The organism is Bradyrhizobium sp. 142, from assembly GCF_023074015.1.
Classification (GTDB): Bacteria; Pseudomonadota; Alphaproteobacteria; order Rhizobiales; family Xanthobacteraceae; genus Bradyrhizobium.
Map to the genome: position 1 here is coordinate 1 of NZ_JADPKQ010000390.1, position 49,478 is coordinate 49,478.

The 49,478-nt window shown below is 64.6% G+C and carries 45 protein-coding genes, 1 tRNA gene, 1 other RNA gene and 2 pseudogenes; 29 read left to right on the forward strand and 20 right to left on the reverse strand.

Going from position 1 to position 49,478, the window contains the following annotated elements:
* Window positions 1-99 precede the first annotated feature (99 nt).
* From IVA82_RS35940 to IVA82_RS35955, 4 genes are all read right to left on the reverse strand, one after another.
* Entirely contained in the window at window positions 100-1,491 is a 1,392-nt protein-coding gene (locus IVA82_RS35940; protein ID WP_247387082.1) for a PQQ-dependent sugar dehydrogenase, read from the reverse strand.
* 922 nt (window positions 1,492-2,413) lie between these two features.
* Entirely contained in the window at window positions 2,414-3,517 is a 1,104-nt protein-coding gene (dinB, locus tag IVA82_RS35945) for a DNA polymerase IV (protein WP_247387083.1), read from the reverse strand.
* Window positions 3,518-3,556: 39 nt separating this feature from the next.
* Window positions 3,557-3,829, reverse strand: coding sequence for a hypothetical protein (locus IVA82_RS35950; RefSeq protein ID WP_247387084.1), 273 nt, complete (start codon window positions 3,827-3,829; stop codon window positions 3,557-3,559).
* Window positions 3,830-3,999: 170 nt separating this feature from the next.
* Window positions 4,000-4,710, reverse strand: coding sequence for an SOS response-associated peptidase family protein (locus IVA82_RS35955; protein WP_247387085.1), 711 nt, complete (start codon window positions 4,708-4,710; stop codon window positions 4,000-4,002).
* Between IVA82_RS35955 and IVA82_RS35960 the strand changes: the two genes are divergently transcribed.
* Window positions 4,628-5,026 (forward strand): zincin-like metallopeptidase domain-containing protein, encoded by a 399-nt coding sequence (locus tag IVA82_RS35960; RefSeq protein ID WP_247387086.1) that lies wholly within the window; start codon window positions 4,628-4,630, stop codon window positions 5,024-5,026. The two genes, IVA82_RS35955 and IVA82_RS35960, sit on opposite strands and share 83 nt — an antisense overlap.
* A gap of 349 nt (window positions 5,027-5,375) precedes the next feature.
* Here the strand turns inward: IVA82_RS35960 and IVA82_RS35965 are convergent.
* Both IVA82_RS35965 and IVA82_RS35970 read right to left on the reverse strand, forming a co-directional pair.
* A tRNA-Arg gene (locus tag IVA82_RS35965) sits at window positions 5,376-5,452 on the reverse strand.
* A 377-nt stretch (window positions 5,453-5,829) separates the two neighbouring features.
* Entirely contained in the window at window positions 5,830-7,281 is a 1,452-nt protein-coding gene (locus IVA82_RS35970; protein ID WP_247387119.1) for a HAMP domain-containing sensor histidine kinase, read from the reverse strand.
* 458 nt (window positions 7,282-7,739) lie between these two features.
* Here IVA82_RS35970 and rpmH point away from each other — a divergent pair, with 458 nt between their 5' ends.
* The 10 genes and pseudogenes from rpmH (at window position 7,740) to dapE (ending at window position 16,632) form a co-directional block, all read left to right on the forward strand.
* Complete coding sequence (rpmH, locus tag IVA82_RS35975) at window positions 7,740-7,874, forward strand: 50S ribosomal protein L34 (protein WP_006609582.1); 135 nt, start codon at window positions 7,740-7,742, stop codon at window positions 7,872-7,874.
* Between the two features lie 24 nt (window positions 7,875-7,898).
* Window positions 7,899-8,280 (forward strand): annotated as a pseudogene (gene rnpA, locus IVA82_RS35980) (ribonuclease P protein component).
* A 13-nt stretch (window positions 8,281-8,293) separates the two neighbouring features.
* Window positions 8,294-10,138 (forward strand): membrane protein insertase YidC, encoded by a 1,845-nt coding sequence (yidC, locus tag IVA82_RS35985; protein ID WP_247387087.1) that lies wholly within the window; start codon window positions 8,294-8,296, stop codon window positions 10,136-10,138.
* A 174-nt stretch (window positions 10,139-10,312) separates the two neighbouring features.
* A complete protein-coding gene (gene yihA / locus IVA82_RS35990) occupies window positions 10,313-10,966 on the forward strand; it encodes a ribosome biogenesis GTP-binding protein YihA/YsxC (RefSeq protein WP_247387088.1) in 654 nt (217 codons plus the stop codon).
* A 38-nt stretch (window positions 10,967-11,004) separates the two neighbouring features.
* Window positions 11,005-11,331 carry a DUF423 domain-containing protein gene (locus tag IVA82_RS35995; RefSeq protein WP_247387120.1) on the forward strand — a complete coding sequence of 109 codons (327 nt, stop codon included), beginning with the start codon at window positions 11,005-11,007 and terminating at the stop codon, window positions 11,329-11,331.
* Window positions 11,332-11,541: 210 nt separating this feature from the next.
* Window positions 11,542-12,429 carry an acetylglutamate kinase gene (gene argB, locus IVA82_RS36000; protein ID WP_148743229.1) on the forward strand — a complete coding sequence of 296 codons (888 nt, stop codon included), beginning with the start codon at window positions 11,542-11,544 and terminating at the stop codon, window positions 12,427-12,429.
* Between the two features lie 74 nt (window positions 12,430-12,503).
* Window positions 12,504-13,490 carry a DUF1036 domain-containing protein gene (locus IVA82_RS36005; protein WP_247387089.1) on the forward strand — a complete coding sequence of 329 codons (987 nt, stop codon included), beginning with the start codon at window positions 12,504-12,506 and terminating at the stop codon, window positions 13,488-13,490.
* Window positions 13,491-13,676: 186 nt separating this feature from the next.
* A complete protein-coding gene (locus IVA82_RS36010; protein WP_247387090.1) occupies window positions 13,677-14,366 on the forward strand; it encodes a pyrimidine 5'-nucleotidase in 690 nt (229 codons plus the stop codon).
* 243 nt (window positions 14,367-14,609) lie between these two features.
* The gene (gene dapD / locus IVA82_RS36015; RefSeq protein ID WP_247387091.1) at window positions 14,610-15,455 is read left to right on the forward strand and encodes a 2,3,4,5-tetrahydropyridine-2,6-dicarboxylate N-succinyltransferase; all 846 of its coding nucleotides are present in this window, start codon (window positions 14,610-14,612) and stop codon (window positions 15,453-15,455) included.
* Window positions 15,456-15,465: 10 nt separating this feature from the next.
* Window positions 15,466-16,632, forward strand: a complete 1,167-nt coding sequence (gene dapE / locus IVA82_RS36020; protein ID WP_247387092.1) for a succinyl-diaminopimelate desuccinylase — start codon at window positions 15,466-15,468, stop codon at window positions 16,630-16,632.
* A 172-nt stretch (window positions 16,633-16,804) separates the two neighbouring features.
* On the opposite strand, the gene truA is transcribed toward dapE, so the two are convergent.
* The 3 genes from truA to def all read right to left on the reverse strand — a co-directional run bounded on the left by truA (window position 16,805) and on the right by def (window position 19,339).
* Window positions 16,805-17,542: a tRNA pseudouridine(38-40) synthase TruA gene (gene truA, locus IVA82_RS36025; RefSeq protein ID WP_247387093.1), complete on the reverse strand. Its 738-nt coding sequence runs from the start codon at window positions 17,540-17,542 to the stop codon at window positions 16,805-16,807.
* A gap of 125 nt (window positions 17,543-17,667) precedes the next feature.
* Window positions 17,668-18,603 (reverse strand): methionyl-tRNA formyltransferase, encoded by a 936-nt coding sequence (gene fmt, locus IVA82_RS36030; protein ID WP_247387094.1) that lies wholly within the window; start codon window positions 18,601-18,603, stop codon window positions 17,668-17,670.
* Window positions 18,604-18,814: 211 nt separating this feature from the next.
* The gene (gene def / locus IVA82_RS36035) at window positions 18,815-19,339 is read right to left on the reverse strand and encodes a peptide deformylase (RefSeq protein WP_247387095.1); all 525 of its coding nucleotides are present in this window, start codon (window positions 19,337-19,339) and stop codon (window positions 18,815-18,817) included.
* 170 nt (window positions 19,340-19,509) lie between these two features.
* Here def and rmuC point away from each other — a divergent pair, with 170 nt between their 5' ends.
* From rmuC to IVA82_RS36050, 3 genes are all read left to right on the forward strand, one after another.
* Entirely contained in the window at window positions 19,510-20,709 is a 1,200-nt protein-coding gene (gene rmuC / locus IVA82_RS36040; protein WP_247387096.1) for a DNA recombination protein RmuC, read from the forward strand.
* Between the two features lie 128 nt (window positions 20,710-20,837).
* Window positions 20,838-21,140 (forward strand): GIY-YIG nuclease family protein, encoded by a 303-nt coding sequence (locus IVA82_RS36045; RefSeq protein WP_247387097.1) that lies wholly within the window; start codon window positions 20,838-20,840, stop codon window positions 21,138-21,140.
* Window positions 21,141-21,322: 182 nt separating this feature from the next.
* The gene (locus tag IVA82_RS36050; RefSeq protein WP_247387098.1) at window positions 21,323-22,687 is read left to right on the forward strand and encodes an MFS transporter; all 1,365 of its coding nucleotides are present in this window, start codon (window positions 21,323-21,325) and stop codon (window positions 22,685-22,687) included.
* Window positions 22,688-22,826: 139 nt separating this feature from the next.
* Here IVA82_RS36050 and IVA82_RS36055 read toward each other — a convergent pair whose 3' ends face one another.
* The 5 genes from IVA82_RS36055 to ffs all read right to left on the reverse strand — a co-directional run bounded on the left by IVA82_RS36055 (window position 22,827) and on the right by ffs (window position 26,273).
* Window positions 22,827-23,267, reverse strand: coding sequence for a hypothetical protein (locus tag IVA82_RS36055; RefSeq protein WP_247387099.1), 441 nt, complete (start codon window positions 23,265-23,267; stop codon window positions 22,827-22,829).
* A 28-nt stretch (window positions 23,268-23,295) separates the two neighbouring features.
* Window positions 23,296-23,898, reverse strand: a complete 603-nt coding sequence (gene recR, locus IVA82_RS36060; RefSeq protein ID WP_247387100.1) for a recombination mediator RecR — start codon at window positions 23,896-23,898, stop codon at window positions 23,296-23,298.
* 1 nt (window position 23,899) lies between these two features.
* A complete protein-coding gene (locus tag IVA82_RS36065) occupies window positions 23,900-24,220 on the reverse strand; it encodes a YbaB/EbfC family nucleoid-associated protein (RefSeq protein WP_148742533.1) in 321 nt (106 codons plus the stop codon).
* A 23-nt stretch (window positions 24,221-24,243) separates the two neighbouring features.
* Window positions 24,244-26,082 (reverse strand): DNA polymerase III subunit gamma/tau, encoded by a 1,839-nt coding sequence (locus IVA82_RS36070; RefSeq protein WP_247493747.1) that lies wholly within the window; start codon window positions 26,080-26,082, stop codon window positions 24,244-24,246.
* Between the two features lie 94 nt (window positions 26,083-26,176).
* Window positions 26,177-26,273: signal recognition particle sRNA small type (ffs, locus tag IVA82_RS36075), an RNA gene on the reverse strand.
* A 192-nt stretch (window positions 26,274-26,465) separates the two neighbouring features.
* Between ffs and IVA82_RS36080 the strand changes: the two genes are divergently transcribed.
* The 9 genes from IVA82_RS36080 to IVA82_RS36120 all read left to right on the forward strand — a co-directional run bounded on the left by IVA82_RS36080 (window position 26,466) and on the right by IVA82_RS36120 (window position 34,072).
* Window positions 26,466-27,320, forward strand: coding sequence for a transporter substrate-binding domain-containing protein (locus tag IVA82_RS36080; RefSeq protein WP_247387102.1), 855 nt, complete (start codon window positions 26,466-26,468; stop codon window positions 27,318-27,320).
* Between the two features lie 223 nt (window positions 27,321-27,543).
* Complete coding sequence (locus tag IVA82_RS36085; protein WP_247387103.1) at window positions 27,544-28,206, forward strand: amino acid ABC transporter permease; 663 nt, start codon at window positions 27,544-27,546, stop codon at window positions 28,204-28,206.
* Window positions 28,203-28,997 carry an amino acid ABC transporter ATP-binding protein gene (locus tag IVA82_RS36090; RefSeq protein ID WP_247387104.1) on the forward strand — a complete coding sequence of 265 codons (795 nt, stop codon included), beginning with the start codon at window positions 28,203-28,205 and terminating at the stop codon, window positions 28,995-28,997. Before IVA82_RS36085 ends, IVA82_RS36090 begins: the two co-directional genes overlap by 4 nt.
* Window positions 28,997-29,752 (forward strand): SDR family oxidoreductase, encoded by a 756-nt coding sequence (locus IVA82_RS36095; protein ID WP_247387105.1) that lies wholly within the window; start codon window positions 28,997-28,999, stop codon window positions 29,750-29,752. Before IVA82_RS36090 ends, IVA82_RS36095 begins: the two co-directional genes overlap by 1 nt.
* Complete coding sequence (locus IVA82_RS36100) at window positions 29,749-30,876, forward strand: muconate cycloisomerase family protein (protein WP_247387106.1); 1,128 nt, start codon at window positions 29,749-29,751, stop codon at window positions 30,874-30,876. Before IVA82_RS36095 ends, IVA82_RS36100 begins: the two co-directional genes overlap by 4 nt.
* A 276-nt stretch (window positions 30,877-31,152) precedes the next feature.
* The gene (locus tag IVA82_RS36105) at window positions 31,153-31,572 is read left to right on the forward strand and encodes an HIT family protein (protein WP_247387107.1); all 420 of its coding nucleotides are present in this window, start codon (window positions 31,153-31,155) and stop codon (window positions 31,570-31,572) included.
* A gap of 11 nt (window positions 31,573-31,583) precedes the next feature.
* On the forward strand, window positions 31,584-32,528 hold the full coding sequence (gene nudC / locus IVA82_RS36110) for an NAD(+) diphosphatase (protein WP_247387108.1): 945 nt from the start codon (window positions 31,584-31,586) through the stop codon (window positions 32,526-32,528).
* A gap of 13 nt (window positions 32,529-32,541) precedes the next feature.
* Complete coding sequence (locus tag IVA82_RS36115) at window positions 32,542-33,495, forward strand: sugar kinase (protein WP_247387109.1); 954 nt, start codon at window positions 32,542-32,544, stop codon at window positions 33,493-33,495.
* A gap of 67 nt (window positions 33,496-33,562) precedes the next feature.
* Window positions 33,563-34,072, forward strand: a complete 510-nt coding sequence (locus IVA82_RS36120) for an Lrp/AsnC family transcriptional regulator (protein ID WP_011090847.1) — start codon at window positions 33,563-33,565, stop codon at window positions 34,070-34,072.
* A 154-nt stretch (window positions 34,073-34,226) separates the two neighbouring features.
* Here the strand turns inward: IVA82_RS36120 and IVA82_RS36125 are convergent, their stop codons facing one another.
* The 4 genes from IVA82_RS36125 to IVA82_RS36140 form a co-directional block, all read right to left on the reverse strand.
* Entirely contained in the window at window positions 34,227-35,726 is a 1,500-nt protein-coding gene (locus IVA82_RS36125) for a phosphomannomutase/phosphoglucomutase (protein WP_247387110.1), read from the reverse strand.
* A 190-nt stretch (window positions 35,727-35,916) separates the two neighbouring features.
* On the reverse strand, window positions 35,917-36,429 hold the full coding sequence (locus tag IVA82_RS36130; RefSeq protein WP_247387111.1) for a TIGR02281 family clan AA aspartic protease: 513 nt from the start codon (window positions 36,427-36,429) through the stop codon (window positions 35,917-35,919).
* A 280-nt stretch (window positions 36,430-36,709) separates the two neighbouring features.
* Window positions 36,710-39,187 carry an ATP-dependent helicase HrpB gene (hrpB, locus tag IVA82_RS36135; protein WP_247387112.1) on the reverse strand — a complete coding sequence of 826 codons (2,478 nt, stop codon included), beginning with the start codon at window positions 39,185-39,187 and terminating at the stop codon, window positions 36,710-36,712.
* Window positions 39,188-39,339: 152 nt separating this feature from the next.
* On the reverse strand, window positions 39,340-40,656 hold the full coding sequence (locus IVA82_RS36140; protein ID WP_247387113.1) for a UDP-glucose/GDP-mannose dehydrogenase family protein: 1,317 nt from the start codon (window positions 40,654-40,656) through the stop codon (window positions 39,340-39,342).
* A 225-nt stretch (window positions 40,657-40,881) separates the two neighbouring features.
* On the opposite strand from IVA82_RS36140, the gene IVA82_RS36145 reads away from it, so the two are divergent.
* From IVA82_RS36145 to IVA82_RS36160, 4 genes are all read left to right on the forward strand, one after another.
* The gene (locus tag IVA82_RS36145; protein ID WP_247387114.1) at window positions 40,882-41,949 is read left to right on the forward strand and encodes an acyltransferase family protein; all 1,068 of its coding nucleotides are present in this window, start codon (window positions 40,882-40,884) and stop codon (window positions 41,947-41,949) included.
* A 201-nt stretch (window positions 41,950-42,150) separates the two neighbouring features.
* Entirely contained in the window at window positions 42,151-45,216 is a 3,066-nt protein-coding gene (polA, locus tag IVA82_RS36150; protein WP_247387115.1) for a DNA polymerase I, read from the forward strand.
* Window positions 45,217-45,232: 16 nt separating this feature from the next.
* Complete coding sequence (locus IVA82_RS36155; RefSeq protein WP_247387116.1) at window positions 45,233-45,643, forward strand: NADPH-dependent FMN reductase; 411 nt, start codon at window positions 45,233-45,235, stop codon at window positions 45,641-45,643.
* A gap of 245 nt (window positions 45,644-45,888) precedes the next feature.
* Complete coding sequence (locus tag IVA82_RS36160; RefSeq protein ID WP_247387117.1) at window positions 45,889-46,524, forward strand: LysE family translocator; 636 nt, start codon at window positions 45,889-45,891, stop codon at window positions 46,522-46,524.
* 121 nt (window positions 46,525-46,645) lie between these two features.
* On the opposite strand, the gene IVA82_RS36165 is transcribed toward IVA82_RS36160, so the two are convergent.
* Window positions 46,646-47,272 carry a glutathione S-transferase family protein gene (locus IVA82_RS36165; protein ID WP_247387118.1) on the reverse strand — a complete coding sequence of 209 codons (627 nt, stop codon included), beginning with the start codon at window positions 47,270-47,272 and terminating at the stop codon, window positions 46,646-46,648.
* A 210-nt stretch (window positions 47,273-47,482) separates the two neighbouring features.
* On the opposite strand from IVA82_RS36165, the gene pyrE reads away from it, so the two are divergent.
* On the forward strand, window positions 47,483-48,046 hold the full coding sequence (gene pyrE / locus IVA82_RS36170; protein WP_148742551.1) for an orotate phosphoribosyltransferase: 564 nt from the start codon (window positions 47,483-47,485) through the stop codon (window positions 48,044-48,046).
* A 289-nt stretch (window positions 48,047-48,335) separates the two neighbouring features.
* A complete protein-coding gene (locus tag IVA82_RS36175) occupies window positions 48,336-49,109 on the forward strand; it encodes a DUF2865 domain-containing protein (RefSeq protein WP_247387121.1) in 774 nt (257 codons plus the stop codon).
* A gap of 58 nt (window positions 49,110-49,167) precedes the next feature.
* Here the strand turns inward: IVA82_RS36175 and IVA82_RS36180 are convergent.
* Window positions 49,168-49,478 (reverse strand): annotated as a pseudogene (locus IVA82_RS36180) (hypothetical protein); the annotation flags it as partial.

Below are 49,478 nucleotides of genomic sequence, written 5' to 3' on the forward strand. Positions count from 1 at the left end.
GGCATCGGGGCGCTCCCTGGATCAGAGAAAAGTCGTTGCGGCACAACAACTTTCGCTGATTCGCGCCCCGGTGCGCTTCAACACTGTGAGAAATGCGAGCTAACGCGAGTCGCCTTTGGTTCTGGTCGATCCGGTCGTGTCGCCCCGGCCGGCGTAGCAAATCCGCCAGATCGTTCCGCCGGTATCGTCGGCCACGAGTAGTGAGCCATCCTTCGCTACAGCGAGAGCCGCGGGACGTCCCCAGACCTCAGCTCGTTGTTTGCCAGACGCCCAGAATCCTGTCGCGAAGTTCTCGTAGTGACCCTCGGGCCGACCATTTCGGAACGGCACGCGCACCACTTTGTAGCCGGTCGGCTCCGAGCGATTCCACGAACCCTTGAGGGCGACGAATGCGCTGCCCTTATATTCAGGCGGGAATTGATCGCCGGTGTAGAAGACGAGATCGAGCACCGAAGAGTGAGGTTCGAACAGCAGGTCGGGCGTGATCGTCGCGTCCACCTTATCGGGCGCGAGTTTGGCGAAGCCCGGCTGCGGATGCTTGCCGATATAAGCGTAGGGCCAGCCATAGAATCCGCCTTGCTGCACGTGGATCATATAATCGGGAGGGAGGCGATCGCCGAGACCGTCTCGCTCTTGCACGACAGCGTAGAGGTCGCCGGTATCGGGATGGAAAGCGAGTGCTGTCGGATTGCGAGTTCCAGACGCGAACGTGGTTTGAGTTCCGTCCTTGTCGAAGCGCTGGATGGTGGCTTTCGGCTCGGGCTCAACCCCGAGATTTCCCGAAGAGCCTACCCCCACAAAAAACGCACCGGTCTTTGGATCGATCGCGAGATGGCGGTTCTGATGACCCTGCGCGATGCCGAACACGCCCTTCTTGGTAATCAGCTCGGCGCCGTACGCGCCGCGTACAGGCTTGCGTGCTTCTGGCGGCACTTCGTCTGCGCGCTGCTGCACCGATCGACCGGCGCGGAGTGCACCGAGAACGTGCGGTACGCGCCAGATGCCGTCTTGATCAGCGACGAGAACATTGCCGTCCTGCCAAGCTAGGCCGTACGGTTTGTTGAGATCCTCCACATGTCGATCGATCCACTTCGCGGGTCCGTCGCCTTCACTGCGCAGCAGAGTAAGATAGCCTGCGCTCTGCTCGGCAACCAGGACGTCGCCGTTGGGCAGCACGAGCAAACGTCGCGGATTGATGAGACCTGCGGCGAAAGCCGTCACGGTGAACCCTGGTGGCACCTGTAGGCTTTGACCATTGAAGGGGACGGTCAATGGGCGATTGGTGACGACCGGCCCGGTCTTTGGCGGCGGCAGGTCAGACGGAGTAACCTGGGAGTGCCGCCCGACTTCGTGCTCGGCGAGGAAATTCTGCTCCAGCCGATCATTATTAGATGAGTTTGCCTGCCGTTGCCCCGCCCAGGCGGCCAAGGCAAGCCCCGCGGCTATTGCCCCGACCAGTGCGAATAGAGAAGTTTTGGCTAACCTGATCATGGCTGGCCCATCCATGAGATTGACCCGTATCCAACAACGAACAAGAACGATCCTGGTTCGGGCCGAGGAGACCGTGTATACCAGTGTTGATTTGGCTCCTACCACCGCGCCATGATGCACCTAAATTTGGTGCAGCGATCTGACGATCCTCTCGCTATATCGGTTTGACGCAGTTTTCCTCCCTCTGTCTGTCCGCCCCCTCCATCCACCGATCTACCCAACCATCCACCTACCCACCTATCGACCCACTCGGCCAGCCTCCCCGCAATCCGCCTATCACCCACCCAGACTGCCTCTACAGATCCCTCTGCGCCTTGCTCGGGGAAACATCCTTCGGACGGCAGGAGGATGAGCGATGAGTGGTCCTGACCTGACAGCGCCTCAACATTCGCGATGATGACGACCCGCGGAGCAACGAAAGTTTCAGATGCGCTTAGCGCACCACCGCCACGTAAACGCGCGGCAGTATGGAATAAAGATCTGACACCCGCCCTGTGAATTGGAAACAACTAACGTTTTCCGAGAGCATCGCCCTTCATCTTCCAACTGTTCGCTTTGCCCCTCCAATTCGAACTTGGAAGAACTCGCCGGGCCAACGACGCGGCTAGGCTGGAGGAGATCGAGAGGCAACCAAAAGAAGGCCTGTGCACACAGCAGCGGAACACGTGGACAACCGGCGCGCCCGGCAATTTCGAATCCCTGCTCTTTGTTAGCTGCCGGAACGTTAGGCTGGCCATCAGGATTCGTCCGGCAGGAGCGATCTCAATGTTGATGTTCAAGGAGCCCGCAATCCGGACGCTGCGGGGTGGGCAATCTCGATCCTCCATCGCCGCCAAAATCAAATCAGCTTCGAGCATTCGATTCTTACTGCCCCTCGCACACCTGCGAGCGGGTTTGGCGACTGCCGTGAATCTATTCCGGATCAAAGCCCGAAATCCAGCTGCGGCTCCGCACCATTTCCGACCTGCAAGGAAGACAGTGACACCCCCAAAAGCCGAACCGGCTTCGGAAAAGGCATGTTGTCCTGCAGCAGACCGATGGCGACTTCGGCGAGGCCGTCGCGGTTGGCAACAGCCGAAGAGACGGACCGGCTGCGCGTGACGATCTCGAAGTCGGCAAACTTCACTTTGAGCGTCAGCGTTCGGGCACGCGTGCCGGCCGATTCGCAATGTCGCCAGACCTTGTCAATCAGCGGTTCAATCTCGGCGATCATGGCCTCGGCTTCGGTAAGGTCGGTCGAGAACGTATTCTCCGCGCCGACGGATTTCCGGGTGCGGTTGGCTCGAACAGGCCGTTCGTCGACGCCGCGCGAAATCCAATAATAGTAGGCGCCCGACTTGCCGAAGTTCGCGTTCATGAACTGCAGCGTCTGGTTGCGCATGTCGAGACCGGTGAATATGCCCAAGGCGTTCATCTTCGCGCTCGTCGCGGGGCCTATCCCGTGGAATTTGCCTACAGGAAGCGTCTCGACGAACGCTGGCCCCATCTCAGGCGAGATGACGAACTGACCATTGGGCTTGCGGTGATCGGAAGCGAGCTTCGCTAGAAATTTGTTGTAGGAGATGCCGGCCGAGGCGTTGAGGCCGGTCTCCGCCTTGATCTTCTCGCGGATGCGCAACGCGATGTCCCTGGCGAGCGGGATGCCTTGGAGATTTTCGGTCACGTCGAGATAGGCCTCGTCGAGCGACAGAGGTTCAATTATCGGTGTGTGCTCGGCGAAGATCTCGCGGATTTGCCGGCTGATCGCCTTGTAGACGTCGAACCGCGGCTTGACGAAGATCAGGTCGGGACACTGCCGCTTCGCGGTCACCGAGGGCATCGCAGAGCGAACCCCAAATTTGCGGGCTTCGTAGCTCGCGGCCGCCACGACCCCGCGCTCTGCCGAGCCGCCCACCGCGACCGGCTTTCCGCGCAGGTCCGGATTGTCGCGCTGTTCCACCGACGCATAGAACGCATCCATGTCGATATGGATGATCTTGCGGTGGGGCGCGTTCGAGACGCCTTGCTCTGAATCGGACCGGACCATCCGTAGATTATAGAGGTTCGCCGTCCATTCGTCGCAGCGTTAGACTAGGTCCTCGGGCGGGCACTCCGGGCAGGCATCGCCAATCGAGTCCAGCACATCGTGAAGCTCAGCGAGGCCCACTTCCGATGATGCCCCGGACGGCGGATCTTGGCGAGCGATCTCGAAGGCGCGCTCGCGCGCGTGCGGATCGGCGCGATCCAGCATCCAACCGTGCGCGTCGCATTCGCGGATGGCGCCGGCTTCCTGCAGCACGGAGATCGCCCAGCCGCGCAGCGTCCGGATCGCCGGTCCTCTCTGTTTCGTCATCAGCATCGAGATGGCTCCAGCCGGGACGAATCCTTGTGCCGCCCGCGTCGTTCCCGGCGCTTAGCACAGAGCAGGGATTCGAAATCGCTGGAGCCGCCGCTTGTCCACGTGTTCCGCCGCCCTGTGCACAGCCGCGAACTCCAATTTGGCAGCAGCTTGCCGCCAAGTTGCCTCGCTCAGGCGGCCAGCGCCGGGTCTTCCTTCTCGCCCGTGGCGACGATCCGCAACGAACCGTCCGGTAGCGGCCGCTGCAACGACTTCGCCTCGTCCCAAGGAGCGCGGAGCCAGACCTCGTATTCTTCCGCCGTCGCCAGGATCACCGGCATCGCCTTGGGGTGGACGGGCTTGACCTCCGCGTTCGGCTCGCAGGTGAGGAATCCGAAGACGTCGGTGGTGATCTCGCCTTCCTTCGCCTTGCGCACACTAGTCCAATTGGTCCACAGCCCGGCAAAGGCGACGAGAGGCCGCGTCTCGTCCAGAGCGAACCAGACCGGCACTTTCTTGCCGTCGATCGTGTCGTACTCGGAAAACGACGTGAACGGCACCAGGCAGCGATGCTCCGGTTCGAGCCATCGCTTCCAGTGAGCGCTGCTGACATTCCTGATGTTCGTCGTGCCGCCGTCCGGCTCCATCCGGAGCAATTCCTTGAAATCGACGGTCTTGTCCTTGGCCTGCAATTTCTCCGCGCGCTTCTTCGTTGCGTCCATCAGGGCCCGCTGCGAGCTCGGCATGCCCCAGCGCGCCATGACGATCTCACGTCGCTCGGCACCGTTGCGCACGATCGGCGCGAGGTAGTCGGGAAAAATGCCTGGCATCGATGGCAGGTTGCCGACACCGCTGTTCAGTGCGCTGAACAGGCGGCGGATCGCGTCGACGTTTTTTGTCATCGAGTGGGTCTTATGCCGATATCGGCATAAGACCCACTGGACGGGACACAAGAGCAGGCTCGACCGCGACCTAAAGAACCGCTTTGGCTCGCGCAGCTACGCGGCCGAAGAACTCATTGCAGAGCTCGGCGCTGCGTTCCTGTGCGCGGAGTTTGGCTTCGATGGTGATCTCCGGCACGCCGGTTATCTTGCCACCTGGATCGATCTGGTGAGGGCGGACAAACGCGCCTTCTTCACTGCCTGCAGCCAAGCCAGCAAGGCGGCTGACTACCTGCGCGGCTTGGCCCTGGCCGAGCCGGCGGACGTCGCTGCCTGAGCGGCGCTGTGTCCCATCTCCAACGCGCCCGTGAGGCGTTCTTTGACACCCACCCGGTGACCGGCGCCACGATCGAAGTCTTCTACGCAGATCGATCGCTGGAGACGTTCGGCTGGTATGGTGCGGGTTGGTTCTGGTGCCAGCGGCAGCGGGGGTACCCAGCCGACGGCCCGGCGGTCGGGCCGTTTCCTACGAGCTACTCAGCCTATCGGGACGCACTGGGCTCTTGCGGAAGCACGCCGAATGCGGATTTTAGGTCAGTGCGCTTCCATATTGCTTCCAAGAGCGAGTTGCATGGAAGCAGAGAGACAGTTCGGCGGGGAAAAACGCTGTATTTGCAAAGCGTTGATGGCGCGCCCGGAACGATTCGAACGTCCGACCCTCAGATTCGTAGTCTGATGCTCTATCCAGCTGAGCTACGGGCGCGTGCTTCGCGAACGGCGATGCGGGCGCTAGCCCGCACGCAGCCTCCAGACAGCGCCGGAGGGGTGCGAAAGAGCGCTCTGACTAACCGCTCTTGCCGGCGTTGGCAAGGTCTGCCTGGGCGGTATTTTGGGGCCAAAAGATCATATTCGACGTCATTCCGGGATGGCCCGAAGGGCCAGACCCGGAATCCATAACCCCAGCGCTGGTTATGGATTCTCAGATGCGCAATTGCGCATCATAGCTCGCAACTTCGTTACGCCCGGGAATGATGGGGGTGCGAGGCGGGGCCACGCGCCAAGACCTTACCGCGCCAAGACCTTACGATGTGAGCTTGACGATGTGAGCTTGGCGCCCCCGCAAGTAGGCCCCCCGGCCGACTACGCCCGCGCCCGCTCGTTGCGGACCGAGAGCAGCTCCACCGGGCGGTCGGGGATGACGATCCGGAAGGTGGCGCCGAGGGTGCCTTCGACCAGATGGATGTCGCCGCCATGGGCGCGGACGAGCTCGGCGGCGATGGCGAGACCAAGGCCGCTGCCGCCAGGGCGGCCGGAGGTCTGGAACGCCTCGAACAGGTGCTCCCGGGTCTTCTGGGGCACGCCGGGGCCGGTGTCGGAGACCTCCAGAATGGCAACGGCGCCTTCGCGCTTGCCCGTGATCCGGATCTGCCGCACGCCGCCGTCGCCGCCGCCGGACGAATGGCTTTCCAGCGCCTGGGCGGCGTTGCGAACGAGGTTGAGCAGCACCCGGAACAGCTGGTCCGGATCGGCATCGATCGTGAGCCCGCGCTCGATTGCGGCAACCCAGGCGATCGAAGCCTCGTTGGCGAGGCCCGCGGTCTCGCGCACCTCCATGACGACGGGCTCGATCAGCATGATGCGGCGGTCGGGCGCGGCTTCCTGGGCGCGGCCGTAGGACAGCGTCGACTGGCAGAAGGCGATGGCGCGCTCGAGCGAGCGCACCAACTTCGGTGCAAACCGCTGCACCCGCGGATCGGGCACGCTGGCAAGCTGATCCGACAACAGCTGCGCCGAGGCCAGCAGGTTGCGCAGATCATGGTTGATCTTGGACACGGCAAGGCCGAGCGCTGCGAGCCGGCTCTTCTGATTCAGCATCGACATCAAATCGCGCTGCATGTCGGACAATTCGCGCTCGGCGACCCCGATCTCGTCGCTGCGCTGGCTCGGCACGATGATTCGCGCCGAGCTTTCGGGGTTTTCATGGAAGCCGATCAGGCTCGCGGTCAGCCGCCGCATCGGCCGCACGAACAGATAATGCAGCGCAAGATAGACGAGGCCCGCGGTCAGAGCCGCGATGATCAACGCGACCACCACGACGTTGCGGGAGAAGCGATACATGGCCTGCCGCAGCGGCAGCTCGTCGGTGACGATTTCGATGAACTGGGCGTTGCCGACGCCGGGGCCGACGATGCGGATCGCCCGGTTGCCGGTCTCCAGCATCATCCGGAACGAGCCGGTGATCGCTTCCCACGCCGTCATGTCGCGCAGGTCGATGTCGTGCCCGATCGCGGACGGCAAATTGTCGCTGGCAAGCAGCCGGCGCTGCTGGCCCATCTTGATCGCGACCGCGCGGGCATTGATGCTTTTCAGGATCTGCCGCGACAGCGAATCGGGAACCATGCCGAGCGGGGCGGCATCGAGCACCAGCGCCGCCGTGTTGGCCGCCGCCACGCGGTCGTTCAGCCGGTTGACCCAGAAGTTGGCGATCGCAGGCACGTAGAGCAGGACGGCCGCGATCATCACCAGGGGGATGGTCAGCAGCAGCAGCTTGCCGGACAGGCCGAGCCCGCGCGGGCCGCGCAGCCGCGTCACCGGCTGGTCCGCCTGGTCTCGCTGATCCGAAACGCGATCCAGATCCTGGGTCCGCTGGAGGTCTGTCGCTACCACGAAGTTCGCCCCTGCTGGCCTTGGCTGACGAAGCATGCGACCCGCCCGGGGGGCCGGTCAAATTACGGATCGCTAATCTCGCCAAGTACGATGTAAGCGTGGATACGGCGAGTCGCTACCTCAAGGGGTAAAACCCCGACGAAACAGTGGTATTCAAGTGACATTCACGTCGCATTCGCGTCGTATTCCCTCGGCCCGCGCGGTCCTGCAGCGTTGACGAGAAGGGGACGGTCGCTTATAAGCCGCGCAAATTGTCCGCGATGACCCGGCGTGATGCTGGGAGCGGCTCTCTTAGGGCCGGAAAAGGGCCCATTTTGGGCCGCATCTTCCGGACTTTATCATCAATTCTACAGGCAAATTGCCCGGTCAGCGGAGAGAAACCCGTGAAGCGGACTTATCAACCCAGCAAATTGGTGCGCAAGCGCCGTCACGGCTTCCGTGCCCGCCTCGCCACGACCGGCGGTCGCAAGGTTCTCGCCGCCCGCCGCGCCCGCGGCCGCAAGCGCTTGAGCGCCTGAGCCTGACCCTTTTGGGATTTCATCATGGATCGGCTGAGGCAGCGGGTGGATTTCCTCGCCGTTGCCAATGGCGCGCGGGTGAATAGCCCCGCGTTCGTCCTGCAAAGCCGTGGCCGCGACGACAGCGGCCCGATCCGGATCGGCTTCACCGTTACCAAAAAGAACGGCAACGCCCCCCAACGCAATCGCATCCGGCGCCGGCTTCGCGAACTGGTGAAGCGGCTCGATCCGGTATCGATGCAACCCCATCATGATTATGTGCTGGTCGGCCGAAGGGACGCGCTCACGCGCGACTTCGCCGCCATGCTCGACGATCTGCGCATAGCGTTTACACGGCCCGCGGCGGCATACGGCCAAGGGGCGCGGCCAGCGGCCGGGCCCCGCGACAAGCCGCAAACCGGATTGATGACGAGAGAATGATGACCGACAACCGCAATACCATCCTCGCCGTCATCCTGTCGGGTCTGGTCCTGATTGCCTGGCAGTATTTCTACAACGTGCCGGCGATGGAGAAGCAGCGCGCCCAGCAGCAGACCCAGGCCGAGCTTCAGAAGACCACGCCGCAGCCGACGGCCTCCGCGACGCCGGGCGCCACGCCCCAGGCCGGCGGCACAGCCCAACCGTCAACGCCGGCCGCGAACCAGCAGGCCCAGCCGGTCGTCAGCCGCGACAGCGCCATTTCGGCCAGCCCGCGCGTGAAGATCGACACGCCGCGGCTTTCCGGCAGCGTCTCGCTGAAGGGCGGCCGCATCGACGACCTTGCGCTGGTGCAGTACCGCGAAACCGTCGATCCGAGCTCGCCGCCGATCATCCTGTATTCGCCCTCGGGCACGGCGGAGCCCTATTATGCCGAGTTCGGCTGGGTGCGGGCGACGGGCGTGACCGCGAAGCTGCCGGACTCCCAGACGCTCTGGCAGCAGGACGGCAGCGGCAGCCTGACGCCCTCGACGCCGGCGGTGCTGAAGTGGGACAATGGCGAGGGCCTCACCTTCCGCCGCACCATCTCGGTCGACGATCACTATCTCTTCACCGTCAAGGACGAGGTGACCAATGTCGGCAACGCGCCGGTCACGCTCTATCCGTTCGCGCTGATCTCGCGCCACGGCACCCCGCAGGTCTCGGGCTACTACATCCTGCATGAAGGCCTGATCGGCTATCTCGATGGCTTGCAGGAATACGCCTACAAGAAGATCGACGAAGCCAGGCAGGTGAACTTCAAGGCCACCAATGGCTGGCTCGGCATCACCGACAAGTACTGGGCCTCGGCGCTGCTGCCGGATACCAGCGCTCCGTTGCAGGCGCGCTTCTCGTCGAACCCGGTCGGCAACGTCCACACCTACCAGACCGACTATCTGCTCGATCCCGTCACCGTCGCGATCGGCGGCACCGCGACCGCGAACGCGCGATTGTTCGCCGGCGCCAAGGAAGCCGGCGTCGTCGGCGTGTTCCCGCTCGCAGGCCTCGGCGGCTACAACAAAGAGCTCGGCCTCAACCATTTCGATCTGCTGATCGACTGGGGCTGGTTCTACTTCATCACCAAGCCGATGTTCCTCGGCCTCGACTTCTTCTATCGCTTCTTCGGCAATTTCGGCGTCTCGATCCTGCTCGTGACCGTGATCGTGAAGCTTTTGTTCTTCCCGCTGGCGAACAAGTCCTACGCCTCGATGGCGAAGATGAAGTCGGTCCAGCCGCAGCTTCAGGCGTTGAAGGAGCGCTATCCCGACGACAAGGTGAAGCAGCAGCAGGAGATGATGGAGATCTACCGCAAGGAGAAGATCAATCCGGTCGCCGGCTGTCTTCCCGTGGTGATCCAGATCCCGGTGTTCTTCTCGCTCTACAAGGTGCTGTTCGTCACCATCGAGATGCGGCACGCGCCGTTCTTCGGCTGGATCAAGGACCTCTCCGCGCCCGATCCGACCAACCTGTTCACCCTGTTCGGGCTGATCCCGTTCGATCCGACCACGATCCCGCTGTTCGGCCATTACCTCGCACTCGGCATCTGGCCGATCATCATGGGCATCACGATGTGGTTCCAGATGAAGCTGAACCCGACGCCGCCGGATCCGACCCAGCAGCTCATCTTCAACTGGATGCCGCTGATCTTCACCTTCATGCTGGCGGGCTTCCCGGCGGGTCTCGTGATCTACTGGGCCTGGAACAACACGCTCTCGGTGCTCCAGCAGAGCTTCATCATGCGCCGCAACGGCGTGAAGGTGGAGCTGTTCGACAATCTCAAGGCGACGTTCGCGAAGAAGGCGACGTAGCCGTCCGACACTGCCAGGCAAAAAATGCCTCCACATCGTCATGCCCGGGCTTGTCCCGGGCATCCACGTTTAGGAGGGCGCCAAGCGGACAGGCGTGGATGGCCGGGACATTTTGAACGGGAAAGACGCGCTTCGCGCTTTTGCCCGGCCATGACGAGAGGATAGACCCTTCGCATGACTGAGAAGTCAGACGACAACCTGATCGAAACCGGGCGAAAGCTGTTCGCCCGCGACTGGCAGTTCATCTGGGCCTCGCCCTCGATCGAAACGCTGCCGCCGATGGCGGGGCTGGAGATTGCCTTTGCCGGGCGCTCCAATGTCGGCAAGTCGAGCCTGATCAACGCGCTCACCGGCCGCAACGCGCTCGCGCGCACCTCGCACACGCCGGGCCGCACCCAGGAGCTGATCTTCTTCGAGGTCCCGGGCAAGGCCGACCTGCGGCTCGTCGACATGCCCGGCTATGGCTATGCCAAGGCGCCCAAGTCCCAGGTCGCATCCTGGACCGACCTGATCCACAAATTCCTGCAGGGGCGCGCCAGCCTCGCGCGGGTCTACGTGCTGATCGACGCGCGGCACGGGCTGAAGGACGTCGATCATGAAATCCTGGGGACGCTCGACCGCTCCGCCGTCAGCTACCAGATCGTGCTGACCAAGGCCGACCAGGTGAAGGCCTCCGAGCTGCAATCGCGCATCGCCGAGACCGGCGCTGCGCTCGCCAAGCATGCCGCCGCGTTTCCGGATGTGCTGACGACCTCGTCGCGCTCGGGAGCCGGAATGGCCGAGCTGCGCGCCGCGATGGCGCGGCTGCTGGAAGAGCGCAGCACTTGACGGCTGCGTTCCGCCTGCTGATCGCCCTCGCCGGATTGATGGGCGCCGCCGGCGTCGCGCTGGCAGCCGCGTCCGCACATGGCGGCGATGCGAGCCGGCTTGCCTCCGCGAGCGCGATGCTGCTGTTTCATGCAACTGCCATACTTGCGACGGTCGCGCTGATCGAACGCGGCCTTCTGCATGGCGGAATTGGTCTCGTCGCCGCCTTCGGCTTCGCGATCGGCGCCGCGCTGTTCGCGGGCGACCTCACCTTGCGGCAATATGCGGGACATGGGCTGTTTCCGTACGCGGCGCCGACCGGCGGGACCACGATGATTTTGAGCTGGCTGGTGGTGAGCGTGGCCGCGGTGGTGCGGCGGAAGTGAAATCCTTCCCTTCTCCCCTTGTGGGAGAAGGTGGCGCGAAGCGCCGGATGAGGGGTCTGCCTCTGCGGATAAGAGACCCCTCACCCGTCTCGCCGCTATTGCGGCGATCCACCCTCTCCCACAAGGGGAGAGGGGAAGAACATCACTTTGCGCCTCGCCCGGCAATCGGATAGAACGCGGCCCGACAGTCCCGCCAGCGAGATCCGCCTCATGACCGACATCTCCCCGCTCGACCAGGCCCGCATCCTGTCCGAAGCGCTGCCGCATATGCAGCAGTATGACGAAGAAACCATCGTCATCAAATATGGCGGCCATGCCATGGGCGACGAGGAGACCGCGAAGAACTTTGCCCGCGACATCGTGCTGCTCGAGCAGACCGCGATCAACCCGGTGGTGGTGCACGGCGGCGGGCCGCAGATTGCGACCATGCTCAAGCGCCTCGGCATCGTTTCGGAATTCGCGGCCGGCCTGCGCATTACCGATGCCGCCACCATCGAGATCGTCGAGATGGTGCTCGCCGGCTCCATCAACAAGTCGCTGGTCGGCTACATCAACGAGGCCGGCGGCAAGGCGGTCGGCCTCTGCGGCAAGGACGGCAACATGGTCACCGCGACCAAGGCGACGCGCACCATGGTCGATCCGGACTCGCATATCGAGAAAGTGGTCGATCTCGGCTTCGTCGGCGAACCCGAGAAGGTCGATCTCACTTTGCTCAACCAGCTGATCGGCTACGAGCTGATCCCGGTGCTGGCGCCGCTCGCGACGTCGAAGACCGGACAGACCTTCAACGTTAACGCCGACACCTTTGCCGGCGCTGTGGCCGGCGCGCTCAAGGCCAAGCGGCTCTTGCTGCTCACCGACGTGCCGGGCGTGCTCGACAAGTCGAAGAAGCTGATCCCGCAACTGTCAGTCAAGGACGCGCGAAAGCTAATCGCCGACGGCACCATTTCCGGCGGCATGATCCCGAAGGTCGAGACCTGCATCTACGCGCTCGAACAGGGCGTGCAGGGCGTCGTCATCATCGATGGCAAGATGCAGCACGCCGTGCTGCTCGAGCTCTTCACCAATCAGGGCACGGGAACGCTGATCCACAAGTGACGGGCGAGCACGACCAAGGGAGAGAGGAGCCGAGGGGGCGGCGACGCCGCCGCTCGGCTTTCACCCGTTTCCTGATGACGCTGCCGGCAGCAGTCGTGTCGTTCGTGTTCTCCTCCGCCCCTGCCCTTGCCGACCTGAAAATCTGCAACCGCATGTCCTATGTCGTGGAGGCCGCGATCGGCATCGACGACAAGGCGGCGACCGCGACGCGCGGCTGGTTCAGGATCGATCCCGCCACCTGCCGCGTGGTGGTGCAGGGCACGCTTTCGGCCGACCGCATCCTGCTCAACGCCCGTGCGCTCGGCGTCTACGGTGCTTCCCCGATCCCGCAGAACGGCAGCGACATGCTGTGCGTGGCGCAGGACAATTTCGTCATCGCCGCGGCGCGCCAGTGCCGCAGCGGCCAGACTCAGGCCGCTTTCACCCAGATCACGCCAAGCCGGGGCGACGACGGCAACTTTACCGCCTATCTTGCCGAGGATTCCGAATATGACGACGAGCAGGCACGGCTCGCCGGCATCCAGCGGCTGCTGCTGATCGCCGGCTATGACGCGGCGCCGATCGACGGCGTCGACGGGCCGAAGACGCAGGCAGCCCTTGCCGCCTTCCTGAAGAGCCGCGGGCTGCCGTCCGACACCGCGTCCTCGCCGAACTTGTTCAAGACCATGGTCGAGGCGGTGCAGACGCCGTCGCCGACCGGCCTGACCTGGTGCAACGACACGCCACACAAGGTGATGGCGGCGGTCGCCACCGACGACGGCAAGTCGGTGACGAGCCGCGGCTGGTATCGCATCGACCCCAGGACGTGCCTGCATCCCGACGTCACCGGCCAGCCCAGGCAGATCTTCAGCTTCGCGGAAGCCATCGACGCCGACAACCGCGCCGTCAAGCTGAAGGACCGGCCGCTGAACTGGGGCGGCGACAGGCAGCTCTGCACCCGCGAGACCAAGTTCGAGACCAACGAGCAGACCGACTGCCCCGCGCGCGGATTTGTGGCGACCGGCTTTGGTGCGGTCGACATGAGCAGCGGCGGCAAGACGCTGCGCTTTGCGATGCCGTGATCGTGGCGCCACATTCTCCGCCGTCGTCCTGGCGAAAGCCAGGATCCATTACCCCGGCATTGTGTTTGGCGAAGAACGACAACCACAGTGCCCCGCTGATGGGCCGCGGAGTATGGGTCCTGGCTTTCGCCAGGACGACAATTTGAGAGCGGGGCGGCAGCGCCGCTCAACAGGTAGAGAATCGCAATGAACCCACCCCGCGCCTTCACCCACATCGACACCTGGGTGTTCGACCTCGACAACACGCTCTATCCGCATCACGTCAATCTGTGGCAGCAGGTCGATGCGCGGATCGGAGAGTTCGTTTGCAACTGGCTCAACGTGACGCCCGAGGAAGCGCGAAAGATCCAGAAGGATTATTATCTGCGCTTCGGCACCACCATGCGCGGCATGATGACCCTGCACGGCGTGCGCGCCGACGATTACCTCGCCTATGTGCACAAGGTCGATCATTCGCCGCTGGAGCCGAACCCCGCGCTCGGTGCAGCCATCGCAAAGCTGCCGGGACGCAAGCTGATCCTGACCAACGGCTCGGCCAGCCATGTCGATGCGGTGCTGGCACGGCTCGGTCTCGCGACGCATTTCGACGGCGTGTTCGATATCATCGCGGCGGAGTTCGAGCCGAAGCCGGCGCCGCAAACCTACCGGAAATTTCTCAGGCAGCATGCGGTCGACCCGACCTGCGCCGCGATGTTCGAGGACCTCGCCCGCAACCTCACCGTCCCGCACGAGCTCGGCATGACCACGGTGCTGGTGGTGCCCGATGGCACCAAGGAGGTCGTGCGCGAGGACTGGGAACTGGAGGGCCGCGATGCCGCCTATGTCGACCATGTCACGGATGACCTGACGGGGTTTTTGGGCGAGCTGTCGCGTTGAGGCCGTAGCCCGGATGGAGCGCAAGCGAAATCCGGATCGCGCCGCCGGAGAGACTTTCCCGGATTGCGCTTCGCGAAATCCGGGCTACGCGGCTGCTGTCTCGATTCATCATGACCGCCGCGGCGTACTGGATCACCCGCTTTCGCGGGTGATGACAGCGAACCAAGCTTGACTCCACCCCGCCAAATCCCGAAAAAGCGCTCCAATCCATCACAAATCCTGCCCTCCCGAGAGGAAATCCCGATGTCGCTCCAAGCCCTCGAATCCACCATCAACGGCGCCTTCGAAGCGCGCGACGGCATGTCGACCACGACCAAGGGCGAGGTGCGCGAGGCCGTGGATCAGGCGCTGGAGAGTCTGGACAAGGGCGAGGCGCGCGTCGCCGAGCGCGGAGGCGACGGCAAGTGGAAGGTCAATCAATGGCTGAAGAAGGCCGTGCTGCTGTCGTTCCGCCTCAACGACATGGGCGCCATTCCCGGCGGTCCCGGCAAGGCGACTTGGTGGGACAAGGTGCCCTCGAAGTTCGACGGCTGGGGCGAGAACCGGTTTCGCGACGCCGGCTTTCGCGCGGTGCCCGGCGCCATCGTGCGCCGCTCGGCCTTCATCGCCCGCAACGTCGTGCTGATGCCGTCCTTCGTCAATCTCGGCGCTTATGTCGATGAGAGCACCATGATCGACACCTGGTCGACGGTCGGCTCCTGCGCGCAGATCGGCAAGCGCGTGCACATCTCCGGCGGCGTCGGCATCGGCGGTGTGCTCGAGCCGCTGCAGGCAGAGCCCGTGATCATCGAGGACGATTGCTTCATCGGCGCACGCTCCGAGGTCGCCGAAGGCGTGATCGTGCGCAAGGGCGCGGTGCTGTCGATGGGCGTATTTTTGGGCGCCTCGACCAAGATCGTGGACCGCGAGACCGGCGAGATCTTCATCGGCGAAGTACCGGAATATTCGGTGGTGGTGCCCGGCGCGCTGCCCGGCAAGCCGATGAAGAACGGCCAGATGGGCCCGAGCACGGCCTGCGCCGTCATCGTCAAGCGCGTCGATGAGCGGACGCGGTCGAAGACCAGCATCAACGAATTGTTGCGGGATTGATTGGGCGCGCATGACCGATGCTCTGTCCATTGCCCGCGATCTCATCCGCTGCCCCTCGGTAACCCCGGCCGACGCCGGTGCGCTTGGGGTGCTCGAAAAAGCCCTCACTGCAGCCGGCTTCATTTGCCACCGCGTGACGTTCTCGGAGCCCGGCACTGCCGACGTCGACAATCTCTATGCGCGGATCGGCACTGAGGGGCCGCACATCACCTTTGCCGGCCATACCGACGTGGTGCCGCCCGGCGACGAGAGCGCCTGGAGCGTCGGCGCGTTCTCCGGCGAGGTGAAGGACGGTTTGCTGCACGGCCGCGGCGCGGTCGACATGAAGGGCGGCATCGCCTGCTCGGTCGCCGCGGTGCTGGAGCATCTCGCGGCCAACGGCGGCAAGCCGCGCACCGACGGAAAGGGCTCGATTTCGTTCCTAATCACCGGCGACGAGGAAGACGTCTCCATCAACGGCACCATCAAGCTGTTGAAGTGGGCCGCCGAGCGCGGCGAGAAGTTCGACCATTGCGTGCTGGGCGAGCCCTCCAATGTCGAGACGCTCGGCGACACCATCAAGGTCGGCCGCCGCGGCTCGCAATCCGGCACGCTCTATGTCGACGGCGTGCAGGGCCATGTCGCCTACCCGCACCGCGCCGCCAATCCCGTGCCGGATATTTCGCGGCTGATCGTGGCAATCAGTGACGAGCCGCTCGACCACGGCAGCGCGGCGTTCCAGGCCTCCAATCTCGAATTCACCTCGGTCGACGTCGGCAATAGCGCCTACAACGTCATCCCCGGCCAGGCCCGTGCAAAGTTCAACATCCGCTACAACGACAATCACACCCAGGCGAGCCTGCGCGAGCTGGTCGAGACGCGACTGACAAAAGCCTGCGGCAACCGCATCCGCGCCCGCATCGTCTGGGAGCCGTCGAACTCCAACGTGTTCGTCACCAAGCCCGGCCCATTCACTGAGCTTGCGGTCGCCGCGATCGAGGAGGTGACGGGCCGCAAGCCGGAGCTGTCGACCTCAGGCGGCACCTCGGATGCGCGCTTCATCTCGAGCTATTGCCCGGTGATCGAGTTCGGCCTGGTCGGCCAGACCATGCACCAGATCGACGAGCGCGTGCCCGTGGCGGATTTGCAGAAGTTGACGCAGGTGTATCGCGGGATTTTGGCAAGGTATTTTGGGTAGAACGCTGGCCTTACGCTCCGTCGTCGCCTCCCACTCCGCTGTCATCGCCCGGCATTGACCGGGCGATCCAGTATTCCAGAGACGGCAACGATTGACCGAGAGGCCGCGGCATACTGGATGCCCCGATTTCGCGGAGCATGTCACTGAGGGTGCGGCGAGAGCGCGCGTCTCTCTAATAATCCACCTTCACCAGATAGAGTCCGTCCGGCGGGGCGACGATGCCGCAGGCGGCGCGGTTGCGGGCTTGCAGGGCTGCAGTGAGATCGTCCGCAGTCCAGCGGCCTTCGCCGACCCAGACTAGCGAGCCGACCATCGACCGCACCTGACTGTGCAGGAACGAGCGCGCCGAGGTGAGGATCGTCACCTCGCGGCCGTCGCGCAACACGTCGAGCTGATCGAGCGTCTTCTCCGGCGACCTGGCCTGGCACTCGGTGTCGCGGAACGTGGTGAAATCGTGCCTGCCAAGCAGTCGCTTTGCCGCCGCATGCATCGCCTCAGTGTCGAGCCGGCGCGGCACCCGCCAGGCGTGGCCGATGTCGAGGGCGAGATTGGCGCGGGTGTTGACGATGCGATAGCGGTAGTGGCGCTTGACCGCCGAGAAGCGCGCCTCGAAGGCGTCGGGCACGATCTCGGCCTCGAGCACCCCGATCGGAGCGGGGCGCAAATGCGCGTTGAGCCCGTCGCGAAACCGGCCTGACGGAAACTGCTTCTCGATGTCGACATGCGCGACCTGGCCGAGCGCATGCACGCCGGCATCGGTGCGGCCGGCGCCATGCACCCGCGCGTCCGCGCCGGTCATCGCCTTCACCGCAGCTTCGAGCGCGCCCTGCACCGAGGGCAGCGTCTCCTGCACCTGCCAGCCGAAGAACGGTGCGCCGTCATATTCGATGGTGAGCTTGTAGCGGGGCATCGTTTCCAATTCTGCCGTCATCGCCCGGCTTGACCGGGCGAATCCGCCCAGTACGCTGCGGCCCTTCCGTTCAACCGAGAAGTCTCGGCGTCCTGGATACCCCGCCTTCGCGGCGTATGACAGCGTCAGGTGAAGTTGGCACCCGCCTTCAGCGGCACACCGCGCAGGAAGTCGGTCGCCTGCATGCGCGCCTTGCCTTCGCGCTGGAGCTCGAGAATGCGGATCGCGCCCTCGCCGCAGGCGATGGTGAGCTGATCGTCGAGCACTGCGCCCGGAGCGCCGGAGCCCGTCGCCAGCTCGCAGCGCAGGATTTTCAGGCGCGCATTTTCGCTGACGTCTGCGAGCTCGCTCCAGGCGCCGGGAAACGGCGACAGGCCGTGGATATGGCGCAGCACGTCGCGCGCAGGCTTTGTCCAGTCGATCCGCGCCTCGGCCTTGTCGATCTTGGCGGCATAGGTGACGCCGTCCTCGCTCTGCTTTTTGAGCTGAAGGGCGCCGCGGTCGAGCGCCGCCATGGCGCGCACCATCAAATCGGCGCCGAGCCGGGAGAGGCGGTCGTGCAGGTCGATGGCGGTCGTGCTGTCCGTGATCGCGATGCGCTCGGCCATGGCGATGTCGCCGGTATCGAGCCCGACGTCCATCTTCATCACCATGACGCCGCTCTCGGCGTCGCCGGCCATGATGGCGCGGTTGATCGGCGCAGCCCCGCGCCAGCGCGGCAACAGCGAGGCGTGCAGATTGTAGCAGCCGAGCTTCGGCGCATCGAGGATGGCCTGCGGCAGGATCATGCCGTAGGCGACGACAACCGCGGCATCGGCATCAAGGGCGCGGAACGCGTCGAGGGCTTCCTGTGTCTTCAACGTCTTCGGCGTCAGCACGGGCACGCCGAGTCTTCGCGCGGCCTCTTCGACCGGCGTCGGCTGCAATTGCAGCCCGCGCCGCCCGCCCGGCTTCGGCGCGCGGGTGTAGACCGCCACGATCTCGTGGCCATGCGCGACCAGCTCGAGCAGCGTCGGCACGGAGAAATCGGGCGTGCCCATGAAGATGAGGCGAAGGGACATGACAAGAACTCGATACGTTCCCTCCCCCCTTGTGGGGGAGGGCTAGGGAGGGGGGTGCCACACGACGCGCTCTCTCGGTTTAAGCTCGAGTGCCTTGTTGCTGGCGCTCGCAAACGACGAGCACCTTTTGCTGGGCTACCCCCTCCCTGACCTCCCCCACAAGGGGGGAGGGAGCAGAGCGGAGCGCGCGGCAGCACCAGTCGCTTACTACTCACTCCCCGCGCTTGGCGGCTTTCTCGAACTTCTTGAGCACGCGGTCGCGCTTGAGCTTTGATAGATAGTCGACGAACAGCACGCCGTTGAGATGATCGATCTCGTGCTGGATACAGGTGGCGTAGATGCCTTCGGCGTCCTCCTCGTGCACCTTGCCGTCGAGATCAGTGAAGCGCACGCGCACCTTGGCGGGACGTTCGACCTCCTCGTAATATTCGGGGATCGACAGGCAGCCTTCCTCGTAGACCGACAGTTCCTTGGACGAGGCGAGAATTTCGGGATTGATGAAGACGCGCGGCTCCGGCTTGGTCTCGCCGTTCTCGTCGCGCTTGGCGAGGTCCATGGTGATGAGCCGCAGCGGTTGCGCGACCTGGATCGCCGCGAGCCCAATGCCGGGCGCGTCGTACATGGTCTCGAGCATGTCGTCGGCAAGCTTGCGGATCTCCGGCGTGACCTTCTCGATCGGCTTGGAGACCAGACGCAGCTGCCTGTCGGGCAGGATGATGATTTCTCTGAGGGCCATGGCCGCGATTTAAGCCGCGCGCCCGATGCGGTCAATGCGGCGAGAAACTCCGTTAACGGTCCGCTAACCATAAAACTTAGGGCTTCCTTAACCATAATAATTAGGGGGCTATTAACCATAAATGTTCGCTATTCGTTCGCGGATACCGCCGAATCGGCTAAAAGGCCGCCATGAATGAAATCATCTTCATGCTCGGCGACTGGCCGGTGCGCACCATCGACGCGCTGCTCGGCTTCGGCGCGCTCGTCCTCATCCTGCTCGTGGTCATCGCTGTCGTGATCGCCCGCTCCTCGCGGCGCGGCGCGGAACTCGCGATGGCCAACGCCATCCGCGCCGATGAGCTCGAGGAGCGCGTCAGCCAGATGCTGCATGCCCAGAGCGAAGCCTCGGGCCGGGTCGATGCCATGACCCAGGCGCTGGCCGGCCGCCAGGCCGACATGGCGCGCGCGGTCAACGAGCGGCTGGATTCGGTGACCCACCGCGTCGGCCAGTCCATGGAACATTCGACCCGCAACACCATGGAGAGCCTGCGCGCGCTGCACGAGCGGCTCGGCATCATCGACAGTGCGCACAAGAACCTCACCGACCTCACCACCCAGGTCACGACCTTGCGCGACGTGCTCGCCAACAAGCAGTCGCGCGGCGCCTTCGGCCAGGCGCGGATGGAGGCGATCGTCCAGGACGGCTTGCCGAAGGGCGCCTACGAATTCCAGTTCACACTGTCGACGGGCAAGCGGCCGGACTGCGTCGTGTTCCTGCCCGACCAGCGGCCGCTCTGCATCGACGCGAAATTTCCGCTGGAGGCGATGACTGCGCTGCACGACGCCCGCACCGACGAGGAGCGGCGCATCGCCACGCAGCGGCTGCGCGGCGACGTGATGAAGCATGTCAGCGACATCGCCGAGAAATATCTCGTTGCCGGCGAGACGCAGGAGATGGCGCTGATGTTCGTGCCATCGGAATCCGTTTACGCCGAGATCCACGACGGCTTCGACGACGTAATCCAGAAGGCCTATCGCGCCCGCGTGGTGCTGGTGTCACCCTCGCTCTTGATGCTCGCGATTCAGGTGATGCAGCAGATCATGAAGGACGCGCGCATGCGCGACGCCGCCGACCAGATCCGCACCGAGGTGATCAAGCTCGGCGACGATCTCGGCCGCCTGCGTGACCGCGTGCTGAAATTGCAGAAGCATTTTGCCGACGCCAACGAGGACGTCCGCCAGGTCCTGATCTCCGCCGACAAGATCGAGAAGCGCGCCGGGCGAATCGAGGAACTCGATTTCAGCAAGACCGACGCGCCCGAAGCCCCGCATCTGGTGGCAACCGGCGCCGCCGAGCTGTTCCCGAGGAAGCTTCAGGCGGGGGAGTGATTTGATGTGATGTCATGCCCCGCGAAGGCGGGGCATCCAGTACGCCGCGGCAGGCGTAACTGAACGAGACGCTGGTGAGTACTGGATCGTCCGCCTTCGCGGACGATGACAGCGAGGGGATGCGGTAGATGGGCGCACGCTGCTATTACGTGTACATCCTAGCCAGCAAGATCGGCGGAACACTGTATTTAGGCGTGACCAATGATCTCATCCGCCGGATAGCGGAACACAAATCGAAGCTGATTGAAAGCTTCACAGAAAAATACGATGTCGCTCGGCTTGTCTATTTCGAGCAGTTCGATAACCCCGAGAACGCGATCAAGCGGGAGAAGCGATTGAAGAAGTGGAATCGCGCCTGGAAGGTGCGGTTGATCGAGGAGCAAAATCCGAATTGGGATGATCTCTATCATGAGATCGCCGGGCTACCATGACGCTGTCATGCCCCGCGAAGGCGGGGCATCCAGTACGCCGCGGCGGTCGTGATTGAACCGAGATGACGGTGATTACTGGATCGTCCGCCTGCGCGGACGATGACACCGAGGAGCTGTTAACGGCTTTCCACCTCACTGGCGCAACCACAGTCTTTTCCCCCAGAATCTGCTAACACCTGCCCATGACCGCACCCGACGCGACCTCCCCCACTGGCACCGACACCGCAACCGCGTCCTGGCGTGACAGCCTTGCCGTTTACCTGCAGCCGCGGGTGCTGATCGTGCTGTTTCTTGGCTTCTCGTCCGGGCTGCCGCTGGCGCTGTCGGGGTCGACGCTGCTGGTGTGGATGCGGGAATCCGGCGTCGATCTCGGCACTATCGGACTGTTCGCACTGGTCGGGACGCCCTACACGCTGAAATTTTTGTGGGCGCCGCTGGTGGATGCGCTGCACGTGCCGCTGTTCACCCGCGCGTTCGGCCGCCGCCGCGGCTGGCTGGTGTTTTCGCAACTGCTGCTGATCGTCGCGATCCTGCTGCTGGCGCTGACCGATCCGGCGCGCTCACCGTTCTATGTCGCGCTCGGCGCACTGCTGGTCGCAACGGCGTCCTCGACGCAGGACATCGTGGTCGATGCCTTCCGCGTCGAGAGCCTGCCCGAGAGCGAGCAGGCCGCCGGCATGGCGTCCTATGTCGCGGCCTATCGCATCGGCATGCTGGTCTCGACCGCGGGCGCGCTGTTCATCGTCTCCGGCTTCGAGGGCACCGGCATTGCGCGCACATCGGCATGGATGTGGGGCTATGTGGTGATGGCGGCCATGGTGCTGATCGGGACAATCACGGCGCTGGCCGCAACCGAGCCCGAGCAATCGGCGCGGGCCGAGGCGGCGACGAAAGCCGAGACGGCGTTCGCACGCGTGCTGCACGCCGCGATCGGCGCCTTCTCGGAATTCCTGTCGCGCAAGGATGCGCTCGCGGCGCTGGCCTTCGTCGTGCTGTTCAAGTTCACCGACGCGTTCTCCGGCACCATGACGGCGCCGTTCGTGATCGACCTCGGCTTCTCCCGCAACGACTATGCGGCGATCGTCAAGGGGGTCGGGCTTGCCGCGACGCTGATCGGCGGCTTTGCCGGCGGTTTCGTCGCGCGGCGCTATTCGCTTTCGACCAGCCTTTGGATCGGCGGCGTGGTGCAGGCGCTCGCCAATCTCTCCTTCTCGTGGCTGGCTTTCGTCGGCACCAGCCAATGGGCGCTCGCCTTCGCCATCACAGCTGAGAACTTCACCAGCGCCATCGGCACCGTGATCTTCGTCGCCTATCTGTCCGCGCTGTGCCAGAACCCGCTGCATACGGCGACACAATACGCGCTGCTCACCGCGCTTGCGGCCGTGGGACGCACCTATCTGTCGTCGGTGGCAGGCTATGTCGCCAAGGCGACCGGCTGGCCGCTGTTCTTCGTGATCTGCGTGCTGGTGGCGATCCCGAGCCTGATGCTGCTCAGTTGGCTGCAGAAGCGCGGACATTTCGAGGCGCTGGGGCCGGTAAGGGTTTAGGCCGACGCTCTCACTTTCGTCATTGCGAGCGAAGCGAAGCAATCCAGACTGCTTCCGACGGAAACACCCTGGATTGCTTCGTCGCAAGGGCTCCTCGCAATGACGACGGAGAACGTTGCAAGCTGCGGAGCGAGTGTCGCTACTGCTTCTTGATGATGCTCCACTTCGTGATCACGGCTTCGCTCATCTGGCCGGGGTCGCTGGCGCAGGCGACCTCGTCGACCTTGACCGAGATCTCCTTGCCGGCGAACGTCTTCAACTGCGCGGCCTGCGCATCGCCGCTGGGAACGAGCTGGAAAGTCTCGGGGCCGGTCTCGAGATTGCACAGCCCGTTCGGCGGCGGCAGCCGGCGCGGCTCGGAGGTGATCTGGTAGGTCGCAATCTTCTTGCCGGCGTTCTTGACGTCGCGCACTTTCATCGCGTTGAGCTCGCCCGAGAGCACGTCGCCGGTGTTGATCGGCTTGCCGGGCTTTGGCGGCGGCGGAGCCGCGTCATCGCCCTGCTGCGCGGAGATGGCCGGGGTCACCAGCATCATCATCGTCGCAACCAAAGCCAATCGAGTGGCGAATCGTTTCGTCATGTCGTCCGTTCCGTGAGTCTGTAGGAGGCTAGAACAGGGTCCGCTGCCGCATCGCGGCCGACAGCGTACCTTCATCGAGATAATCAAGCTCGCCGCCGACCGGCACACCATGGGCGAGGCGCGTTACTTTTACGTTCGCGTCCTGAAGCAGGTCGGTGATGTAATGCGCCGTGGTCTGGCCGTCGACCGTCGCATTCAGCGCCAGGATGATTTCATGCACCTGCGCATCATGCGCGCGCGCGACCAGCGCATCGATGGTGAGATCCTGCGGGCCGACGCCGTCGAGCGGCGACAATGTCGCCCCCAGCACATGATAGCGGCCCTGCGTCGCGTTGGCCCGCTCCAGCGCCCAGAGATCGGCGACGTCGGCGACGACGACGATGATCGAAGGATCGCGCCGCGGATCGATGCAGACTGTGCAGGGATTTTGAGTATCGATGTTGCCGCAGGTCTTGCAGACCTGGACCTTCTCGAGCGCAACCTGCAAGGCGCCCGACAGCGGCATCATCAGCGCCTCGCGCTTCTTGATCAGATGCAAGGCCGCGCGCCGCGCAGAGCGCGGTCCGAGGCCCGGCAGCCGTGCGAGGAGCTGAACCAGCCGCTCAATCTCGGGACCTGCGACCGCGCCCATATTATTGGCCGAACAACCCCGGCGGCAGGCCGAGCCCGCCGGTGAGCGACTGCATCTTTTCCTGCATCGCGGCTTCAGCCTTGCGGCGGGCGTCGCCGAGCGCGGTGACCAGCAGATCCTCGAGCACTTCACGCTCTTCGGGCTTCATCAGCGAGGGATCGATCTTAACGCCCTTCACGTCCATCTTCGCAGTCATGCGCACGGCGACCAGGCCCCCGCCGGAGATGCCCTCGACCTCGACATTGCCGAGTTCGTCCTGCATCGCCTGCATCTTGGATTGCAGCTGCGCCGCCTGCTTCATCATGCCGAGAAAATCAGCCATCGGTGCGTGTCCTTGGATGGGCTCTAGAGATCGTCGCCGTCGGAACCGTCGGGCGGATCGTCATTGCCATAGTCGGCATTTATATCGGTTTCCGGCACCTCCGGGGCAAGCCTGCGGACCTCGACGACCTTGGCTCCGGGGAAGCGCGACAGCACCTCCTGGATGCGCGGGTCGGCTTCGGCCGTGCGCGCATGCGCCTGCTTGGCGGCCTGTTTCACCGAGCGCAGCGTCGGCTGACCCTGCTCGTTGGAAACGATCACGGTCCAGCGCCGGCCGGTCCAGAGCTCGAACTTGCGCGCCAAGTCCGAGATCATGGTCTTGGAGGCTTGGGGCTCGAGCGCGACTTCCAGCCGGCCCTCCTCGAAACGAACCAGCCGCATGTCAGATTCGAGCGCGCCCTTGGTCATGAGGTCGCGCTTCTGCCCCGCCAGCGCGACGAGCTGGGTGAAGCTCGTGACATGCAGCACGGGTGCTGCGCCTTGGGGATCCGGCGCGGGCGCGGCCATCTGCGGCCGGGCACCGCCGCCGAACGATGACGGCGACGAGGTCGGCGCGCGCACCGGCGCTGCCGAGGCAATTGGTGCTGCCGGCGCGCTGCGCGCAGCGCTGCCACCGTTCGCAACCGGCGAGCCGCCGCCGTTTTGCTCCAGCATCCGGATCGCTTCGTCCGGCGTCGGCAGGTCGGCAACATAGGCGATGCGCACCAGCACCATCTCGGCCGCAGCGGCCGGCCGCGTCGCAGCCTGCACCTCAGTGATGCCCTTGAGCAGCATCTGCCACATCCGCGACAGCACGCGCATCGAGATCTTCGACGCAAAGTCGCGCGCGCGCAGCCGTTCGGTCTCGCCATAGGCAACGTTGTCGGCGGTCGCCGGCACGATCTTGACGCGGGTGACGAAGTTGACGAATTCGGCGAGATCCGAGAGCACGACGATGGGATCGGCGCCGACGTCGTACTGGTCGCGGAACTCGTTGAAGGCGGCCGCAATGTCGCCGCGTGCCAGCGAATCGAACAGATCGATCACGCGGGTGCGGTCCGCTAGCCCCAGCATCTGCCGCACGGCATCGGCCTTTACGGTGCCCGCCGCATGCGCAATGGCCTGGTCGAGGAGCGACAGCGAATCGCGCACCGAACCTTCCGCCGCGCGCGCGATGATGCCGAGCGCTTCCGGCTCGATCTCGACGCTTTCCTTGGCGGCAATGTTGGCGAGGTGCTTCATCAGCACGTCGGCCTCGACGCGGCGCAGATCAAAACGCTGACAGCGCGACAGCACCGTGACTGGAACCTTGCGTATCTCGGTGGTCGCGAACACGAATTTGGCGTGCTCCGGCGGTTCCTCCAGCGTCTTGAGGAAGGCGTTGAACGCCGCCGTCGACAACATGTGGACTTCGTCGATGATGTAGACCTTGTAGCGGGCGCTCGCCGGCGCATAGCGCACGCTGTCATTGATCTGGCGGACGTCGTCGACGCCGGTATGCGAGGCCGCGTCCATCTCCAGCACGTCCATGTGCCGGCTTTCCATGATCGCCTGGCAATGCACGCCGAGCGTCGGCATCTGGACTGTCGGGCCCTTCACCAAGCCGTCCGGCATCTCGTAGTTGAGCGCACGGGCCAGGATGCGCGCTGTGGTGGTCTTGCCGACGCCGCGAACGCCGGTGAGGATCCAGGCCTGCGGAATCCGCCCGGTCTCGAACGCATTGGAGACGGTGCGGACCACGGCCTCCTGGCCGATCAGATCGTCGAAGCTGGAGGGGCGGTATTTGCGCGCCAGCACCCGGTAGGGTGTTCCCGGCTGGGCGCCGAGTGCAAAGCCAGCCTGGCTGGCGCTGTCGGAATTGGGATGGGCGCCAGCGTCGGTCATCGGTCGATCCGCAATGAAATCTCTCTCGGCCGGCTTTGCGGAAAGGAGCGCGCTGGCGGCGCGAGCCGCCGGCGCTATTCGCTCGAAAAAACAGGTAGGAGACTGACGAGCGACCCGATCCGGACCTCGTTAGGGCTGCTTCCTTCCGGACCTGACCCGGTTGGCGAGTGGCTCGTCCACCGCCAATCTCCCGGTCCCTATTTGGGGCCAAAAGGGCCGGAAAGCAAGCGGGGATCGGCTCGAGCCCGCTGGCTCGGCTCCGGCTTGCCCAGCATCCGGGCATTTTCCGGTTTGCCCAGCCGATAGGCTGTGCTTTCGCTGTTGGGGCCACCTTGGTATGAACGCTGCCGGAACTCAGCCAACCAGAAAAGCGATTGATCCCAATGGTTACACGTCGTGATGTTGCATCGATTGTCGGACTTGGCGCCATTGGCGCGGCGACCGCGGGCGCGCTGGCGTCCCCGGCCGTGGCCCAGGCCGCCGATCCGAACGAATCGACCTTTGCCCGCATCCGAAGGACCAAGAAGATGCGGATCGGTGCGGTCGGCGGGGGCGCGCCCTATTACATGAAGGATCTCGCCAGCGGCCAGTGGAAGGGCTTTTACGTCGATATCGCCAAGGCGCTGGCCGACGACATGGAGGCCGAGCTCGACATCACCGAGACCACCTGGGGCAATTCGGTGCTCGATCTGCAGTCCAACAAGATCGACATCTTCTTCGGCCTCAACCCGACCCCGAAGCGCGCGCTGGTGATCGATTTCTCGGTGCCGGTCTTCAACAACGCCTTCGGCATTCTCTGCAAGAAGGATTTCAAGCCAAAGAGCTGGGCCGAGCTGAACTCGCCCGACGTCAAGATCGCCGTCGACCAGGGCTCCTCGCACGACCAGGTTGTCAGCCGCCTGACGCCGAAGGCGCAGATCACCCGGCTGAAGAGCGCCGACGACGCCACCGCTGCACTCCAGACCGGCCGCGTCGACGCGCAGTGCCTGATCACCATGCTGTCGCTGACGGTGCTGAAGAAGAACCCCTCGCTCGGCCAGTTCGTGCTGCCCACCCCGATCTTCGCTACCACGTCGAACGTCGGCTTCCGCCGCGAGACCGACAAGACCTGGCGCGACTACGTCAACACCTGGATCGACTTCAACAAGGGTCTCGGCTTCATCCGCAACGCCATCATCACGAATATGGAGCTGGTGGGCGTGACCGAGGCGGACATTCCGCCGGGCGTGTCGCTGTAAGGTGTGATGAGTTTGGGTCGAGCTCGGTCCGTACGCTCCACCCTGCTCCCTCTCCCGCTTGCGGGAGAGGGTCGGGGTGAGGGTGTCTCCGCCAGGGAGACTCCCCGAGTGGAGAAAGCCCTCACCCGGCGCTTCGCGCCGACCTCTCCCGCAAGCGGGAGAGGTGCAGCGAGCGTGCGGCTCCAACTTTCCAAGCCATTTCGCGACTGAGATACGCAACAATATGTATCAGTGGGACTTCGGCATTCTCTGGAGCTATCGCTGGCTCTTTCTCAACGGGCTTGGCGTCACCGTCGGCTTCACCGTGGTCATCGTGGTGCTTGGACTGGTGTTCGGCCTGTTCGGCGCGTTCGGAACGCTGTCGCGCTTCCGAGCGGTGCGTCTGGTCGCACTCACCTTCATCGAGGCGTTCCGCTGCACGCCGATCCTGGTACAGCTGATCTGGTTCTATTACGCGCTGCCGATCCTGGCCGGGGTCGAAATGACACCGATCACGGCCTCGGCGCTGGCGCTCTCGCTCTATGGCGGCTCGTTTTATTCGGAGATCATCCGCGGCGGCATCGTCTCGATCGACAGCGGCCAGTCCGAAGCCGGCGCCGCGCTCGGCATGACCCCGGGCCAGAGCATGCGGCGCGTCGTGCTGCCGCAGGCGATCAAGCGTATGATCCCGGCGCTGATGAACCAGTCGATCATCCAGTTCAAGAACACCTCGCTGGTCTCGGTGCTGGCGGTGCCCGATCTGGTCTACCAGAGCCAGGTCGCCGCCCATGACAGCTACCGGCCGCTGGAAACTTATACAGCAGTGGCGGTTGCCTATGCGGCGATCCTGATTCCCCTGACCATCCTCGTCCGGCGCGGCGAAAAGCGACTGGCGGTCGGCGAATGAGCGAGACGTCAAAAATCGAGATCCGGGCCTTGCGCAAGAGCTTTGGCAGCAACGAGGTCCTGAAGAACATCAGCCTCGACGTCGCCAAGGGCGGCGTGGTGGCGCTGATCGGCCCGTCGGGCTCCGGCAAGTCGACGCTGCTCCGCTGCATCAATCTGCTGGTGACGCCTGATGGCGGTAGCGTCCGCGTCGGCGAAACGCGCTTCGCCTTCGGTGCGGGTACGAAGCTGCCGGACGTCAAGACGCTGGCAAAATTCCGCGCCACCACCGGCATGGTGTTCCAGCACTTCAACCTGTTCCCACACATGACGGCACTCCAGAACGTGATGGAGGGACCGGTCACCGTGCGGCGCATGGCCAGGGCCGACGCCGAGGCGCTCGCGCACGCGCAACTTACGAAGGTGGGTCTTGCAGAGAAAGCCGACCATTATCCCGCGACGTTGTCCGGCGGCCAGAAGCAGCGCGTCGCGATTGCACGGGCGCTCGCCATGGAGCCGGACGTGATGCTGTTTGATGAAGCGACCTCGGCGCTCGATCCCGAGCTGGTCGGCGAGGTCCTCGCCGTCATGCGGCGGCTCGCATCCGAGGGCATGACCATGGTGATCGTAACCCACGAAATCGCCTTCGCCCGCGAGGTCGCCGACCGCCTCATCTTCATGCGCGACGGCGTCGTCGTCGAGGAAGGTCCGGCGCGGCAGGTGATCGACAATCCGCAGGAAGCCGCGACACGCGCGTTCCTCAGCCATTTCCACCGCACCGGCGCATTGCCGCCGGCCAACGCAGCACCGTGATGCCAAACATCGATCGTGTCTATCTCGTCACCGGCGCCGCCAGCGGCATCGGCCGCGCCACCGCAAAATTGCTCGCGGCGCCCGGCACCGGACTTGTGCTGCACACGCGCTCCAACACGGCTGGCCTCGATGCCACGGCCGCGGACGCCGAAGCGCAAGGCGCGACGGTGGCAAAGTGCTTCGGCGACCTTGCCGAGGAGGCCGCGGTCACCGATGCCGTCGCTGCCGCGCAACAGGCCTTCGGCCGGCTCGACGGATTGATCCTGGTTGGCGGCCATGCCCGCCGCGGCAGTGCGATCGGCACGCCGGCGGGCGAGTTCCGCCGCGCGATGGATGAATCGGCGCTGGCCTTCACGCGGCTGGTCGACGCCGCGCTTCCATTGCTGCGTGCCGGACAAGATGCACGGATCGTGGCGGTGTCGTCATTCGTGGCGCATGCGATCCGGCCCGAGTTCGCGCCATTCGCCGCGACGGCGGCGAGCCGCGCCGCGCTGGAAGCGCTGGTGCGGCTGACCGCGATCGAGCTTGCCAAAGACGGCATCACCGTGAATGCGGTTGCGCCGGGCCTCATCGTCAAGGACAGACCAAGCGAGAGCCGGCTGTCTCCAGAGCAGATCGCCGCAACGGAGGCGCTGATTCCGATGCATCGTCGCGGACGGCCGGAGGAAGTGGCCGAGATCATCGCCTTCCTGGCATCGCCAAAGGCGTCCTACGTCACCGGCCAGGTCTGGCACGTCAATGGAGGCCTGACATGAGCGAAGCCACCGTCGAACGTATCAGGCTGTTTTTGATCGAGAGCCCGATCAAGATGGCGCGCCTCCAGGGCGTCGGCAACGTCAAGGGCACGGTGAAGCGTGTGCTGATCGAGCTCACCGCCAGCAACGGCATCGTCGGCTGGGGCGAAGCCGCGCCGTGGGAAGTCTTTACGGGAACGCCGGAAGCGGCGTTCTCCGCGCTCGATATCTATCTGCGGCCCATCCTGCTCGGCAAGCCCGTCCGCCGCATCCGCGCGCTGATGGCCGAGCTCGACCGCGCTCTGGTCGGACATGCCGAGGCCAAGGTCGCGATCGAGATGGCGCTGCTCGACATCGTCGGCAAGTCGTCCGGGCTTTCGGTGGCCGACCTCCTCGGAGGCCGCGTCCGCGACACCATTCCCCTCTCCTTCTCGATCGCCGATCCCGACTTCGCCGCCGATCTCGAGCGCATGCGCAAGATGGTTCCGGACGGCAATGCCATCTACAAGGTCAAGACCGGCGTGAAGCCGCATCGCGAGGATCTCGACCATCTCGAAGCGATCCGGAAGGAATTCGGCGACAAGGTCGATCTGCGCGTCGACTACAATCAGGCGCTAGCGCCGTTCGGTGCCATCAAGATTTTGCGCGACGTCGAGCAGTTTGCGCCGACCTTCATCGAGCAGCCGGTGCCGCGCAAATATCTCGACGTGATGGCGCAGCTCACCGCAGCGCTCGAAACACCTTTGCTCGCCGACGAAAGCTGCTTCGACCGCCGTGACATGATGGAGGTGGTGCGCCGCGAGGCCGCCGATGCGGTCTCGATCAAGCTGATGAAAGCGGGCGGCCTGTTCGAGGCGCAGGCGATCATGGCCATCGCCGATGTCGCCGGCCTGCCCGGCTATGGCGGCACGCTGTGGGAGGGCGGCATTGGGCTGGCCGCCGGCACGCAGCTGATCGCAGCAACACCCGGCATCTCGCTCGGCTGCGAATTCTATATGCCGCATCACGTGCTGACCGAGGACGTGCTGGAAGAGCGCGTCGCCAACCGCGGCGGCCACGTCGTGGTGCCCGACGGTCCCGGCCTCGGCATCCGCGTCAGCGAAGCCTCGATCCGCAACAATGCGCGGGTGCTGGCGTCGGCGTAAAGCCTCATTGTCGTCCTGGCGAAAGCCAGGACCCATTACCCCAAATGTCAGTGTGAGGCACGCTGGAGCTGCCAGCGTGCCTCTTCCCACATCCTGTGGATATGGGTCCTGGATCAGCGCTCCGCTTCGCTACGCTTGTCCAAGACGACGATCGAGTATGCAGTTGCCGCGCAGCGCCATCCTTCCCCTATCGGACACCGTATCGTATGGTCGGGGCAAATATTCAGGGGTTCCGCCCCGCCATGCCCGGTCCCATCGGGCCATCCGGAAACCTTCATGTCCGATCCCGCCTGGTCGCTGCACTCCCGCCTGAAAGAGGACACCATCGACATCGGCGACCTGCCGCTGTCGAAGGTGCTGGTCATCAAGGACGCGAATTACCCCTGGCTGCTGCTGGTGCCGCGGCGCGCCGACGCGGTGGAGATCATCGATCTCGACGAGGTGCAGCAGGCGCAGCTGATGACCGAGATCTCGCGGGTCTCGCGCGCGCTGAAGGAGATCACCAAATGCGACAAGCTCAATATCGCGGCGCTCGGCAACTTGGTGCCGCAGCTTCACGTCCACATCATCGCGCGCCGCACCGGTGATGCCGCCTGGCCGCGGCCGGTCTGGGGCGTGATGCAGCCATTGGCGCATGATGCCACAGAGGTGCAGAATTTCATCAGCGCGCTTCGCCGCAAGATCTGGTTGGGTTGAAAGAACAAGAAATGTCAGCATTCGACTCGTTTCCGCTGGGGCAGCCGGCGTTCGTCACCAACATCCTCGATCGCGCCGCGCATCTGCGCCGCGATGACGAAAAGCTGTTCGCGCTGGAACAGAAACCGTCATCGCGCGTCTATGTCGTCCACCGCGACTCGCTGCTGGTGAGGCGCGAGGGCGAGAAAGTCCGTGCGCTGCTGTCGATCGACGAAGCGCTGAAATGCGGCGCCAATCCCGGCACGATCTTCCTGGGCTTGCGGGATGGCGCGGCAATGTTCGGCATGGGCCTGTCGCAAGCCGCCGCCGAGAAGCTTGTCGGTCGCGAAGACTACAGTCTCACCGAATTGCGCGGCATGGCAATGCAGGGCGCGGTGCGCCCCGACGAGCTCTCGGCGATTGCGATGGCAAAGTCTATGGTGAGCTGGCACCAGCGCCACGGCTATTGCGCCAATTGCGGCACACGCAGCACGATGAAGGAAGGCGGCTGGAAGCGCGACTGCCCCGCTTGCAAGGCCGAGCACTTTCCGCGTACCGATCCGGTCGTGATCATGCTGGTGGCTTCCGGAGAAAAATGCCTGCTCGGCCGCCAGAAGCAGTTCCCGCCGGGCATGTATTCATGCCTCGCGGGCTTCGTCGAGGCCGCCGAGACCATCGAGGACGCGGTGCGCCGCGAGATTCTCGAAGAGTCCGGCATTCGCTGCACCGACGTGCAGTATTACATGACGCAGCCATGGCCCTATCCGTCATCGCTGATGATCGGCTGCAGTGCGCGGGCGCTCAACGAGGACATCGTCGTCGATCACTCGGAGCTCGAGGATGCACGCTGGTTCACGCGCGAGGAGGCGGCCCTGATGCTGACGCGGACCCATGCCGATGGTCTCGCCGGCCCGCATCCCTTCGCCATCGCCCATCATCTGCTCGGCCGCTGGGTGCACGACAAGAACGGCGCTTGAGCTGAGACCGCCGATGACTGCATCCGGGATCGCGCCGCGCATCCTCTGCATCGGCATCCCCGTACGCGATCTCACCTTTCGGGTCGATGCCGTGCCCGACCCCGGCAGCAAGTCAAACGCCAGCCATCTGGCAGAGATCTGCGGCGGCAACGCACTCAATGCCGCGATCGCAATCGCCCGGCTTGGCGGCCGCGTCGCGTTCGCCGGGCCGATGGGCGACGCCGGCGAGACGTCGAGCGGCTTCATTCTCGATCAGATGGCCGCAGAGGGGATCGAGACCACGCATATCGTGCGCATGCCCGGTCTCATGACCCCAGTCTCGGCGATCATGGTCGACGCAACCGGCGAACGCACCCTCGCCATCTATCGCGATCCCGCGCTGTGGAACGTGAAGCTGCCGGAAGCCGACGTATTGCTGGCCGGCTGCCAGGCGGTGCTTGTCGAAAGCCGCTGCGCCGCGTTCTGCACCGAGTTCTGCACTGAGGCACGCCGGCTCGGTATTCCGATCATCGTCGGCGTCGACCGCGCGATGCCGCCGACCGAGGGCCTGCTCACGACGGCGTCGCATCTGCTGTTCGCCAGCGAACAGGTGCAGGAGACGGCGGGCGTCGCCGACGATGGCGAGGCATTGAAGCGCCTGGCCAGGCTGACACCGGCGTTCCTGGCCGCCACCCGCGGCCCGCGCGGCGCGATCTGGCTGAACGAGACAGGCGAGCTGAAGGAGACACCGGCTTTCGCGGTCGAGGCCGTCGATACGCTCGGCGCCGGCGACGTCTTCCACGGCGCCTTCGCGCTTCGCCTGGCCGAAGGCAGCGATTTGCGCGAGGCGCTGCGATTCGCCGCGGCCGCCGCAGCACTCAAATGCACCCGCCACGGCGGCGGTCTGGCTGCCCCACAACGCATTGAAGTTGAAGAGTTTTTGCAGAAGCGGCCAGAGGCCAAGCGGGATCACGCGCCGAGAATATAGGCTTGCGATAGAAGATTTTTCTCTATATGAGGGAAACTAGCCCTCATAATGGAACAAAGTTCTTCAAATGACTGACCTTGCTGTCCAGATCCCCGAGACCAGCCGCCGCCTCGACGCCATCGACCGCAAGATCTTGATGGTGCTCCAGGAGGACGCCTCCCTTTCCGTTGCCGAGATCGGCGACCGCGTCGGGCTGTCCTCAACCCCCTGCTGGAAGCGCATCCAGCGCCTGGAGGCCGACGGCGTGATCCTGAAACGGGTGGCCCTGGTCGACCAGAACAAGATCGGGCTCGGCATCTCCGTGTTCGTCTCGGTCGAGAGCTCCGATCATTCCGATGCCTGGCTGAAGAAGTTCGCCGAGGCCGTCAGCGCCATGCCCGAGGTGATGGAGTTCTATCGCATGGCCGGCGACGTCGACTACATGCTGCGCGTCGTCGTCGCGGACATGCAGGCTTATGACGTGTTCTACAAGAAGCTGATCAGCGCGGTGCCGCTCAAGAACGTCACCTCGCGCTTCGCGATGGAGAAGATCAAGTCCGTGACCGCGCTGCCGATCCCGGCGGTCGTGGCGGCTTAGGACTCGCGTCTCGCCACAGAGAAGGTGTCATCGCCCGACTTGACCGGGCGATCCAGTACGCCGCGGCTCCTCCGCTCGATCACAACCGCCTCTGGAATACTGGATCACCCGCTTTCGCGGGTGATGACAGCGGTGGATGCAGGCGCCCCTCGCCTCAAATCTTCTGATTGTACTCGCCGACTTCCGGATGCGTGCGCAGCACGATGTTCACCATCTCGAACATATCGTGCATGCGCTGCTCGGAGACCGGGCTCTCGACGACAACGACGAGCTCGGGCTTGTTGGATGAGGCGCGCACCAGCCCCCAGCTTCCGTCCTCGACCGTAACGCGCACACCGTTGACCGTGACGAGATCGCGGATCGATTGTCCGCCGATCTTGGCGTCCTTGGCCTGCAAGCCCTCGAAGTGCTTCACCACGGCGTCGATGACGCCGTACTTGACCTCGTCGGCGCAATGCGGCGACATGGTCGGCGACGACCAGGTTTTTGGCAGCGCGTCCTTCAGGTCGGCCATCGACTTGCCGGGGGCGCGGTCGAGCATGTCGCAGATTGCAATCGCCGAGACCAGGCCGTCATCGTAGCCGCGGCCGAACGGCTTGTTGAAGAAGAAGTGGCCCGACTTCTCGAAACCCGCAAGCGCGCCCATCTCGTTGGTGCGGCGCTTCATGTAGGAATGACCGGTTTTCCAGTAGGCGACCTTCGCGCCCTGCTTCTGCAGCACCGGATCAGTGACAAACAGGCCGGTCGACTTCACGTCGACAACGAACTGCGCGTCCTTGTGGATCGCCGACATGTCGCGCGCCAGCATCACGCCGACCTTGTCGGCAAAGATCTCCTCGCCGGTGTTGTCGACGACACCGCAGCGATCGCCGTCGCCGTCGAAGCCGAGGCCCACATCGGCGTTGTGCTGCAGCACCGCGTCGCGGATCGCGTGCAGCATCTCCATGTCTTCCGGATTCGGATTGTATTTCGGGAAAGTGTAGTCGAGCTCGGTGTCGAGCGGGATCACTTCGCAGCCGATCGCCTCCAGCACCTGCGGCGCGAATGCGCCGGCGGTGCCGTTGCCGCAGGCCGCGACCACCTTGAGCTTGCGCTTCAGCTTCGGCCGGCTGGTGAGATCGGCGATATAACGGGCCGGATAATTCTCGTGGAACTGGTAGGAGCCGCCGGCCTTGTTCTTGAACTCGGCGCCCAGCACGATCTGTTTCAGCCGCGTCATCTCGTCCGGGCCGAACGTCAACGGGCGGTTGGCCCCCATCTTCACGCCGGTCCAGCCATTGTCGTTATGCGACGCCGTGACCATGGCACAGCAGGGCACATCGAGATCGAACTGCGCGAAATAGGCCATCGGCGTCACCGCAAGCCCGATGTCGTGCACCTTGCACCCCGCAGCCATCAGGCCTGAAATCAGCGCGTATTTGATCGAGGCCGAATAGCCGCGGAAATCATGTCCCGTGACGATCTCCTGGCCGACGCCGAGCTCGGCGATCAGCGCGCCCAGCCCCATGCCGAGCGCCTGCACCCCCATCAGGTTGATTTCTTTCTGGAACAGCCAGCGCGCGTCGTATTCGCGAAAGCCGGTCGCTTTCACCATCGGCTCGGATTCGAAGGCATAGGTGTTGGGCAGCAACACGGATTTCGGCTTGGGGAACATTGAGACGATCTCATGAGAAGAGCAGGATTTCATGCAGCCTTAGCGAATGCCGGGCCGCAGCGGAAGGCGGGAAGGGAGGCTTATGGATTATAATTGCGGCAGTTTGGTAACGCGGGAGCATCACCGCGAGAGCGGTCGAAACAAAGGCATTTTTTAAATTATTCGGTCGGGCGAGCCTTGAGGGCTGGCCTTACTGCTCCAGCACCATCTGGCCGTTGGCGTATTCGAAACGCTTCAGGCGGGACAGGAAGGAGAGGCCGAGCAGGTTCTCGGACAGCGCCTCGTCCGGCAGCACCATGGCATCGACATCGCGCACGACGAGGCCGCCGACATCAAGCATGGCGATGCGGGTGCGCGCGGCCTTGATGGTGCCGTTGGCGGTGGAGACCGTGGCGTTGTACTCGCTGCGCGAGGGACGCAGGCCAAAGCGCGCAGCCGACGTCTCGTTCAGCGCCACCACGGAGGCACCGGTGTCGACCATGAAGCCGATGCGCTGGCCGTCGATCCGGCCCTCGGCCTGGAAATGGCCGCGGCCGTCGCGGGCAATATTGAGGCTGCGGCTGCCAGCGGGCGCCGTCGTTGCAATTGCGACCGTCGTGCGAGGCGCTGATGTTGCGGAGGCGGAGCTCATCCTGTCCGCCATCTGCGCCATGAAGGTGCCAAGCCCGATCATGATGGCCGCGAAGATCATTATGTTACGCATCACACCACTCGGAGCCCGAAAGCTCGATTTCAACACGCCACACGCCTGTCCGCGAGCGCGGCCGCGGCCAGGACGGTGTCATTTTGACGAAAAGGATGAGTGAACGGTTAATGCGCCAAGGTCGCAGAGACTACAAATCCTCATCCTGAGGAGCCCGCGAAGCGGACGTCTCGAAGGATGGCTGCGGGTGCGGGGCGGGCCTGCATGGTTCGCCCGGCGATGCAAGCATCGTCCGGAGACGCGCGTTCCGCGCTCCTCACCATGAGAATCTACTCTCGATTCACGTGCCGCGCGGCTTGACCCGCCGGGTCGGCAGCGCGCTTGCCGGATCTTCCGGCCAGGGATGGCGCGGGTAGCGGCCGCGCAGGTCGGAGCGAACGGCGCTGTAACTGCCGCGCCAAAACCCGGGAAGATCGCGCGTCACCTGCACCGGGCGCTGCGCCGGCGACAGCAATTCCAGCACCAGCGGCACCTTGCCGGCCGCGATCGACGGATGGGTGCTGAGGCCGAACAATTCCTGGAGCCGCACCGCGATGGTCGGTCCCTGCTCGGCTTCGTAATCGATCGCGAGCATGGTGCCGGTCGGCGCCTCGAAATGGGTCGGCGCCTCGCGCTCGAGCCGGGCGCGCATCTCCCACGGCAACAGCGTCATCAGGGCATCGGAGAGATCGCCGGTGGAAAGATCCTTCAGCGCGATCTTGTCGTAGAGCACCGGCACCAGCCAATCGTCGCGCCGCGCTATCAACCCGTCATCCGACAGGTCGGGCCAGCTATCGCCTTCCGCCTTGCGCAGGAACATCACCCGGTCGCGCCATTGCCTGGCCGCTTTCGACCAGGGCAGCCGGTCGAGGCCTGCCGCAATCAGTCCGTTGGCAAGAATGCGCGCGGTTTCCTCCGAGGGCGAAAGCGCGAGCGTGGTTTCGGACAATGTGATCGCGTGCAGCGAGCGCTTTCGCCGCGCGCGCAGCGCCATCGCACCGCGATCGAATGATATCTCATCGACGGTCTCGATGTGCTCGGCGAAATGCCGCTCGATATCGTCCTGCGCGATCGGGGCGGCGAGCAGAATGCGCCCGCTCGCTGCCGTCCCCGTCATTTCGCCGACCGCGATGTAGGGCGCGCGGGCGAGCGAGGAGGTCTGCTCGACGGCGGCACCGCGGCCGTTGGCGAGCACGAAGCTGCCATTGCCGCGGTTGCGCGCGACGCGGTCGGGAAAAGCGTAGGCGAGCATCAGGCCCGTGGAGAGATCGCCCTCCCCGGGCTTTATCTTCTCGGATGCGGCCACCTGCGAAGCCCAGCGCCGCGCCAGGTCGCGCGCGCTTGACGCGCGCGGCGAGCGGTCGCGGCGGAACTGATCGCGCCTGTGCTCGAGGTCGGCGCTGTCGCCGCCAAGTCCGCGCTCGGTGAGAATGGCAGCAATCTCGGCGGCGGCTTCGCCCGCGCCGGCGCGATGCGAATCCACGATCATGCGCGCCAGCCGCGGCTGCAGCGCCAGCGCGCGCAGGCTCTTGCCTTCCGCGGTGATGCGGCCGTCGCCGTCGAGCGCGTTGAGCTCATTGAGCAGGCTCTTGGCTCCTTTCCAGGCCGGCTGTGGCGGCGGATCGAGAAACGACAGCGCTGCCGGATCGCTCACGCCCCACTGCGCGAGATCGAGCACGAGCGAGGACAGGTCGGCGCTGAGGATCTCCGGCTGGGTGTAGGGCGCAAGCGACGCCGTCTGCGGCTCGTCCCAGAGCCGGTAGCAGACGCCAGGCTCGGTACGGCCGGCGCGGCCGCGGCGCTGGTCCACTGCGGCGCGCGAGGCACGCACGGTCTCGAGCCGCGTCAGGCCGATATCCGGCTCGTAGCGCGGCACGCGGGCAAGGCCGCAATCGACCACGATGCGCACGCCCTCGATGGTGAGCGAGGTCTCCGCAATCGAGGTCGCCAACACCACCTTGCGCGTGCCCTTGGGCGCCGGCGAGATGGCGCGATCCTGCACAGCGGCATCGAGCGCGCCGAACAGCGGCACGATCTCGATGGACGCATCCTGCACGCGCTCGGCGAGAAAATTCTGGGTGCGGCGGATTTCGGCGGCGCCCGGCAGGAACGCCAGCACCGAGCCGCTATCTGCGCGCAGGGCCGAGGCGATCGCATCCGCCATCTGCCGTTCCACCTGCACGTCCGCCTTGCGGCCGAGATAGCGTGTCTCGACCGGAAACGCACGGCCCTCGCTTTCAACGACGGGCGCTTCGCCGAGCAGCCTGGCAACACGCGCACCGTCCAGCGTTGCCGACATGACGAGAATGCGCAGATCCTCACGCAGGCCCAGTTGCGCGTCGCGCGCCAGCGCGAGGCCGAGATCGGCGTCGAGCGAACGTTCGTGGAACTCGTCTAACAGGACGGCGGCGACGCCCGACAGCTCGGGATCGTCCAGGATCTGGCGGGTGAAGATGCCTTCGGTCACCACCTCGATGCGCGTCGCGCGCGATATTTTTGAGCCGAAGCGAACGCGGTAGCCGACGGTCTCCCCGGCGCGCTCGCCAAGCGATTTGGCCATGCGATCGGCACTGGCCCGCGCGGCGATGCGCCGCGGCTCCAGCACGATGATCTTCTTGTCCCTGGCCCAGGGCGCATCCAGCAGCGCCAACGGCACCCGCGTGGTCTTGCCGGCGCCCGGAGGCGCCACCAGCACGGCGGCGTTATGCGCCTCCAGCGTGCGCGAGAGATCGTCGAGCACGGCATCGATCGGAAGGGGCGTGTCGAAGCTGCGGGGCAAGTATCTATCCGTTCGTCATGCCCGGGCAAAGGCGCGAAGCGCGTCTTCGCACAGGAGGCGCCGGGCATCCACGTCTTCCGCCTAGAGAACAGACGTGGATGGCCGGGACAAGCCCGGCCATGACAGTTTCGATCGACAATTATGTGCCGCTATCAGCCCTGCACCGACGACCGCCCGATGCTTTCATAGACGAAGCCGGCGGCTTGCATGTCCTCGGGGCGGTAGATGTTGCGGAGATCGACGACGACCGGCTGCGTCATGGTCGCCTTCAGCCGGTCGAGATCGAGCGCCCGGAACTGCACCCATTCGGTGACGATGACAATCGCGTCGGCGCCTTGCGCGCAGGCATAGGCGTCCTCGCAGTAGGTGATGCTGGGCAGCTCGCCCTTGGCCTGCTCCATGCCGACGGGGTCGAAGGCCTTGACCCTCGCGCCCATGTCGAGCAGGCCTGTGACCAGCGGAATCGATGGCGCATCGCGCATGTCGTCGGTGTCCGGCTTGAAGGTGAGGCCGAGCACCGCGATGGTCTTGCCGCGGAGCGAGCCGCCCAGCGCCTGGCTCACTTTGCGCGCCATCGCACGTTTGCGATTCTCGTTGACCGCGAGCACGGATTCGACGATGCGCAAGGACACGTCGTAATCCTGCGCGATCTTGATCAGCGCCTTGGTGTCCTTCGGGAAGCAGGAGCCGCCGAAGCCCGGGCCGGCATGCAGGAATTTGGTGCCGATGCGGTTGTCCAGGCCAATGCCGCGCGCGACCTCCTGCACGTTGGCGCCGACTTTTTCGGAAAGATCGGCGATCTCGTTGATGAAGGTGATCTTGGTGGCGAGGAACGCGTTGGCGGCGTATTTGATCATCTCCGCGGTGCGGCGTTCGGTGAACATCAGTGGCGCCTGGTTCAGCGACAGCGGACGATAGATGTCGCCCATCACCTTGCGGCCGCGCTCGTCGGAGGTGCCGACCACGACGCGGTCGGGGAATTTGAAGTCGCGGATCGCCGCACCCTCGCGCAGGAACTCGGGATTGGAGGCGACGACGACGTCGGCTAACGGGTTGGTCTCGCGGATGATGCGCTCGACCTCGTCGCCGGTGCCGACCGGAACGGTCGACTTCGTCACCACGACGGTGAAGCCGGACAGCGACTGCGCAATCTCGCGCGCGGCGGCGTAGACGTAGGACAGATCCGCGTGACCGTCGCCGCGGCGCGACGGCGTGCCGACCGCGATGAACACGGCGTCGGCGTCCGCAACCGGCTTCGACAGATCCGTGGTGAAGTCGAGCCGCTTGGCCTTGACATTGGTCGCGACCAGCTCGTCGAGGCCGGGCTCATAGATCGGTATCTCGCCGCGATGGAGCGCCGCAATCTTCTTCTCGTCCTTGTCGACGCAGGTGACGTCGTGACCGAAATCCGCAAAGCAGGCTCCGGACACCAATCCCACATAGCCCGTGCCGATCATCGCAATTCGCATGGAAAAAACCTGTCTGCCTTGGTTAACGAAACGCCAATGCGGGCGGTTTAGCATTTTCCCGGGGTGAGGGAACAGTCAGTACGCAAAAACCGGCACACGAATTGTACCGGTAAAGAAATCGTAAGCCGCAAGGCGCCACACTGCCCCAAGACTGCTCCAAGACTGCCCCAAGACTGCTCCAAGTCCAGGCACAGCCGGGCGGAAGACGCCTCGAAAAGGGACACCATGGCACCATCAGGCACAATCGCCGCGAGCGGGGGACTGAGGGCCCCGGCTGCCGCGCGTGTCGACTGGATCGACTATGCCAAGGGCATCTGCATCGTCATGGTCGTGATGATGCATTCGGTGCTCGGGGTCGAGCTCGCCGCCGGCGAGACCGGCTTTATGCATGTGCTGGTGGCCTTCGCGAAGCCGTTCCGGATGCCGGATTTCTTCCTGATTTCGGGCCTGTTCCTGCCCCTGGTGATCGACCGGGACTGGCGCACCTATCTCGACCGCAAGGTGGTGCATTTCGCCTATTTCTATGTCGTCTGGGTGACAATCCAGTTCGCCTTCAAGGCGCCCGCCTCCGCCGCGGAGACGAGCTGGCGCGACGCCGGCCTTCTGTATCTTGGATCCTTCGTCGAGCCGTTCGGCACGCTCTGGTTCATCTATCTCTTGCCAATCTTCTTCGTCGTCACAAAACTGACACGGCGGATCCCGCCGCCCGCGATCTGGCTCGTTGCGGCAGCGCTGGAGACGGCGCGGATCGCGACCGGCTGGACCGTGATCGACGAGTTCTGCGCGCGCTTCGTCTACTTCTATTCGGGCTATTTGTTCGCGCCTTACGTGTTCACGCTGTCGGATCGCGCGCGCAACCATCCCGCATGGGCGCTCGCGGCACTCGCAAGCTGGGTGGTCATCGACGCCGGCGCCGTCGCCTATGGCGTAAGCGAATGGAAGATCGTCTCGCTCGCGCTCGGCTTTGCCGGCGCCTGCGCCATCATCGCATCAGGCACGCTGCTGGCCCGCGCCCATTGGCTCAATGTCCTGCGCTTCTGCGGCAAGCATTCGATCGTGATCTATCTTGCCTTCTTCTTGCCGATGGCGGCCACGCGAACGCTGTTGCTGCGCACCGGCATCGTTCCCGACATCGGCACGGTGTCGTTGACCGTCACCATCGCCGGCGTGATCGGATCGCTCGCGATCTGGCAGGCCGCGCTACGGCTCGGCGGCAATTTCCTGTTCAAGCGGCCGGATGCGTTCTGGATCGCGCCGAAGAAGGCGAGAGCCGTGCTGCAGGCGGCGGAGTAGCTGTCATGCCCAGCAAAGGCGGGGCATCCAGTATTCCAGAGGCAGCAGTCGCGTTCGGAAGGCCGCGGCGTACTTGATTCCTCGCCTTCGCGGGGAACGACAGTGGAATGCGCGAAATGACAGTGGGGATAGCCGCGCCGCCGGCCCAAAATTCCCCCTCTCAAGGCTGTCAAAATCCGCAAAAATTCATACATTGCGGCCATGCCCAAGACATCCCCGAAGACCACCGCCAAGTCTGAGACGCCCCAGTCCGAGACCAAGGCTGACATCAAGCCCACTGCTGCCAAACCGGTCACCGCAAAGCCGGCCGGCAGGGGCGACCACGTCTTCCTGGTCGACGGTTCCTCCTACATCTTCCGCGCCTATCACGCGCTGCCGCCGCTGAACCGCAAGTCGGACGGCTTGCAGGTCAATGCCGTGCTCGGCTTCTGCAACATGCTGTGGAAGCTGCTCCGCGAGATGCCCGAGGACAACCGGCCGACGCATCTGGCGATCATCTTCGACAAGTCAGAGGTCACGTTCCGCAACAAGATCTATCCCGAATACAAGGCACACCGGCCGCCGGCTCCGGATGATCTGATTCCGCAATTCGCACTGATCCGCGAGGCCGTGCGCGCCTTCGACCTGCCCTGCCTGGAACAGGTGGGCTTCGAGGCCGACGATCTGATCGCGACCTATGTGCGGCAGGCCTGCGAACGCGGCGCGACCGCAACCATCGTGTCCTCCGACAAGGACCTGATGCAGCTCGTGACCGATTGCGTCACCATGTACGACACCATGAAGGATCGCCGCATCGGCGTTCCCGAGGTAATCGAGAAGTTCGGCGTGCCGCCGAACAAGGTGGTGGAGGTGCAGGCGCTGGCCGGCGATTCCACCGACAACGTGCCGGGCGTGCCCGGCATCGGCGTCAAGACCGCGGCGCAGCTGATCGTCGAATATGGCGACCTTGAGCAATTGCTGTTCCGCGCCGGCGAGATCAAGCAGCCGAAGCGGCGCGAAGCGCTGATCGAGAATGCCGAGAAGGCGCGCATCTCGCGACAACTCGTGCTGCTCGACGACAAGGTTGAGCTCGACGTGCCGCTGGACGATCTCGCGGTCCACGAGCCCGACGCCCGCAAGCTGATCGCTTTCCTGAAGGCTATGGAGTTCACGACGCTGACGCGACGCGTCGCCGACTATTCGCAGATCGATCCAGCGAACGTGGATGCCGATCCCGGCTATACCAGCGGCGCCAGCGTCTTCTCGCCGCTACCGCCTTCCAACGTCGTCCCCGCGCCAGGAGCCGGCGCACCGGCGCAAGCTGCGCCGGGTGAGCGCAACAAGTCGGCCAGCAAGGACAACAAGGCCGCGAGCCCCAAGGGTGCGCCGATCTCGCTCGCCGCCGCGCGCGAAGAGGCCCTGCGAAAACTGCCGGTCGACCGCGGCAAGTACCAGACGATCAAGAATCTTGCCGAGCTGAATGCCTTCGTCGCGCGCATTCACGATACCGGCCATGTTGCGATCGAGATCCGCGCCAACTCCACCGATCCGATGCAGGCTGATCTCTGCGGCATCGCGCTGGCGCTGGCGCCGAACGAGGCCTGCTATGTGCCGCTGGCGCACAAGCGATCCGGCGGTGGCGCCGGCCTGTTCGATGCCGGCCTCGCGCCCGATCAGGTCAAGCATACAGACGCGATCGAAGCGTTGCGGCCGGTGCTGGAGTCATCAGGCATCCTCAAGATCGGCTTCGACGTCAAGTTCAGCGCCGTCATGCTGGCGCAGCACGGCATCACGCTGCGCAACATCGACGATGCGCAACTGATTTCCTATGTGCTCGATGCCGGCCGCGGCTCGCACGCGCTCGAGCAGCTCTCGGAACGCTGGTTCGGCCTAGCCATGCTGAAGGAAAGCGAGCTGCTCGGCAACGGCAAGGGCAAGATCACCTTCGACCAGGTGCCGATCGACAAGGCTGCGCCGCTGTCGGCGGAAGGCGCCGACGTCACGTTGCGGGTGTGGCGCGTGCTCAAGCCGCGCCTCGTCGCCGAGCACATGGCCACGGTCTACGAGACATTGGAACGACCGCTGGTCTCGGTGCTAGCGCGGATGGAGAGGCGCGGCATCTCGATCGACCGCCAGGTGCTGTCGCGCCTTTCGGGCGATTTCGCCCAGACTGCGGCCCGCGTCGAAGCCGAGATCCAGCAGATCGCGGGCGAGCCGGTCAATGTCGGCAGCCCCAAGCAGATCGGCGACATCCTGTTCGGCAAGATGGGATTGCCCGGCGGCAGCAAGACCAAGACCGGCGCGTGGTCGACCACCGCGCAGGTGCTGGACGAGCTCGCCGAGCAGGGCCACGATTTCCCCAAGAAGATTCTGGAGTGGCGCCAGGTCTCGAAACTGAAATCGACCTATACCGACGCGCTGCCGACCTACGTCAATCCGCAGACCCATCGCGTCCACACCACCTACGCGCTGGCCGCGACCACGACGGGTCGGCTGTCGTCGAACGAGCCGAATTTGCAGAACATTCCGGTGCGCACCGAGGACGGCCGAAAAATCCGCCGCGCCTTCATCGCGACGCCGGGACACAAGCTCGTCTCCGCCGACTATTCGCAGATCGAGCTGCGGCTGCTTGCCGAAATCGCCGATATCCCAGTGCTCAAGCAGGCGTTCCGCGACGGGCTGGACATTCACGCCATGACGGCGTCCGAAATGTTCGGCGTGCCGATCAAGGGCATGCCGAGCGAAATCCGGCGCCGCGCCAAGGCGATCAATTTCGGCATCATCTACGGCATCTCGGCGTTTGGGCTGGCCAACCAGCTCGGCATAGCCCGCGAAGAGGCGTCGGCCTACATCAAGAAGTACTTCGAGCGCTTCCCCGGCATCCGCGCCTATATGGACGAGACCCGCGATTTCTGCCGGAGCCACGGCTATGTCACCACGCTGTTCGGCCGCAAGTGCCACTATCCCGACATCAAGGCGTCGAACGCCTCGGTACGCGCCTTCAACGAGCGCGCCGCGATCAACGCGCGGCTTCAGGGCACCGCGGCCGACATCATCCGCCGCGCCATGACGCGGGTGGAGGATGCACTCGCCGAGAAGAAGCTCTCGGCGCAGATGCTGCTCCAGGTGCACGACGAGCTGATCTTCGAGGTGCCGGACGCCGAGGTCGCGGCGACGCTTCCCGTCGTGCAGCGCGTCATGCAGGACGCTCCGTTTCCGGCTGTGCTGCTCTCGGTGCCGCTGCACGTGGATGCACGCGCGGCGAACAACTGGGACGAGGCGCATTAGCGATCAGGACTGGCTGATGAACATCGTCGCGATCTCCGGCAGCTTGCGGACCGGCTCGAGCAACACCGCAGCGTTGCGTGCGGCGGCGCGCCTTGCGCCGGCAGGCGTCGCGATCGTTCCCTTCGAGGGAATTGCAGGCTTGCCGTTCTTCAATCCGGACCTTGATCGCGACAACGTGCCGGCGCCAGTCGACGCGATGCGGCGTCTAATCGGAAGCGCGGACGGCGTCCTGATCTCCAGCCCCGAATATGCCCGCGGCGTCGCCGGCGTCCTGAAGAACGCGCTCGACTGGCTGGTCGGAAGCCATGAATTCCCCGACAAGCCGATCGCACTGATCAATACGTCTCCTCGCGCGACGCATGTCCTGGCGGCGCTGACCTCACTCTGGAAACGATGTCAGCGCGGATCGCAAAAGAAGCCTGCGTAACACTGCCTCTCCTTGGCGTCGCCTGCGACGAGCACGGCATCGTCGCAAATCCTGCACTCGCCGAGCCGTTGCGGTTGGCGATGGACCGATTCGCGATGTTCGTCAGGGGCGTGCAAGCCGAAGCGTCGTAGCAAGGCCCCACGCAGCGGATCGCCGAAGATTTCAATTGTTCTCGGTGCAATTGCGCGATGGCATCGAGGCACTATGCCTACTAGAATCGGGTCGCCTCTTCCGCGGATTCATGCATGCCCCACACCTCCGCCCTACTCGGCTTCGCCCTGGTCTGCTTCGGCCTAGTGCTCACGCCGGGGCCGAACATGATCTATCTGATCTCGCGCTCGATCACGCAGGGGCCGGCGGCGGGCATCGTCTCGCTCGGCGGCGTGGCGCTCGGCTTCGTGTTCTACATGCTGTGCGCGGCGTTTGGGATTACAGCGCTGCTGCTTGCCATTCCCTTTGCCTATGATGCGCTGCGCTTCGCGGGCGCGGGCTATCTGCTGTGGCTCGCCTGGCAGGCGGTGAAGCCCGGCGGACGCTCGCCGTTCCAGGTCAAGCAGCTCGCGATCGACAGCCCGCGCAAACTGTTCGCGATGGGGCTCGTCACCAATTTGCTCAATCCGAAGATCGCGATGCTGTATCTGGCGCTGCTGCCGCAGTTCATCGATCCCACCGCAGGCAGCGTGCTGGCGCAGTCGGTGGTGCTTGGCGCGATCCAGATCGCGATCAGCGTCAGCGTGAACGCGATGATCGCGCTTGCCGCAGGCTCGATCGCGCTGTTCCTCGCAAGCCGGCCAAGCTGGATGCTGGTGCAGCGCTGGCTGATGGGCACTGTGCTCGCCGGGCTCGCGGTGCGGATGGCGGTCGAGGCGAGGAGGGTGTGATGTGCGACGCTGTCATGCCCAACGAAGGCGGGGCATCCAGTACGCCGCAGCTTCTCGACTCAGTCATTACTGCCTCTGGAATACTGGATCGCCCGCCTTCGTTGGGCATGACAGCGTCAGATCAATCCAGCTTCGCCTCCATCCCCCGCTTCACCGCGGGGCGCGCCATCAGGGCTTCGTACCAGCGCTTGACGTTGGGGAAATCGGCCAACTCAACCTTGTGGCGAGGATGGCGCCAAGCCCAGCCCAGGATGGCGAAATCGGCCACCGAGAGATCGCCGGCGACGAAGTCGCGGCCCTCTAACCGGCGGTCCAGCACGCTGTAGAGCCGGCGCGTCTCCGCCATGAAGCGCTTCAGGCCATAGGCGCGGTCCTGCTCGTTCTCCAGCGCGATGAAATGATGCACCTGGCCCGGCATCGGCCCGAAGCCGCCCATCTGCCACATCAGCCATTCGTAGACGGGAATCCGGCCGGCTAGCGATTTCGGCAGGAATTTGCCGGTCTTTTCGCCGAGATAGAGCAGGATTGCGCCCGATTCGAATACGCTGACGGGCTTGCCGTCCGGCCCTTCGGGGTCGACGATCGCGGGGATCTTGTTGTTCGGAGACAGCTTGAGGAACTCGGGCGCCATCTGCTCGCCTTTGGTGATGTTCACCGGGATCAACTTGTAGGGCAGCCCCATCTCCTCCAGCGCGACCGAGATTTTCCGGCCGTTCGGCGTGTTCCAGGTGTGCAGCTCGATGGTCATTGTCTTGTTTCCTTGCCCGGTTTGTTGCCCAGTTTTCTTGCCCAACAGACCTGCCGCCTCACCTACTCCAGAAGGTTGCACCCCTACAACCGGCGGACCGGGATGGCCGACCGTCAGCCGATCCCTGTTGACTGGACTTGTCTCCTCTGGAATGTCGCGGCCGTGGCGGATAAATTCCGCCACTTCCAAAAACGCTCCCGAGGGACCGCCGTGTCGAAATCAGCCTCCCGCGCCCGCCTGTTCGAAATCATCCGCCGCCGCTCATTCGGCCGCGGTGACGTGACCCTCGCGTCGGGCCGCAAGAGCGATTTCTATTTCAACCTCAAGCCAACCATGCTGGATCCGGAGGGCGCCACACTGCTCGCCGAGCTCACCTATGAGACGCTGAAGGACGACCAGCTCGATTTCATCGGCGGGCTCGAGATGGGTGCGGTGCCGCTTGCCGGCGCGCTGGCGCAGATCTCCTGGATCAAGGGCCATCCGATCGCGGCGTTCTTCGTGCGCAAGAAGCCGAAGGAGCACGGCGCAAAGCTCGCGATCGAGGGGCTTCCCAAGGGCGAGACGCTTCAAGGCAAGCGTGTGGTGATCGTCGAGGACGTCACCACCACCGGCGGCTCGGCGATGAAGGCGGTGGAATCCGTGCGCGAGACCGGCGCCGAGGTGGTGCTGGTGCTGACCATGGTCGATCGCGAGGAGGGCGCCACCGACACGTTCGGCGCGGCCGGCCTGCCGTTCCGCTCGTTGTACAAGGCGTCGGAATTCTTGAAGGGGTAGCACGGCTCTGCTCCCTCGCCCCGTTCTTACCGGAAGGGGGTCGGAGTGAGGGGCTCTCTCCACGGATGAGATGGCCGCAAGACCTGTACCCTCACCCGGATCGCAAGAGCGATTCGACCTCTTCCCGCAAGCGGGGCGAGGTGAGAACCTCCCCCCGTCACCGCTCATTTACCATCACGCTTTATGGTGAATCAGAAGCTGAGGCGGGTTGCTCTCGGCGGATTGCGTTGCGTCGGTGGAGTGAGCATTGCGTACAGTCGTGTCCCATGCGCGCCGGCGGCGTCGCGCGATGCTTGTGGCCGCCATTCTTGTAGCTCCGCTGCTCGCGGCTCCGGCGCCGGTTTCGGCCGAAGGCCTGTTCGATTTCTTGTTCGGCGGCGCGCAGCAGCAGCGGCCGCAGCGCGAGGTGCCGCCGGCGAGCTCCTACGCCGATCCCTTCACCGGCCAGCAGAACGGCGCAAACCCGCAATATGTCCCGCCGACGCGCGCGGCGGCCGCCGGCGGCTCAGGCCCGGCGTTCTGCGTCCGCAGCTGTGACGGGAAATATTTTCCGCTGATGCGCGGCCTCGCCTCGCCGGCGCAGATGTGTCAGGCGTTCTGTCCTGCCAGAGCCACGAAAATCTATTTCGGCTCCAGCATCGACGGCGCCACGGCGCAGAGCGGCGAGCGTTACGCCGACAGCGACAACGCGTTCGCCTACCGCAAGGCGCTGCGTTCGGACTGCACCTGCAACGGTCGCGAGCCGGTCGGGCTTGCCCCGATCGATCTGGCGCTGGACTCGTCGCTCAAGGCCGGAGATGTCATCGCGACCACCGACGGCTTGGTCGCCTACACCGGCATCCGTGTCGGCAACGACCAGACCGCAGATTTCACTCCGGTGGCCTCCTATCCCGGCCTCACCGCGCAGGTCCGCGCACGCCTCGGCGAAATGAAGGTGGCCCCGGTGCGCGCAGAGACCGTGGCGGCTGATGCGCCGTCAGCGGAGATCGTGCGCGGCGCGTTGCCTGATGTGACGGTGCCAAAGACGCAGCCGAAGCCGGCGAAGCGGGCTGGATTGGATTAGCCAACTCTCTCCAAGCCGTCATTGCGAGGAGCCCTTGCGACGGTCGCGGTAGGGACGCTCATTGCTGAGCGCCCCCCGCACAGATCCGTACGTGCGGCTTTCCCGCATACGGCTCCCACCTCGGGTGAGTGACGGCGAAGCGTGCTCGCGGCCAAGGATGACGGATGTTGGGCCTGGGGAGGCAGTCACAGGCGAGGCGACTGATCGTCTCCCACCTCATGCCATCGGTCTGGCTGCGGCGCCGGAGCGTGCGTCTCCAGAGTTCGATGACGAAGAAGCGGAAGGCGCTGAGCGCCCGACTGTTGGTCGGCACCGCATGGTCGTTGAAGTAGCCGGTGACGACCTGCCGCAGCCATTTACCCTGTCCCA

Coding starts and splice junctions, on each gene's coding strand:
- IVA82_RS35940 (WP_247387082.1), bottom strand. CDS start 1,491: ATGATCAGGTTAGCCAAAACTTCTCTATTCGCACTGGTCGGGGCAATA.
- dinB (WP_247387083.1), bottom strand. CDS start 3,517: ATGGTCCGGTCCGATTCAGAGCAAGGCGTCTCGAACGCGCCCCACCGC.
- IVA82_RS35950 (WP_247387084.1), bottom strand. CDS start 3,829: ATGCTGATGACGAAACAGAGAGGACCGGCGATCCGGACGCTGCGCGGC.
- IVA82_RS35960 (WP_247387086.1), top strand. CDS start 4,628: ATGCCTGGCATCGATGGCAGGTTGCCGACACCGCTGTTCAGTGCGCTG.
- IVA82_RS35955 (WP_247387085.1), bottom strand. CDS start 4,710: ATGACAAAAAACGTCGACGCGATCCGCCGCCTGTTCAGCGCACTGAAC.
- yidC (WP_247387087.1), top strand. CDS start 8,294: ATGACCGACAACCGCAATACCATCCTCGCCGTCATCCTGTCGGGTCTG.
- yihA (WP_247387088.1), top strand. CDS start 10,313: ATGACTGAGAAGTCAGACGACAACCTGATCGAAACCGGGCGAAAGCTG.
- IVA82_RS35995 (WP_247387120.1), top strand. CDS start 11,005: ATGGGCGCCGCCGGCGTCGCGCTGGCAGCCGCGTCCGCACATGGCGGC.
- argB (WP_148743229.1), top strand. CDS start 11,542: ATGACCGACATCTCCCCGCTCGACCAGGCCCGCATCCTGTCCGAAGCG.
- IVA82_RS36005 (WP_247387089.1), top strand. CDS start 12,504: ATGACGCTGCCGGCAGCAGTCGTGTCGTTCGTGTTCTCCTCCGCCCCT.
- IVA82_RS36010 (WP_247387090.1), top strand. CDS start 13,677: ATGAACCCACCCCGCGCCTTCACCCACATCGACACCTGGGTGTTCGAC.
- dapD (WP_247387091.1), top strand. CDS start 14,610: ATGTCGCTCCAAGCCCTCGAATCCACCATCAACGGCGCCTTCGAAGCG.
- dapE (WP_247387092.1), top strand. CDS start 15,466: ATGACCGATGCTCTGTCCATTGCCCGCGATCTCATCCGCTGCCCCTCG.
- truA (WP_247387093.1), bottom strand. CDS start 17,542: ATGCCCCGCTACAAGCTCACCATCGAATATGACGGCGCACCGTTCTTC.
- fmt (WP_247387094.1), bottom strand. CDS start 18,603: ATGTCCCTTCGCCTCATCTTCATGGGCACGCCCGATTTCTCCGTGCCG.
- def (WP_247387095.1), bottom strand. CDS start 19,339: ATGGCCCTCAGAGAAATCATCATCCTGCCCGACAGGCAGCTGCGTCTG.
- rmuC (WP_247387096.1), top strand. CDS start 19,510: ATGAATGAAATCATCTTCATGCTCGGCGACTGGCCGGTGCGCACCATC.
- IVA82_RS36045 (WP_247387097.1), top strand. CDS start 20,838: ATGGGCGCACGCTGCTATTACGTGTACATCCTAGCCAGCAAGATCGGC.
- IVA82_RS36050 (WP_247387098.1), top strand. CDS start 21,323: ATGACCGCACCCGACGCGACCTCCCCCACTGGCACCGACACCGCAACC.
- IVA82_RS36055 (WP_247387099.1), bottom strand. CDS start 23,267: ATGACGAAACGATTCGCCACTCGATTGGCTTTGGTTGCGACGATGATG.
- recR (WP_247387100.1), bottom strand. CDS start 23,898: ATGGGCGCGGTCGCAGGTCCCGAGATTGAGCGGCTGGTTCAGCTCCTC.
- IVA82_RS36065 (WP_148742533.1), bottom strand. CDS start 24,220: ATGGCTGATTTTCTCGGCATGATGAAGCAGGCGGCGCAGCTGCAATCC.
- IVA82_RS36070 (WP_247493747.1), bottom strand. CDS start 26,082: ATGACCGACGCTGGCGCCCATCCCAATTCCGACAGCGCCAGCCAGGCT.
- IVA82_RS36080 (WP_247387102.1), top strand. CDS start 26,466: ATGGTTACACGTCGTGATGTTGCATCGATTGTCGGACTTGGCGCCATT.
- IVA82_RS36085 (WP_247387103.1), top strand. CDS start 27,544: ATGTATCAGTGGGACTTCGGCATTCTCTGGAGCTATCGCTGGCTCTTT.
- IVA82_RS36090 (WP_247387104.1), top strand. CDS start 28,203: ATGAGCGAGACGTCAAAAATCGAGATCCGGGCCTTGCGCAAGAGCTTT.
- IVA82_RS36095 (WP_247387105.1), top strand. CDS start 28,997: ATGCCAAACATCGATCGTGTCTATCTCGTCACCGGCGCCGCCAGCGGC.
- IVA82_RS36100 (WP_247387106.1), top strand. CDS start 29,749: ATGAGCGAAGCCACCGTCGAACGTATCAGGCTGTTTTTGATCGAGAGC.
- IVA82_RS36105 (WP_247387107.1), top strand. CDS start 31,153: ATGTCCGATCCCGCCTGGTCGCTGCACTCCCGCCTGAAAGAGGACACC.
- nudC (WP_247387108.1), top strand. CDS start 31,584: ATGTCAGCATTCGACTCGTTTCCGCTGGGGCAGCCGGCGTTCGTCACC.
- IVA82_RS36115 (WP_247387109.1), top strand. CDS start 32,542: ATGACTGCATCCGGGATCGCGCCGCGCATCCTCTGCATCGGCATCCCC.
- IVA82_RS36120 (WP_011090847.1), top strand. CDS start 33,563: ATGACTGACCTTGCTGTCCAGATCCCCGAGACCAGCCGCCGCCTCGAC.
- IVA82_RS36125 (WP_247387110.1), bottom strand. CDS start 35,726: ATGTTCCCCAAGCCGAAATCCGTGTTGCTGCCCAACACCTATGCCTTC.
- IVA82_RS36130 (WP_247387111.1), bottom strand. CDS start 36,429: ATGCGTAACATAATGATCTTCGCGGCCATCATGATCGGGCTTGGCACC.
- IVA82_RS36140 (WP_247387113.1), bottom strand. CDS start 40,656: ATGCGAATTGCGATGATCGGCACGGGCTATGTGGGATTGGTGTCCGGA.
- IVA82_RS36145 (WP_247387114.1), top strand. CDS start 40,882: ATGGCACCATCAGGCACAATCGCCGCGAGCGGGGGACTGAGGGCCCCG.
- polA (WP_247387115.1), top strand. CDS start 42,151: ATGCCCAAGACATCCCCGAAGACCACCGCCAAGTCTGAGACGCCCCAG.
- IVA82_RS36155 (WP_247387116.1), top strand. CDS start 45,233: ATGAACATCGTCGCGATCTCCGGCAGCTTGCGGACCGGCTCGAGCAAC.
- IVA82_RS36160 (WP_247387117.1), top strand. CDS start 45,889: ATGCCCCACACCTCCGCCCTACTCGGCTTCGCCCTGGTCTGCTTCGGC.
- IVA82_RS36165 (WP_247387118.1), bottom strand. CDS start 47,272: ATGACCATCGAGCTGCACACCTGGAACACGCCGAACGGCCGGAAAATC.
- IVA82_RS36175 (WP_247387121.1), top strand. CDS start 48,336: ATGCTTGTGGCCGCCATTCTTGTAGCTCCGCTGCTCGCGGCTCCGGCG.